Below are 57,671 nucleotides of genomic sequence, written 5' to 3'. Positions count from 1 at the left end.
AATCAGACGCCGAATCACGAACCCCTGTCGATCGACCGGGTGGGCTACCTGCTGGCCGACCAGCTGTCGACGTGGTGGGACCCGATGCAGCCCGGTCAGGGCTCGATGTTCGAKAGCTTCGTGGTGCTCTCCGAGCCGTTCTTCAACGAGCTGGTGAACCGGCCCGTACCGGTCGATATGCGCGCGCTCAAGGCGCTCAAGCAGTCGCCGTTCGCACTGGACGTGTATTCGTGGCTGACCTACCGGTTCTTCACGATCCAACGACGCACCGAGATCCCTTGGGAAGCGCTCCAGATGCAGTTCGGTACCGAGACCGAGAGCGAGCGCAAGTTCCGCGCGCTGTTCCGCAAGGCGCTCAAGGATGTGCTGGTGGTGTATCCGGGCGCCAAGGTCGACGCCGATTCGTCGAAAGCCCTGGTCCTGCAGCCGTCCCGCACGAGCGTTCGCAAGCTGGCCTGAAGGCGAACTGACCGCTGGAACGAAAAAGGCAAGCGACGAGCGCTTGCCTTTTTCTTTTACCCGTCACGCGCTTGCGCGCATGGCAGGACGTTCAGTGAGACAGGGTCAGGCGGGCTTGATCGCCGATGCCTGCAGACCCTTGGGGCCCTGCTTCACTTCAAACGTCACACGCTGACCATCCTTCAGGGTCTTGAAACCCGAGCCCTGGATTTCCGAGAAGTGCGCGAACAGATCTGCACCACCGTCGTCCGGGGTAATGAAGCCGAAGCCCTTGGTCTCGTTAAACCACTTGACCGTACCGGTTGCCATAGGAATTTCCTTTCGAAGCAAGTTCTTGTACACAACGCAAACAACCGTTCAAGCACGTTGAGGTCTCGTAGATACCGAACGGAAGCCAACGAGGTTGACACGACTTGACTCGACTGTAGCGCGCATCATAACCAGTTTGTTCTGCTGTGTCATGTGCGGGGTAATGCGCACTATCTTTACTTTAGGCGGATTCTCTGCCTCTTTTCAAGAGGAAATCTCCGCAAATTTGAGGTAGGCGGTGTTTACCCTTTCACCGTGGCGTGGAGGTATCACGCTACGAGACATAAAATTTGAATAATGAAAAATGGGTTGTAGCGCACTGCCGATTTGGCTACAGTTCCGCCTGTAGAGAACTCGTCATGTGCGCTTTCAGCGCTGAAAGTGAGGCCAGTGTGGCAGCAAAAATCATTACCGTGTTCAACCAGAAAGGCGGCTGTGGCAAGACCACGGTAAGCATGCACCTGGCTGGCACGCTGGGCCTGCGCGGCGCCCGTTCCATGCTTGTCGATATGGATGAGCAGGGCACCGCCACGCGATGGGCCGCACAGGCGACCGACGAACGCCCATTTCCCGCTTCCGTGATCGGCCTGGCGCCGTCCGGCGGCGCGATGCACCGCGAAGTCCGCAAATTCATCCACGACTACGACTACATCCTTGTCGACTGCCCGCCCGCCGTGCATTCGGCCGCGCCGTCGAGCGCGCTCCTGATTTCCGACCTCGCGATCATTCCGGTTGTCCCGTCGCCGCCTGACCTGTGGGCGGCCGTCGCAGCGAAGACGCTTGCGCAGCATGCACAGGTCCAGAATGAGACCCTGCAGATACGCGTGATGGCCAATATGGTCCAGCGACGCGTCTCGATTGCCCGCCAGGCCATCGAGATCCTGGGGGATGACGGTGATGTGCCGCTGCTGAACGCCCTGATCGGCTCCCGTTCGGCGTTCCGGGAATGCCAGGCCATTGGCTGCACCGTGCACGGTGTGCCGGGCGCCCGCGAGGCCGTGCAGGAGGTCGACATGATGGTCGACGAAATCCTGTCCCTGATCGAGTAATTCCCATGGCAACGAAACTGAAAAGCCTGAAGGCCGGCATGCTGGCCGGCATGGCGGCGGAGAAAACCCGCAACKACACGATGGATCGCTTCGCCAGGGCGGAAGCGGCGATCTCCCAGCACCCGAATGGCCTGCTCCAGACCCAGCGTCCCGAGCGTCCGGTAGTTGCCGAAATCCAAACTTTCAGCGCTGAAAGTGCGGAGCCGACTGAAACGGGTCGTACGCTGATCAAGATCCCCATTGCGCAACTGCACGACAATCCTTTCAATGCGCGTCGAATTTATGATCCCGCAGTGGTCCAGGAACGTGCTGCGTCGATCGCTACGCATGGGCAGAAAACGCCCGGTCTGGCGGCGCCGGACCCGGTGCGCCCCGGGCACTACATCCTCATCGATGGTCACTATCGCAAGCGCGCCCTGGCCTCGGCCGGCAAGCTCGAGATGGAATGCTTTATCGAGAGCGACCTCAGCGACCTCGATTTCTACCGACTCTCGTTCCTGCTCAACGAGCAGCGCTCGGACCAGTCCGCACTCGACAACGCGATTGCCTGGCGGCAGTTGCTGGACGAAGGCAAGGTCCAGAAGGAGGAGGAGATCTGCGAGCTGACCGGGATGTCGGCGGGCACGGTTAACAAGACCCTGGCGCTGCTGAAGCTGCCGGACTCGGTGCTCGGCGTGATGCGTGAGCGACCGAGCGCCATCGGGATTGCCGCCGGTTACGAGCTGACGCTGTTCTGCAAGATCGCCGGCGAAGACCGCACGCGTGATCTGGCGACGCGCATCATGAACGACGGCCTGTCCAGCCGCGAGGTCGAGGCGATCCGTAAACATGCGCAGGAAGGGAAGTCGCGCAAGGTCAAGGAGATCAGCCGGCAGTACAAGATCCGGACCGAGTCGGGGCAGCTTCTCGGCACGATCAAGGAGTGGGATTCGGGCCGGGTAATGCTCGATGTTCAGCTGTCCGACCGCAATGCCCGGGAGGACCTGCTCGAGGTCCTTAAGGCGCGCTTCGGATTGGATAAAACGCTACTCTGAGTTCTTTGCAGTCGCGTTCGCTAACTCATTGTTTCATCGAACATTTGGATCGCAGCAAAAGGTACGCTCGGGGTCATTTTGGGCCGTCCGGCAACGGACGCCCGGCGAGCGCCAGGAGGCGCGGCGTGAACCCAATTTCGGCCAGTTCTCGCCCCGCCGCGAAGCGCTTCCAGGTACCCCGTAGCAACTGGTCCAAACCACTCGCGGCGTAGCCCGCACCGACCTGCGCCTGCTTGGCGCGACCCCGCGCCGTGGCGGGAAATTCGCTTGGTGCGAGCAGGGCGGCGTCGGCGTTCCAGCCGGCCTCCACCTGAATCCCGCGATCGGCCCAGTGCGCGCGCAGCGCCATCCAGACGTCTTCATCAAGCAGCAAACCTGAATCTTCGGATTCATTTCGGGCCCCGGGCAGCAGCCGCGCGCCGCGTCCGGCGAGCCGGACATCCCCCAGCCGCATCGCCGGCAGTGCCGAAATCCGCACCCCGTGCCGATGCACCAGCAGCGCCGTCGCCCGTGCGGCCCGGTGTCTGGGGGAGGCCTCCACCGCCCCGAGCCATGCCAGGAAGTCATCGACAACACCGGGCGGAAGCAAATTCGAGCGATTCGTTTCGATAGATTCCGACGCAGCAACGGGTACGCCCCCGGCCGGTACAGCCGCACCGCCTTGCCGCACCCCCGCCCGCACCATCGCCCGGAGCAGGGCGCGAACCACACGCAGGGAAGCCTCGATCGAGCTCGCGCCGAGTGGTCCCTCGAACGGCCGCCAGTGCGCCCGGTCTCGGGCGCCCGCCGGGCCGCACCAGAAGGCCGCCGGCTGGGGATCCGCCAGAAAGCTGCGGTAGCGCACGAGATCATCCGTCTCCAGCCCCCGGACCGAACCACGCTGCTGGGCGACCCAGAGCAGCAGCCGCTCCGCCTCCCGTCGATAGCTCCCGGCCGTATGCGGGGAGCCGCTGTGGCGGGCTACCCAGTCCCGAATGAACCGCAGGTCATCCCCGAGCACCGCCGCGCCGGGGTCGCCAGACGATGGCGCCAGCATGTGTTCGAGCGGAACGGGTTCGCGCATCGCCGGCCCCAGCCGCTCCGGGACCAGTGCGGGTCTGCTTCGGTGTTGTGACGGAGAAAGCACATATGGCCGCACCGCCGTCGCGATCACCGACTGCTGCTGACCCAACCATCGTGTGATGACTTCGGCGGATTGCTGGCCGATGCGTGGCACGGCACGCCACCAACTACTGCCGCGCTGGTTCGCCAGATCAGTCAAATCGGCGATGGTGCGCACGCCCCCCGTCGCCAGCCGGCGGGCGAGGCTGGGGCGGAACCACAGCGATACCTGATGCCCCGGCAGCGGCCGGCCCTGGCCGAGCCGCTCGATGGACGACAACGCGTCCACCCGGCGCGTCATCCCGGCGTCAGACCGCCCGCGCAGCGCCTCGAACATGGCCGCGATATCGGGCCGGTCGTGCTGGAGCGCGAACTGCACCAGCCGGTCGCGCAGCGTCAGGATGCGCTGTACCGCCTGATGCTCGGTCAGCACATCGTCATCGTCCGGATCGAGCAGGTAGCGATTGGCGATGTCCACCGGCCGCATGCCCTGGGCATACGCCCGGACCACTGCAAATTCGGTTCGAGTGAGCTTGGTAGCGGCGAGCGTGTCGGGATCCGTGCTCATGAAGAAGGGGTGGTAAGTGATTGAGTTATAACAACTTTAGCGGAGTGCCAATCCGTACCAGGCACTTTTGAATATCAAAGTGCAATGTAAATTATTTTCGATGGGAAGCCAAGGGATTTGCCCGGGATGGCCCCCTGGGCTCACCGTCTGCCGGTTTCGCTGAAACGCTTAAAACAGACCGCCAAACATTCGACTTCCGTTCTTCAGCCCAGTCTCCAGAATGAGGAAACCTCGCTGGTCAGTGTTAAGACCAAGCGGGCGAAGGGAGGCGACCCATGGTCAGCAGGCGGAGAAAGGCCGGCGTCGGCGTGGGCGCCGTGGGCGGCGTCGTTCTGGCGAGTCTGTCTCCCGCCGCGCACGGGCAGGCGGCCTGCCCGACCATCGGCACGGGGCAGGTATCCGCCACCACAGCCTGCACGGTCAGCGCTTCGGCCATCGGCACCACGGCAGCGGCGCCGGTGGCGATCACCGGCACCGGCGCCGGTGCGGATGTGACGGCGTCCGGCGTCACGCTGAGCCTCGGCGTGGCCAATGCGAACGGCGTCAACGCCTTGAGCGGGGCCCGGGTCTCGCTGACGGGCGGCGCCATCAATACCACCTCCAACGGTGCGGCGGCGGCCAGCCAGGTTGGGCTCAAGGCCGTTGGCGCGGGCTCCCGCGTAGTGGCCGATAACGTCCGGCTCAACCTGGCGCCGGCCAACTCGGTGTCGATGCAGGGCGTACGGGCCGAAGGCGGCGGGTCCGTGACGCTGACCCAATCGAACCTGACCGTGGGCGCCGCCGGCAGCGGGCGCAATTTCAACCATGGGCTTGTGGCCACCGGCGCGGGCAGCCTGATCACCGGTTCCGGCAACACCGTCGCGGTGGCGTCCAACTTCTCGAATGCCGCGCGCGCCGAACTGGGCGGCGCCATCGAGCTGTCCAGCAGCACGCTCACGGCCACCGGCACTGGCAATGCCGCGAGCGGCCCCGTGGCCGCCGCCGCCGCGGTCTCGGGCGGTCGCATTGCCATTGGCGGCAGCGGCAACCTGCTCACCGGCGGGCCGGCGACGATGGCGCACGGCGTGTTCGTGTCGGGCACCGGCTCCTCGGCCACCATCGACCAGGCTACGATCCGTGCCAGCGGCAACAATTCCGCCGGGGTCGCGGTCGACCTGGGCGGCATTGCGACCCTGACGAACAGCACGGTCAGCGCGCCAACCTATCGCGGCGTGTCGGTCACTGGCAACAGCGACGCCATGCTGACCGACGTCTCGGTCGATAGCGCGGGCAGTGCCGCCATCGCGCTGGGGTCCGGCTCGCGCATGTCGATCACGCGCGGCACCCTCAGCAGTGGCGGGCAGGTGCCCACGGTGAATGTCGGCGGCGTGGGCTCGACCCTGACCACCGAGGGCGTGGCGATCGTCTCCACGGGCAGCGCCAACGCACCCGGCATCGCTATCACCCAGGACGGCCTGGCGACGATCAACGGCGGCACGGTCGATACCTTCGGCACCACGGCCCGCGCCCAGCGCGTGAAGGGCGTCACGGCCGCCTTGCCCAATGCGCGGCTCGTGACCAATGGCCTCGCCATCCACAACCGGGGCGACGAGGCGATTGGCGTGGCCGCCGACGATGGCGGCACGATCGAGATCAACCAGACCTCAGTACTCACCGACGGCCGCAACGGCATCGCCGTCTACGCGGGGGTGGACCCGCTCAAGCCCAACGTGGCAACGGTGGTAGCCACGGCGTCCCACATCGAGACGATGGGCGAGATCGCCCACGGCGCGCTGGCGCAGGCGCGTACCGTGCTCGACGTGCCCGCGCGGGTCTCCCTGACGAATGGCACCACCGTCATCACGCACGGCACGGGCGCGATGGGGCTGCGCGCCGTGTCGAAAGGCCGGGTCGAGGCGCTGTCCGGGTCCAGCGTGACGACCGAAGGGGCCGCCGCGCATGGCGCCTTTGCGCGCAACGCGCTGAGCCTCGTCCTGATCGATAACGCCACCGTGAGCACCAGTGGCGTGGGCGCGCACGGCGCCGTGGCGCTGGACGCCGGCCAGGTCAGCGGCAACCGGGCGACCGTGACCGCCAGCAACGCGGACGCCGCCGCGCTCTACGTGGCCGGCTACAACGACACGTTCACCGCGCAGGTGCCCACCGGCGCGGACTTCACCGCCTCCGCGCTGACCAGCCGGAGCGGCCCGGCCATCGCCGTGGCCGGGCCGGGCACCGTGACGTTGGCCGGCTCGACGGTTTCGGGCGTCGAGTGGCTCCGCGTCGGCTCGATCGGGGACTTTCCGACGCTGCCGCCGCCCGAGGCCCCCATCGCCCGGCCGGAGCCGCTGCCGTCCGTCGACGATCCCTCAACCCCGCCGTCCGATTCGGTCGCGCCGCTCGCAGCCCCCCTGCCAGCGATCAAAAAGCCCCTGGCCGTGGGCGATGTCGCCACCGTCGATGTCTCGGCCTCAACGCTGACCGGGGCGGCGACCACGCTACCGGGCACCACGTCCATCGTCACCCTGCGCGACCAGACCACGTGGCACCTCACCGGCAACTCGACGCTGACCACGCTCACCAACGCCGCGAGCCAGATCCTGTTCACGCCGCCGTCGGCGGGCACGTTCAAGACGCTGACGGTGAACACCTACACGGGCGCCGCGGGCGGCATCGGCCTGAACACGGTGCTGGCCGGCGACAACGCACCGTCGGACAGGCTCGTCATCGACACCGGCACCGCGTCCGGCACCACCGGGCTGACGATCACCAACGCCGGCGGCACCGGCGCGATCACGCAGCGCGATGGCATCCTGGTCGTCGATGCCGTCAACGGCGGCACCACCGCTCCCGGCAGCTTCGCGCTGGCCCGCCGCGCCGTGGCCGGCCCCTATGAGTACCGCCTGTACCGGGGCAGCCTGGACGGCAGTCAGGCCGATGCCTGGTACCTGCGCTCCGAGCGCGATCCGTCACCCGATCCGCCCCCGCCGGGGCCGCCCACGCCAGGGCAGGCGCTGTTCCGCCCCGAGGTGGCCGCCTATCTCGCCAACCAGCGCCTGGCCGGGCAGATGTTCGTGCACAGCCTGCACGACCGCCTGGGCGAGCCGCAGTACGTGGAAGGCCAGCCGTTCGACAAGGCCGAGGACAAGCCGCGCTCGGGATGGCTGCGCGTGGTCGGCAAATGGGAGGGCAGCCGCAGCCAGGACGGCAATTTCAAGGTCGATACCGACAGCTTCCTGCTGCACGGGGGCGCGGAACTCGCCAAATGGAAGGTGGCGAGTGAGGAAGACCGCCTGCATCTGGGGCTGATGGGCAGCTACGGCTATGCCAGCAGCGACGCGAAGGCGGCCGGCAACCCGGCGTCCGCCAGCGGCAAGGTGGAGGGCTTCAGCGTGGGCGCGTACGGCACCTGGTACCAGAACGACGAACGCAAGCTCGGTACCTATATAGATACGTGGTTCCAGTACGGCTGGTTCGACAACAAGGTCGAAGGCGACACCCTGCCCACCGTGAAGTACCACGCGCAGGGCTGGGCGGTCTCGGGCGAACTGGGCTACGCCGTGCCGTTGCGCCACGACTGGGTGATCGAGCCGCAGGGGCAGCTGATCTACGTCGACTACCGCGAACACGACATTACCGAGCCCAACGGCACGCGTATCGCGGGTGCCGACTCCACCGGCCTCATCACGCGGCTCGGCGTCCGGCTGCATCGCACCTATGTCCGTGCGGACGCGCGCAAGTGGCAGCCGTACGTGACTGTGAACTGGTGGCATACCAGCACGGACAGCAGCGTCCGCTTCAACGAGGTGCCGCTCGGCACGCTGTATCCGTCGAATCGCTATGAATTGAAGCTGGGGCTCAACCTGTCGATCTCGACGCGCTGGACCGGCTGGGCCAACGTGTCGGGCGCCTGGGGGGCGCAAAGTTTCCACCAGTATGCGGCCCGGATCGGGGCGAAATATACGTGGTGAGCGCGGGTGTCATACATGTGATGTATGGCAAACACCCGCTGTAAAAGTGCTGAATGAGGCATTTTGTGCCGCAAGCAGCCTAGGCAAAAACCCAACACGGGAAAACCCCCGCAATGCAGCATTCGCTTGCAATCACTCCGCGTGCTTCCTATGCTGAACACCAGAATTCAATTTAATTTGAATCTGAGTTGCGAAGCATCTAACGCGTGTCATACGCGAAACGGGGCGGTAGGCATCCTCCGAGGGAGGGCCGGGCAGGACAGCAGCGAGCCAGGACGGGAAACGCTGCGAGGCTCAGGAGGCGATACCTATCGTATGGGCGTGCAGCCGTGCCAAAAGCGGAGCATGTCCAATCAGCGCGCAGTGGATTGTACGCGGCATCCGCGCGCGCCAATAAGAAGTGAGCGGCCATGGCCACCATCCTGTTGCTCGAGCCACATCCTTTGCTCCGCCTTGGGCTGCGCCACCTGTTGGCACAGGCGCATGTTCCCGGCGATCTCGTCGATATCGACCCCCAGTCCCTGCATGAACCGGATCCCTGGACGCACCACGCCGATCTGCTGATCTATGGCCTGCCCGCCGATGCGGAAGCCGGCTGGCTTGGCCTCGCCGGCCTGTGCCAGCGGCTGGAGCCGCAACGCGTGCTGGTGCTGGCCGAACACGTGCCGGCGCCGCTGCCCGAATTCGGCCTGCCCGAGACCGTGCGCGGCCTGCTGGCGAAAGCCTGCTCCGCCGAGGCGCTCGAAGCCGCCATCCGCCTGGTGCTGGCCGGGGGCGAATGCTTCCCGTCGCAGCTCCCGGTCATGCGTGGCGCCGAGCCGGCTGCCCATCCGTACGCCCAACTGGGCGGCGAGCATGCCCACGCCGCGCCGGTGCCGGTGCCGGCAGCCTACGCCGACGGCCGCGACAGCCGCCATGCCGCCGCGCCGATCGTCGTGCCGCTGCACGGTGTGCCGAGCCACGGCCCGCAGTCGCACGCCACGCCGCTGGAAACCCCGACGGCAGGCGCCCATCTGCTCAATATCACCGAGCGACAGTACGAAGTGCTGGCCCTGCTCGCGCGCGGCTATCCGATCAAGACCGTCAGCCGGCTGCTCAATATCTCGGTGGCCACGGCGAAGACCCATGCATGCACGCTTTATCAGCGGCTGCACGTGCGCAACAAGGGCGAGGCGGTCTACGTCGCGCTCCAGCGCGGCGCCACGCTGAACTGGCAAGGGCCGACGGTCACCGCGCCGGCCTCGATCCGCCCGTCCGCCGTCCTGCAGTCCCGGGAGGCCTGTGAGGCCGCCTGAGCGCGGTCGCGCAGCCATCCGCTCGCGTCCCCCTTCTGCCGGCCCGCCCTCATCCGAAAGCATGAGGCGGTGACCGGCTGCGGTTGCTAGCTTTATTGCAGGCCGATTTGCAGACCCATTGCGGACGGCGTCACCCGACGCACGCCGCCACCGTCATCCATCCCCAGCCTGCCATCTGTGCCTTCCCGGCTGCGCCTGCCGCGCGGGTAGGTCGTGCGTGTGCCCAATCGGCACGCGTTCAGTGAACCGACGTCCGATAACCGTCGCGCCAGCGGTGACCCATGCCGCGCCGCGCAGACGTCCAACATGCCCGATCTCTGTCGATGACGACCTACCTGATCGCCAGCAACGAAATGATGTGCCGCATCCTCGCCAGACGCATGGAGGGGCAGGACATCTCCATGCCCGTGCGATGGCACGCGCCTGACTGGCTGCTCGATACCCCGGACCCGGAGGCGCGCGCCGCCTCCATCGACAATCCGGACGCCTCCGAGACCGTGCCGGACGCCCCGGTGGACATGGCCATCGTCGACTGCAGCGGCGTGGAGGGCGACCCCCGCGCGCTGCTGGACCGCGTGCGCGAGCGGCTGGCCCCGCATCGCTGGCTCGTGTTGTCCGATTCGCTCGATGCCGCGCTGATGGTCTACGCCGCGCAGATCGGCGCCAGCGGCTGCCTGGCCGTGCCCGCCCCGATCGAACTGGTCTGTGCCGCCGCCGCGCTGGTCTGGGCCGGCGGCCAGTGCTTCCCGCGCGCGGCCCTGGCGCTGCTGCGCGCCCACCCGCGCCATGCCGGCACCGCGCCCGTCTCCCACCTCTACCCCCACCCCCACTCCGCTGACGGCACTACGGCAACCGGATGAAGGCGCGGCCGCGTCGCGCGACCTATGCTTGCGAGAAGTCCACGGTCTGAAGCCGGTGCCTTTGAGAGGCCGGCCGCCGTGGCGACGCAGGGGGTCGTATGGAACACGGAGTCAATATCCTGGTCGTGCATGGCTTTGCCGTGCGCGAGGGCCGGGGCAAGTGGGCATGTTGTTTCGAGATTCGGCTCGCCATCGCAGGAGGCGGGCCGTTGTTGTTTCGGGGCGAGCTGCACGGCCGGTGCTTCGCCACCGAGGCGGCCGCCGTCCTCGCCGCGTGCGAGTTCGGCGAGCGGGAGGCCACCCGGCACATGGCCACCGCGCGCGCGATGATCGCGGCGGACGACGACGAGGCGTCGCGCCAAAAAAGAAGCCCGCCGACCGGGGGACCATGCGGGCTTTGAAATGGCGCCGTCCTGGACGTGCGCCATTCATGTGACGATAGCCAAACGCCGGCAACGGGCGTATTGGCCAGAAGCATCACGCGCCGCATGGGGCGCACGCCCCGGTCACCGGGCCTCCACCTTCCCGCGCAAACGCATGCCCCGCGCCGGGCGCGCGCCCGCCGGCGGCACGCCGCGCGGCACCGTCTCCACCTTCTGGCTGGTTGAGGCGGCTGAACATTGCGTCGCACACTGCGGGCGCGACGGTGCGAACCTCCGTCAGCCGGCCTAACCCCGTCATCCTTTTCTGTGAGCTGCCGCACCATGTCTGTCTGGCCCCTTGTCTCCCGCGTTGGCGAAAGCGCACTGCTCATGCCCTGCGCGCTCGTCGTGTTCGCGTGGCTGCAGTCGGGCCGCGCCCCGCACGACCGCGACAACGCCATGCGCTGGGCACTCACGTTCGGCGGCGCCGTGGCGCTGGTCGTGGCCAGCAAGCTGGCCTTCATGGGCTGGGGCATCGGCAGCCGCGCCTTCGACTTCACCGGCATCTCCGGGCACAGCACGATGGCCGCCGCCGTGCTGCCGGTGCTGGCGCGGCTGCTGGTGCCGGAGCGCCATCGCGTGATGGCGGTGGTGGCCGTGGCAGTGAGCGTGGCGGTTGCCATCGTGGTGGGCGTGTCGCGGCTGGCGCTGGAGGTACATTCGCCGGCCGAGATCGTAGCCGGGCTGGCGCTGGGCTTCGGCGCGAGCGCCAGCTTCCTGGTCTGGTCCGCCCGGCCGCTGCGCGCCGCGCCGCGCGTGGTGGCGGGCGTCGTGCTGCTGCTGGCGCTGGCGGCGCCGCATCMGTCGGTGAGCCTGCCGACGCATGGCATGCTCGAGCGCATCGCCAGCCATCTCGCCGGGCGGGAGGAGCCCTACCGGCGCGGCGAATGGCACGATGGGCTGGGTGGGCACGGCAGGCATGAAGCGCGACAGGGACACGCTGCCGCGCTGACCGGCGACGCCGCGCGCTGTGTGCGCCACCAAACAGACCCGCCCGCCCGGCAGCACGACGATACCTGACAGGGTGGCCCGCTCCGCCCCGGCAGGAGAACCAACATGTCAGCAGTGCGCGCCTTCGTCGCTGGGCGACAGGGAACCTTCCAGTACCTGTATCGCGCGACCGACGCCCTCGTCATCGGCGCCACCGGCTTTGCCATCGGCGAACTGGTCTTCCCCGAAGGCCTGCGCGGCGCCGCGCCGGTCCATGGCTTCCTGACCGCCTTCTGCGCGCTGGGCGCGCTGCTGATCTTTCCCGCCTGCGGCCTGTACGGGTCCTGGCGCGGACGCAGCAAGGCCGGGCTGGCCGTGCGCGTGCTGGCGGCCTGGAGCGTGGTCTGCCTGCTGGCGCTGGTGTCCGCCTTCCTGCTGCACCAGGTGGCTGGCGTGTCGCGGCTGTGGTCGGTGCTCTGGGTGGCGTGGTCGGCGGTCGGGCTGGTGAGTTCGCGCGTGGTGCTCTATGGCACCCTGAGCAGCGTGCGCCAGCAGGGCATCAACGCCAAGCGCGTGGTGATCCTCGGCTACGGGCCGCTCGGGCACGACATGTTCCGCCGCGTGGCGCAGATTCCGGGCGCCGGCTACGAGGTGGTGGGCATCTACGACGAAGCCGGCACCGACGACCTCCCCGAAGGCGTGGCCCCGCTGCGCTCGCTCGATCAGGTCTGCACCTTCGTACACGCCCACCGCGTGCGCGAGATCTGGCTGACGCTGCCGATGGCGGCCTGCCGCGACCTCTACGACGTGGTCTTCCACTTCCGCAACGATCTTGTCGATATCCGCTGGGTGCCGGACATCATGTCCGTCGAGCTGCTCGGCCATCGCTTCTCCGAATTCATGGGCCTGCCCGTGATCGACCTCAACAGCCCGCCCGACTCGGGCGTGACCGGCCTGGTCAAGGCCAGCTTCGACCGCGTGTTCGCGCTGGCCGTGCTGCTCGGGTTGTCGCCGCTGCTGCTCGCCATTGCCCTCGCCGTGCGGCTGTCCTCGCCGGGTCCGGTCCTGTTCCGGCAGGCGCGGCTCGGCATGGACGGCCAGCCGTTCCACGTCTTCAAGTTCCGGTCGATGGTGGCGCACACCGATGCCGGCGTGACGCAGGCCGCGCCCGGCGACCCCCGCGTGACGCGCGTGGGCGCCTTCCTGCGCCGCACCAGCCTGGACGAGCTGCCGCAGTTCCTGAACGTGCTGCGCGGCGAGATGTCCGTGGTCGGCCCACGCCCGCACGCCATCGAGCACAACGAGCTCTACAAGGAGATCGTGGACCGCTACATGCTGCGCCACCGCGTGAAGCCCGGCATCACGGGCTGGGCGCAGATCAACGGTTGCCGGGGTCGCACCGACACGGTGGAGAAAATGCGCCGGCGTACCGAGTTCGACATCTTCTACATCCGCAATTGGTCCTTCGTCCTGGACCTCCGCATCATCGGCCACACCGCCGTCTACGGCTGGACCGGCCGGGACGCCTACTGACGGCTGACCCGGCGCGGCAATGTGACCTGTCGCGCGTGCCCCGGGGAGTTTGTTGGACACCGCACCGAAGCCGTGCCCCCGCTGCGGCCCAATGGCACCGTGAGCAGGAACCGATCCTAAACAGGCGCCCGCCACGGCCGCCGCCACACCTGCCTTCTGACCAGGAGATACGCCATGAAGGAAACCATCCGACAGATCCTTGCCGAAGTGGCCCGCCTCGACGTCCCCATCGAGACGCTGGACGATCAGGCCGACCTCTACCAGGCGGGCCTGTCGTCGCTGGCCACGGTGCACGTGATGCTGGCCATCGAGAACGCGTTCAACATCGAGATTCCGGATCACATGCTGACCCGCCAGCTCTTCAAGAGCGTGAACTCGCTCGCGGCGGCGGCCTCGCAACTGCAGGAGGCTGCGTGATGAACCCCGTTCTCGCCGCGGTGGACCAGGCGTCGCCGCATCCCGCACCGGCGGACCCCGCCGCCCTGATCGCCGCCGCCCAGGCTGCCGCCGCCGTCGCCGCCACGCATGCCGATGCGGTGGACCGCGACGCGCGCTTCCCGGATGAAGCCTTCGTCACGCTGCGCGAGCACGGCCTGCTCGGCGCGATGATCCCGACGCACCTCGGCGGCGCCGGCGCCACGCTCGATACCGTGGCCGCCATCTGCCGCGTGCTGGGCGGCGCCTGTGCCGCCACCGGCATGGTCTACGCGATGCACCAGATCCAGGTGGCGTGCGTGCTCGAGCACGGCATGGGCAGCCCGTGGCACGAGGGCCTGCTGTCCCGCGTGGCGGGCGAGCAGCTGCTGCTGGCCTCGGCCACCTCGGAGGAAGCCATCGGCGGCGCGCTGCGCAACAGCGGCTGCGCGGTCAACGCCGAGGGCGAGCGCTTCCACCTGCTCAAGATGGCGCCGACGATCTCGTACGGCGCGCACGCGGACGGCATCCTGATCACCGCACGCCGCAGCGCCGACGCCGCGCCGTCCGACCAGGTGCTGGTCTGCGCGCTGAAGGCTGACTACACGCTGCAGAGCCTGAACACCTGGGACACGCTCGGCATGCGCGGCACCTGCAGCAACGGCTTCCGCCTCGAAGCGGCGGGCGACGTGGCGCAGATTCTGCCGGTGCCGTTCGGCCAGATTGCCGACGAGACCATGACGCCGGTGTCGCACATCGTCTGGAGCGCACTCTGGCTCGGCATTGCCGGCGATGCCGTGCAGCGCGCCAAGACCTTCTTCCAGGGCCAGGCGCGCGCGCGTCCGGGCTCGATGCCGCCGTCCGCACCGCGCGTGGCGGAGGCCGTGAGCCTGCTCCAGATGATCGAGGCCCGGCTGGACCTCGCGCTCGCCCACCAGCGCGCGCGGCATGTGGCCCAGGGGGTGTCGTCCTTCACCCTGGCCGCCGAGATGAACGGGCTGAAGACGGCCGTCTCCACCATGGCGCTCGAAGTCGTGCAGCAGGCCATGCTGGTCTGCGGCATGGCCGGCTACAAGCACGGCACGCCGTTCAGCCTGGGGCGCCATCTGCGCGACCTGTGGTCGGCGCCGCTGATGATCAACAACGATCGCATCCTGTCCAACACGGCCAACCTGCTGCTGGCCGACCGGACCTGAGAGAAGTCGAAACAAGGAGCTTCCATGGACGCCCAAACCGTAACGGCAGACGCGCAGGCCATCGGCGGAGCCGGTGGCAGCGCGGCTGCGCCCACCTTCCTCGAGCAGCTGACCGAGGCCGGGCTGCTGATTCCCAGCGGCGTGCTCGGGCTGTATGGCCGTAGCGAGACCTTCGAGGCCATCGCCGAAAGCCTCAACCGCATGGTGATGCGGCTGGGCGCGGATCACCATGCCGAGACGCTGCGCTTCCCGCCGGCCATCGGCCAGCACGACTTCGAGACCAGCGAGTACCTGAAGAGCTTTCCGCAGCTCGCCGGCACCATCCACAGCTTCTGCGGCGACGACCGCGGCCATCGCCGCCTGCTGGCCCGGCTCGAGGACAAGGAAGACTGGACCGACCAGCAGCAGCCCACCGGCGTGGTGCTGACGCCGGCCGCCTGCTATCCGGTGTATCCGGTCGTCGCGCGGCGCGGGCCGCTGCCGCCCGAGGGCAAGATCATCAACGTGATGTCCTACTGCTACCGGCACGAGCCGTCGCTGGAGCCCACCCGCATGCAGCTGTTCCGCCAGCACGAATACGTGTGCATCGGCTCGCCCGAGCAGATCATCGCGTTCCGCCAGTTGTGGATGGAGCGCGGCCAGGCCGCCGTGCAGGCGCTGGGCCTGCCGATGGAGGTGGAGGTGGCCAACGACCCGTTCTTCGGGCGCGGCGGCAAGATCGTGGCGGACAGCCAGCGCGAGCTGAAGCTCAAGTTCGAGTTGCTGATTCCGGTGAACGACGGGCTGGGGCCCACCGCCTGCATGAGCTTCAACTATCACATGGACCACTTCGGCGCGCTGTGGGGCATCCGCACCGCCGATGGCGGCACGGCGCACACCGGCTGCGTGGGTTTTGGCATCGAGCGTCTCACCTTGGCGCTGCTCAAGCATCACGGGCTGGATCCGGCCCGTTGGCCGCAGTCGGTACGGGAAACGCTCGGAGGCCAGTAAATGTACGGTGACGGCAGGCTTCGGCCGCGGGGCGGCCCGGCATTGCATGGTGGCAATCCGGTGTGGGCACACGCCAATCGCCATATCGATCTCTGGGTCGAGCTGCTGCATGGATGGGAGCTGGAGCCCGTGGCGGCCCTGCCGTTCGCCGTGACACAGGATTTCGAGGGCGACCAGTTCACGCTGTCGAGCTTTCCGCCTGGGGATCTTGAGCGCCTGTACGGCATCCACACCAACGAGCTGTCCACCTACGACAAGCTCGAGACCCACGTGGCCGCGCAGACCTGCCGGGGCAACGTGGTGCTGCTCGAAGTGGACGGCTTCTACCTGCCGCAGCCGCCCAATGCCTACCGCCGCCAGCACACGCGCTCGGCCATCGGCATCGACGTGCTGGTACCGGAGGCCAATGCCGTGGGCTTCTATCATGGCGATGGCTACCACACGGCCAGCGGGGACGACTACACGGCCATCTTCCGTCAGGCGACCATCGCCCCCGAGTGGGAGGCGCCCGCGTTCCCCCATGCCGAGGTCGTGCGCCGGCGCTTTCCGGCGCAGGCGGGGGAGGCGCTGGTCGCGGCCTCGCTGGAACTGCTGCGTCACCACCTGGCCTGCCGGCCCCGCCAGAACCCGATCACCGCGTTCCGCAGCGCGTTTCCCGCGCACCTGGAGCAGCTGATGGCGCGCGGCGAGCCCAACTTCCAGGTCTACGCGGCCAGCGTGCTGCGGCAGCTTGGCGCGAACTTCGAGCTGCTGGGGCGCTACCTGCGCTGGCTCTCGGAACACGGCCAGCCGCTGCCAGACGCCATCTGCGAAGCCTGCTACACGATGGCGTCCGAGGCGATGGTGATGCAGTTCCGCCTGATGCGCGCCGTCATCAGCCACAAGCCGGACCCGTGCCAGGACTGCCTCGACCAGCTCGAACTGTCGTACGAAGGCACCGTGCCGGCGCTGGCCGCTTATTTCGGGGAGACCGTCTCATGACTGCGCGTGATCCGGAACCGGCGCTGCAACCTGTCCTGTGGTCCGGCGTGGCCGTGGGCGATGCGCGGCTGGAGGGCGACTGGACCTTCCTGGAGACGCTGGCCGGCGCGGCCACGCATCCCCGTGAACTGGGCGAGGACGGGCACTGGCTGCCCGCGCCGGTGCCGGGCACGGTGGCCAGCGCGCTGCGCGCCGCCGGCCGGTGGGACGAGTCCGCCCCGCCCCCGCTGCACCAGCACGACTACTGGTATCGGCTCCACTTCGCCGGCAGTGGCCGCCGCGTGCTCCGCTGCAACGGGCTGGCGACGCTGGCCGAAGTCTGGCTCAACGGCGTGCAGGTGCTCACCACGCGCCATATGTTCGTGGCGCACCAGGTGGCGGTGCAACTCCAGGGTGCGGACAACGTACTCCATATCTGCTTCCGCGCGCTGCATCCGTGGCTGCGCACGCAGCGCGGCTCGGTGCGCTGGAAGCCGCGCATGATCCAGCCGCCCACGCTGCGCGCGGTGCGCACCACGCTGCTCGGCCATATGCCCGGTTGGTGCCCGCCCGTGCACGCGGTGGGCCCGTGGCGCGACATCGAACTGCTGCACCCCGAAGGCGCGGACGTCGTGCATGGCGCGCGCGCCGTGCTGGCCGGTCATCTCGATGGCCGCGACGGCGTGGTGGCACTGCAACTCCACTTTCCCGGCCCGGCGCCGATGCAGGGCAGCTTCCGGGCCGAAGGGGCCGATGGCGGGGTCTGGCAGGGCGAACTGCGCCGTGTGGGCGCGCATTCGCTGGCCGGCACCCTGCGCGTGCCCGATGCCCGGCGCTGGTGGCCCCATACCCACGGCGAGCCGGCGCTGTATCGCGTGCAGGCCGAAGTGGGTGGCCATGCCATCCCCTGCGGCCAGACCGGCTTCCGCACCATCACCGAAGATCGCGACGGCGAGCCCGGCGCGTTTGCGCTGCGCGTGAACGGCGAGCGCGTGTTCTGCCGGGGCGCCTGCGTCTCCAGCCACGACCTGCCGGGCCTGGCCGACACCGACGACGCCGTGGCCAACTGGCTGCGGCTGGCGCGCGATGCCGGCGCCAACATGGTCCGCGTCAGCGGCGTGACCTGCTATCCCGGCGAAGCGTTCTACCGCCAGTGCGATGCCCTCGGCCTGATGGTCTGGCAGGACTTCATGTTCGCCAATTTCGACTATGGCAGCGAGACCAGCGCGTCGCCGGCCCTGATGGACGACGCCGCGCGCGAGGTCGCCCAGTGGCTGGCCGGCACGCGCGCCCATGCCAGCCTCGCCGTGCTCTGCGGCGGCAGCGAGGCCGAGCAGCAGGCGGCCATGCTCGGCACGCCGCGCGGCGCGTGGCGCCAGCCGCTGTTCGACACCCTGATTCCCGCGCTCGTGGCCGAGCATCGTCCCGATGTGGTCTATGTGCGCAATTCGCCCAGCGAAGGCGCCTGGCCGTTCCAGCCCGATACCGGCATCACGCACTACTACGGCGTGGGCGCCTACCAGCGCCCGCTGGCCGATGCCCGGCTGGCCAACGTGCGCTTCACGTCCGAGTGCCTGGCCTTCGCCAACGTGCCGTGCGCGCGCACGCTGACCGAGGCGGGGCTCTCGCAGCCGCTGCACGACCCGCGCTGGAAGGCGCGCGTGCCGCGCGACGCCGGTTCCGCCTGGGATTTCGAGGACATCCGCGATTTCTACCTGCGGGCGCTGTACGAGGTCGATCCGCCCCGCCTGCGCTACGAGCAGCCGGCGCGCTACCTTGCGCTCTCGCGCGCCGTGGTGGCCGAGATCATGACCGACGTCTTCAGCGAATGGCGCCGCGCCGGCTCCACCTGCATGGGCGGGCTGGTCTGGCAACTGCAGGACCTGTTGCCGGGCGCCGGCTGGGGCATCGTCGATGCCCGGGGCCGGCCGAAATCGGCCTGGCATGCGCTGCGGCAGGTCTGGCAGCCGCTCCAGGTGCTGATCACCGACGAGGGCCTGAACGGGCTGCACGTGCACGTGGTCAACGAATCGGCCACGCCACGCACCGTGCAACTGACCTTCCGCTGCCTGCGCGATGGCGAAATCGCCACCGTCCACGCCACGCAAACGCTCACGCTGGCCCCGCGCGAGACGCGCCGGCTCGTCGCGGCGGAACTCATCGATCACTTTTTCGATTTCACCTACGCCTACCGCTTCGGCCCGCCCGCGCACGACGTCGTCCTGGCCACCCTGCACGACCCCGCGGACAGCAACGCGTTGCTCAGCCAAGCGGCGTATTTGCCGGACCGCCGCGCCGCCGCGCTGCGCGCGCCAGGGTTGAGTGCCCAGGTGGAACAGTTGGAGGGCGTGTGGTGGCTGACCGTCAGCGCGCAGCGCTTTGCACGCTGGGTGCACATCGAGGACCATGCGTACCGCCCGGAGCAGGACTGGTTCCACCTCGGACCGGGGGAATCGCGGCGTATCCGCCTGATGAATGAGGCAGGGGGAGGGGGCGGGTCGGACGCCATTCCTTCAGGCGAGATCTCCGCCCTGAACGCCGAGCGCCCGCTCTCCTACGACGCCTGATCTCATCCTCTCAACCCCTGCCCGCTGCGCCATATGCGGCGCGGCAGGGCGGCATATCCGCCGGGTCCGGCCCGTCGCGCGTCATCCCCGCGTCATCCCCGCCTCTCCGCCGTTTGTATCCTCCTTCCCTCCCAAAGCATGACCGCCGCACCAACCGTCTGCCTACTGTCGATTCTGATCTGCATGGCCCTTAATAGAGTCAACAACGAGATAGCAAAACCGGGGCCCGCGAGGTGCCGGGGGTAAAGAGGGTGGCAGCTACGGGGCTGCCAGAGATCGCCAGAAAACGCAAACGGGTGGAGCGGCGAGATCGGGTCACAGCCTGCATGGAGATTGCCATGCGGGGTGGAGGACCGATGCTGCTCCCGGGTCAGAGGGAGGAGAATCACCATGATTACGCATCGGTCAGACTTGCATGTCAATCACCTGCTCAACGCGTTGCCGCGTCACGAATGGGAAACGCTTTCGCGGCATTTCGAACTGGTCCGGCTCCGCGCCGGTGAGCTGCTGACCGACTCGGGCCAGCGCATCGTCCACGTGTACTTCCCGACCACGTCGGTGGTTTCGCTGCTGTCGCTGCTCGAAGACGGCGCCACGGTGGAATTCGCGGCCGTCGGCAACGAAGGACTCGTCGGCATTCCCGTGGTCACCGGCGGCGACACCATGCCGAGCCGCGTGGAAGTGCGCAGCCCCGGCTTCGCCTACCGTATCCCCGCCCGCGCCCTGCGTGCCGAACTGGCCCACATGCCCGCCCTGCAACGCGTGACCCTGCTCTACGTGCAGGCCGTGCTGACGCAGATCGCGCAGACCGCCGCCTGCAACCGCCACCATTCGCTCAACAAGCAACTGTGCCGCTGGCTGCTGCTGGCCATCGACCGCATGAGCTCCAACGAACTGGTGATCACGCAGCAGGTCATCGCCAACATGCTCGGCGTGCGCCGCGAGGGCGTGACCGAAGCGGCGGGCAAGCTCGAGGACCTGGGCCTGATCCACCATAGCCGTGGCCACATCACGGTGCTGGATCGCTGCGGGCTGGAGAAGCATTCCTGCGAATGCTACAAGCTCGTCAAGCGCGAGTACGACCGCCTGCTGCCGGCGCTGGTGCAAGCCTGATTTCCGCAGGGCGATGCGGCGCGGCATCACGCCGCGCCGCATCGCATTCCTGCCGAAGGATCCTTGCGCCAACCGGAGAGCCCGCTATGACGGTCACCTCGCTTGACTTGCMCGACCTCGATGCCAAGCCGGGCGGCGACGCCCAGGCGGCAGTCGTCCCGCTACGCATCGGCCTGCTGCTGGACAGCCCGCAGGCGTTGCATCACCTCTACCAGCTCGTGCTCTGGGCCCGCAAGCAGCCGGGCCTGGCCATCACCCATCTGATCGTGCACGGGCCCGTGCAGGGCGGCGTCTCGCCGTGGGACCGCCTGCTCGCGGCCACGCTGCGCGGCCTGATGCGGGCCGAAGGCACGGTGCTGCGCGGTACCTATCGCGGCCACCTGACCCGCCACGACCTCGCGCGCTCGATCCCCGAGCGCCTGGACATTGCCGCGCCGATGCCCGGCGCCAACGGTCACATACAGTTCGACGTCGCCGCGGTGGAACAGGTACGCGCCCTCGGGCTGGACCTGCTGCTCGGCTTCGGCCCCGCCACGGTCGATGCGCGGATTGCGGCTGCCGCGCGCATCGGCACGCTGTGGATGCGTTATGGCCGGGGCGGCGTGGCGCCAGCCGCCGGCTTCGACGAATGCCGGCACGCCGAGCCGGCCACCGGCTTCGCCATCGAACGCATCGACGGCACGCGCCGCGTGCTGCGCGCGGGCCGGGTGGGCACGCGCGTGAGCTACCTCGAAAACCAGGCCCACCTGTACCGCAAGGCCGATGTGCACCTGCGCGCGCTGCTGACGGGCATCGCCACGACGKGCACGCTGCCCTCGCCGGCCGGCGCGCCGGTTCCCGGGCTGGCCCGGCCCCGTGCGCGCGACCTCGTCGGCTACGCGGGCCGCCTGTTCAAGCGCGCGGCGATCAAGGGCACCCAGCGCGCGCTGCACATGCGGCGCAAGTTCGGCATCTCGATCCTGCAAGGCTCCTGGCGCAACGCCGATCTGCGGCAGGCCGTGGAGGTGACCGCGCCGCGCGGCCGCTTCTGGGCCGATCCCTTCCTGTGGACCGGGCCCGATGGGCGCGTGGTCTGCTTCGTGGAGGACTACCGCTACGCCACCGGCCGCGCCCATATCTCGGCGCTGGAAATCGTCGGCCATCGCGCGGTGGACCTTGGCGCGGTGATCGTCGAGCCGTACCACATGTCGTTCCCGTACCTGTTCTCGTACGAAGGGGCGCTATATATGTGCCCCGAATGCTCGGGGTCCGGACAGATCCGCGTCTATCGGTGCGCCGAATTMCCGCTCAAGTGGGAGCTGGCCGCCGTGCTGATGGACAACGTCTCCGCCGCGGACACCGTGCTGTTCCCGCGCGACGGCAAATGGTGGATGCTGACCAGCATGGACCCCGCCGACGTGAAGGACCATTGCAGCGAGCTGTACCTGTTCTCGGGGCCGTCCCCGCTCGGCACGGACTGGACGCCCTGCGCGGCCAACCCGGTGCGGATTGACCCGGCCGGCGGGCGCAATGCCGGCCTGATCATGGACGGCGGGCGCATCTACCGGCTGGCGCAGCGCCAGGGCTTCGACCGCTATGGCGAAGGGCTGATCGTCAACGAGGTGCTGGCGGTCTCCGACGAGGCGTACCGCGAGCGCGAGGTGCGCCGCATCGACCCGGACTTCGGCCGGCGGCTGATCGGCTCGCACCATATGACCAGCACCGGCACGGTCACCGTGGTGGACCACGTGCGGCGGGAGTTCGTGTTCTGAGTGCCTTGGGCGCCCGGCTACGGGCGCCCGTTCGACCGCTGTACCGCCTTGGTTCAGCGCAGCGCCGGCTCCGGATCGATGCCGGCCACGAGGGCCGCGATGGTGTCTGCGTCCTCGCAGAAATGGGTACGCAGGTACTGGTCGAGCATGGCGTAGACCGCCTCGCGTGCCGCGTAGGACCGCAGCGCGTGGTCCACTTCATCCGAAATCACGCACTTCACATGACGACAGCGCCGCAGTTGCCGCCCGCGCGCGCCGAAGTGCGTGGCGAGTTCCCCCAGGCCCGGATCGTAGCCGCCGAAGACCAGCCACACCGGCACGCTGCGTTCATCGAGCCGACGAATGAGGCCGTGCACCTGACGCACTGGCGTATCAGCGCGAGTAATCCACGCGGCCAGTGTCTGCGCCCGCGTGCGCACGCGGGCCACGATGCGGCGGCTCAACTCCATGGCAATCGAGCCGATTTCCGCGTCGCCCTTGAACACGCGTACCCATTTCTGCGTGTCCAGCGCGGCGGTCAGATACACGCGCGTGGCCGCCTGGCGCGGGCTGGGGCGCTGCTGCACCACGTCCTGGATGCCGAGCCCTTCGGGCCACTGGAACTTCTGCACATTGACCAGCACCGCGCCCGCCACGTGCTCGCTGCCGGTGGCCGCGTGCAGCCCCACGAAGGCGCCCGAGCAGATGCCGAACAGCACCACCCGGCCGAAGCCCTGCGCGGCCAGCCACGCGGCGGCGGCGGTCACGTCGCGGCGCAGGTGGCTGCCGTAGGGCTGGAAGGCGTACTGGGGCAGCGCCAGCGAGACGCTGTCGCCAATCCCGCCCAGATCCATCCGCATCGACGCAATGCCGCGCCGCGCAAGGTAGCGCGCGCAGAGCACGCCCATGCGCGCATCGCCCACATGATGGCCAGCGCCGGTGTTGATGATGAGCACCACCGGCGCGCCGTCGCCGCGCGCGGCGGCAGGCGGCTCGCACAGGATGCCGAACAGGCCGTCGGCGCCGTAGTGCGCGCGGCGCTCCACGAAGCGGTCGCCGTGCAGTACCGGCGCGTCGTCGGCGGACAGGCGGCGCACGCGCGCGTTGTCGGGCTCGCGCACATCGGTCTCGGGTACGCCGGCCAGCCACGCCGTGGTGTGCCGGAACGCCTGCCAGGGCAGGTCGTTCAGCTCGGGATAGCTGACATAGGTCTCGTATTCGTCGAACGGCGCCTGCGTCACGTCGCAGCCGAGCGCGGCGGCGCTCTCGGCCAGCCGCCCGGCGCCGTCGAGCGTGCTGGCCGACAGGATCAGCATGCGTGCGGCGGGCCGCTGGTGCAGCTGCCCGGGTTTGCCGAGGTCGCACGTCTGGATGGCGTCGATGGTGTCGCGGTAGAAGCGGTTGCCGACCACGGTCATGAAGTCTTCGGTCTCGGCCGGATCGAGCTGGTCGGCCGGGGACGATCGCGCGGTGCTCTGCAACGCGCGCAGTTCGCGCAGATGGTCACGCCCACGCACCACCGGCGCCAGCAGCACCAGCGCATCGATCGCCTCCGCCTCCATCTCCTGCGTGGCGAGCACCGCCAGCAGCGCGCCGAGGCGGATGCCGCACAAGGCCACGCGCGTCACGCCGGTACGTTCGCGCAGGACGCGCACGGCGGCCACGATGCTGGCCGTCCACGCCTGCAGCCGGGCAGGATCGCTCTCGTCGCCATCGGAATCGCCGGTGCCGTGGTAGTCGAAGCGCAGCGCCGGCATGCCGTTGGCGGACAGCGCCGTGGCGAGGTAGCGCCAGCCACGGTGGGTCATGATCGCTTCCTGCCCGAACGGGTTGCACAGCACCACGCCGCAGGGATCGGCAGAAAGGGGGGCGATGGGCCGGTGCAGCCAGCCGTAGCACCCGTCGAACAGCAACGGTTCCATCACGGCGTGCACCATCCCCGGGCCATGCGGGCCGTGGCTGCCGTGTCCGTGTCCGTCCCCGTGTCCGTCCTCGTTCGGGCCGTCGCCCGCGCCGCCCATGGCGCCGCCGCCCTCAGGCACCCGCATGGACGTGCACCGGCCCCGCCGCGCCGAACGTGGCCACCAGGCCAGACAGCGTGCGGTCGTAGGCGGACTCCAGCACATCCAGGCAGTCCGAGCAGGCATCGGTCCGGCCGCGCGCCACCGCGCGGGCCAGCCGGAACTGCAGCACCTTGGCTTCCGTGGCGATGCTGTGCGCCGCGTCCACCACAGGCTCGGGCACCTTGTGCCCCTGCCGCGTGAGCCACGTCAGGTAGTGATGCAGCATCTCGAAGTTGGCGCCGAGCTGGCGCGGCACGTTGAAGGTGTACTGGTGGAAGTAGGCATCGCCGCGCGCCAGCATCCGCTCCATATGCGACGGAAACACCGCGCGCAGCCGGCTCACCGGGTTGGCGGCGGGGCGCCGCGCCAGATGCTCGCGCAGCAGCCGCACCGAGGCATCGGCCAGCATGCCCGGCGCCACCGGCGCGCGCACGCGCTTGGCGCACTCGGCGTAGGGAAACAGCAGGTCCGGATTGCCGGAGAGTTCGGGCGTCAGGCGCAGCAGGCCCTCGTAGTCGTCGCCATTGACCGTGTGGTAGCCCAGGCCGTGGTAGTAGCCCAGCCGGCGCGCCTGCGCGTCGATCATGTCCACGCCGATCGACGTCTTGACGTGTTTCTGCCGATAGGAAGTGGCCTTGGTGTCCGGCAGGTAGTAGCTGTCTACCTCCACCAGCACCGTGTGGCCGCGCCCGACCTGTTCGACGAGATGCGCCTCCAGCGCATCGTAGAGCGCCATCTCCTGCACCACGGTGCCGTAGAGCCGCTCGATGTCGTTGGTCGGGTATTTGAAGAAGGTGAAGTGATCGCCCTCGAAGTCCTGCGTCACGGTGAACGGCAGCGCGGCGCGCGGTTCGAGCCCCCAGCCGTTGAGCAGTTCGATCCACAGGTCGATGTAGCAGTTGGTCTCCTGCCAGATCACGTCCTCGCCATGCAGCGCATGCGGCGCGGGCTGCGGCGTGCTGCGTGCCAGGGTCGCCGTGACATTCATATGGATTCTCCTCCGCTGTGTAGGCATGCCGCGCAGCCGGGCGCGGCCAGACGGTCTCCATTACAGCCCCAACCGCGCCAAAGATTGGTGCGCGAGGCAACACAGGCGCCGCAGCAAGGTGCACGTTTGCGCGCATGCTGGCGGGGCACCGGCAAGGGGCAGGCCGCGTGCAGGCAGTGGCACTTTTCCCGGCCTTTTCGCGCTCTGATGGGCACGCCACCGCACGCCGGGCAAGGTGTGCGGAAGCGTACAGAGACGGCGAGGGGCCGTTCCTACACTGCAACTCATGGATTGGGACGCGTGCCGCCAGCGTTGCGGCGCGCGCATTGAGAGACAGCGGTGAGCATGGGGAGCGTGAGCGCAGTGCGCAGCGCCGTCCATGCCTTTGGACAGACCAGGAAGGCGGGCATGAACTGGGTGGACAAGGAATTCAGCGAGCTGACCACGCGGGAGCTGTATCAGATCCTGCGCGTGCGCAGCGAGGTCTTCATCGTGGAGCAGGGCAGTCTGCTGCTCGACGTCGACGGCAAGGACATCGTCGGCACGCACGTGCTCGGCGTGGAGCCGGCCGAGGACACACAGCAGGTGGTGGCCTACGCCCGCCTGCTCAAGGGGGAAGGCAGCGAGATCCGGATCGACAAGTTCCTCACGCGCATGTCGCGTCGCGGCGACGGCACGGCCGAGGCATTGATGCGCAGCGCGCAGGAGGCCATCCAGACGCGCTGGCCCGGTGCGCCGGTGGGCATCCAGGTGCCGTTCTACCTGCGCGAATTTTGCGAGGGGTTCGGCTTCAGCAAGCGCGAGGGCCCGTACCTGGAACACGGTACGCATTTCATCGGCATGGTCTGGCAGCCGCCCCGCGCGCGCGCCCGGCTGTTCCGCCTGACACGCTGAGCCGCATGCGGCCCGGCCGGGAGAGCATTCCATGAACCAACCGATTCCGGTGGGCCTGCCGCCCGTTACGCTCGGCGCAGCCCTCGCGCCGCCCGTGACCGCGGCACTGCCCGTCATCCAGTTTCCGATCCAGCCCGTGATCATGGCCGGTGGCGCCGGCACGCGGCTGTGGCCGCTCTCGCGCGAACAGTTTCCCAAGCAGCTCCTCAACCTCGTGGCGGAAGACACGCTGCTGGAGGCCACCGCGCACCGCTTCGACGGTGTGGCGGTGCTGGCAGGCCGCCCGGCCGGCATCGAGCCGCCGCAGCTGGTGGTCTGCGGCGAGGAACATCGCTTCATGATCGCGGACATGATGAAGCGCGCCGGCAAGCCCGCGCGCCTGCTGACCGAGCCCTGCGGCCGCAACACCGCCCCGGCGCTGACCGTGGCGGCGCTGCACGCGATGGCGGCTACGGATGKAGGCGATGTGGTGCTGGTGGTGACGCCGGCCGACCACAGCGTGACGGACGTGCCGGCGTTCCGCCAGGCACTCGCCACGGCGGTGCGCCATGCCGACGCCGGTGCCATCGTCACGCTCGGCGTGGTGCCGGTCTCGCCGGAAACCGGCTACGGCTATATCCGCGCCGGCGGCACGGCGGTCGATGGCGCCTACACGCTCGAGAAGTTCGTCGAGAAGCCGCACCTGGAACTGGCCCGCCACTACGTGGACTCGGGCGGCTACTGGTGGAACAGCGGCATCTTCGTGGTGCGCGCGGCAGTGTGGCTGCGCGCGGTGAGCCAGCTCCAGCCCGAGATGTATATGCAGTGCCGCGCCGCCTACGAGGCTGGCGAGGCGGGTGGCGACACGTACAAGCTGAACCGCGAAGCCTTCGGGGCGTGCCAGTCGGACTCCATCGACTACGCCGTGATGGAAAAGCTCGAAAGCCTGCCCGACGTGCCCGGGCGCGTGGTGCCGCTCGATGCGGGCTGGTCCGATGTCGGCTCCTGGGCGGCGATCTGGGACATCGCGCCCAAGGATGCGCTTGGCAACGCCGCGCGGGGCCGCGTGGTGTTCGATGGCGCGACGGCCTGCCTCGCCCACTCGGAAGGCCGGCTGATTGCCTGCGTGGGCGTGCATGACGTGGTGGTGGTGGAAACCGCCGACGCCGTGCTGGTGGTCGACAAGGCCCACGTGCAGGACGTGAAGAACGTGGTGCAGCGCCTGCGCGCCGAGCATGGCAGCGAGGTGGTCAACCATCGCAAGGTGCACCGCCCGTGGGGCTGCTACGACGCCATCGACCATGGCGACCGTTTCCAGGTGAAGCGGATCGTGGTCGAGCCGGGCGCCAGCCTCTCGCTGCAGATGCACTACCACCGCGCCGAGCACTGGGTGGTGGTGCGCGGCACCGCGCGCGTCACCTGCGGCGAGACCGTCAGCATCCTCAGCGAGAACCAGTCCACCTACATCCCCATCGGCACGCTGCACCGGCTCGAAAACCCGGGCAAGACGCCGCTGGAGATCATCGAGGTGCAGTCTGGCGCCTATCTGGGGGAAGACGACATCGTGCGCTTCGAGGACAACTATGGCCGCAAGTAAGGAGATGCCGCGATGACCGGGCTGATTGCCTGCGCGCTGGACCTGCTGCTGGTGGCGGGCAGCGCGCTGCTGGTGCACCAGCTCATGGTGCCCGCCGCGCTGCCGGGCCATGGCCTGCCGCTGGCCTGGTCGGACACGCAGACCATGCTGGTGTTGTTCAACGCCCTGCTGGCGGTGGTGCTGTTCGCCGCGTTCGGGGTCTACGGCCAGTGGCGCGACCGCTCGCTCAGCCAGCTCACCCACCGGGTGCTGGCGGCCTGCGGCGTGGTGGCGCTGGCCGGCATGGCGCTGCTGTGCACGCCGCGCCTGGAGAACGTGCCGACCTCGTGGTTCATCGCCGTGACCGCCGCCTCGGCGGGCATGCTGGTGCTGGCGCGGCTGGTGCCGGGCTGGGTGGCGCGGCGGCTGGGCCGGGCGGCCACGCGCACGCGCACGGTGGCCGTGGTCAGCACGCGCGCCCATGCCCGCAACATGCTGGCGCAGCTGGCCCACGCGCCGGGCGCGCAGTATCGGGCGGTGTGCGTCTATGACGAGAGCGACGATGCCCCCGAGTGGCTGCACAACGTGCCGGTCTGCGCCAACTTCCGCGACTTTGCCGGCATGGTCCGCGCGCGCGCCATCGACGAGATCTGGCTGGCGCTGCCGCTGGCGGACCAGCATCTGGTGCGCCGCTTCGTGCGCGAGTTCCGCAACGACTTTGTCGACATCCGTTACATGCCGGACCTGCGCGGCCTGCCGCACCTGCAGTGCTCGGTGGACAAGGTGCTCGGCTATCCCACGCTGAACCTGGCCGTCTCGCCGGCCGATGAATACCAGCTCTGGCCGAAGGAGATCTTCGACCGCGTGGCGGCTGCGCTGGCGCTGGTGGCGCTGGTGCCGCTGTTCGTGGTGGTGGCGGCGCTGGTCAAGCAGTCCTCGCACGGGCCGGTGTTCTTCCGCCAGCGCCGCAAGGGCTACGACGGCCGCGAGTTCGAGATCCTCAAGTTCCGCACCATGTGCCTGCACGACGAGGCGCCCGGCACGGTCACGCAGGCGCGGCGCGGCGATCCGCGCGTGACGCGCGTGGGCGCGGTGCTGCGGGCGCTGTCGATCGACGAACTGCCGCAGCTGCTCAACGTGCTGCGCGGACAGATGTCGCTGGTGGGGCCGCGCCCGCATGCGCTGGCGCACGACGATCTCTACAAGAACCTGGTGGAGGGCTACATGCACCGCTACCGCATCCGCCCTGGCCTGACCGGCTGGGCGCAGGTGAACGGGTATCGCGGCGAGACGTCCACGGTGGAAAAGATGGAAACGCGGGTCAAGTTCGACCTGTTCTATATCCGGAACTGGTCGTTCTGGTTCGACATGCAGATCATCCTGCGCACGCCGGCGTGCATTTTGCTCCGGCGCAATGCCTACTGAGAGCAGCGCGGGCGTACTGAGACACGGTATGTGATGTGGCGGCAAGGCAGCGCGGCAATGGAGCCCGCCCGCTGATCCGCCGGGGGACGCCAAGATGGACCTATCGGTAATCATTCCCAGCTACAGGCGCTGCGACGACCTGGACCGCTGCCTCCGCGCGCTGGCGCGCCAGCAGCGCCCCGCCGACGAGGTGGTGGTGGTGGCGCGCGCCGACGACGCGCCCACGCTGGCGCTGCTCTCGCGCTGGCTCTCCACGGCCAGCGCCGACACCCTGCCGGGCCTGCGCCTGGTGACGGTGGACGAGCCGGGCCAGGTGGCCGCCAACAACCGCGGCTTCGCGGCTGCGCGCGGCGACATCCTGTGCCTGACCGACGACGACGCCGCGCCGCATCCAGACTGGCTGGCGCGTATCGGCGGCCATTTCGCGCGCGATGCCAGCCTCGGCGGCGTGGGCGGGCGTGACCGCGTGCACGAAGCCGGCCGCGTCCTGCAAGGCGCGGCGAACTGCGTGGGCCAGGTGCGCTGGTACGGCCGCGTGATCGGCAATCATCACATCGGCGCCGGCGCGCCGCGCGACGTGGACGTGCTCAAGGGCGTGAACATGGCGTGGCGGCGCAACGCGGTGGCCGGGCTGCGCTTCGACACGCGGCTGCGCGGCGCGGGCGCCCAGGTCCACAACGACCTCGCCTTCAGCCTGGCCGTGCGCCGTGCGGGCTGGCGGCTGCTGTACGACCCGGCGCTGTGTGTCGATCACTTTCCGGCGCCGCGTGCCGATGCCGACCAGCGCGCGGTCTTCAACGCCGAGTCCTATTACAACGCCAGCTACAACCTCCACCTGGTACTCGACGAGCACCTGCGCGCCACCGGCGTGCCGGCCAGCCGCCGGGCGATGGCGGGCGCGTGGCAGGTGCTGGCGGGCTCGCGCAACTATCCGGGCTGGCTGCGCGCACTGGCGCTGTGCCTGGGCGGCGAGGGTGGCCGCGCCTGGCGGCGCATGGCGCTCGCGCAGCGCGCCCGGGCCGATGCCCTGATGGCGCTGCATGCCCCCGACGCCATGCGGCGCATGCCCCACGTGGTGCCGCCCACGTCCGGTGTGCCCGAACGTGCGGAAACAGACGTCCGCCCCGATGCCGGCGGCGCTTCAATGACTCCCATCGGTATGCAGCAACAAGGGCGCGCAGGCGCCGACAAGGAGAAGCTGCCATGGTAAATCGATTCCTCCCCCGCCTCGTTACGCTGGCCATGCTGGCCGCGCTTGGCGGCTGCACCTGGGCACCGGGGCCCGCACTGGACAGCAGCCGCATCCAGGACGACCTGTCCGCCAAGACCGGCACGGATGTCTATCCGGTCAAGCTGATCACCGCCGACGTGGTGCGCGCCCAACCGGACTCCATCGCGCTGGCCGCCGCCGTGCCCGATTCGCCAGCCCGCACGGGCAAGCTGGGCGACGACCTCGACGGCTACGAATACCTGATCGGACCGCAAGACCTCGTCGGCGTGACCGTGCTCGACCACCCCGAGATGAGTTCCGGCCTGCTGACCGCCCCGGTCACCGGCGCCACCGCGCCCGTGCCCGGCGTGCCACAGGTCACCCCGACCGGGCTGCCATCGGACCAGAGCGGCTACCGCGTGGACCGTACCGGCGAGATGTACTACCCGCCGGTGGGCAAGCTGCGCGTGGGCGGCAAGACCGTCGACCAGGTGCGCGCCATGATCACCGGGGCGATCAAGAACACCGTGCGCGACCCGCGCGTGGATGTGCGCGTCATCGCCTACCGCAGCAAGCGCGTGGACGTGACCGGGCAGGTCCGCACGCCGGGCATGCTGCCGGTGACGGACGTCCCGGTGACGCTGGTCAACGCCATCACGCGGGCCGGCGGCTTCGCGCCGGAGGCGGACGTGCAGAAGGTGCGCCTGACCCGCGACGGCAAGCTGTTCGAGTTCGACCTCGAGGCGCTGATCGAACGCCGCAACGGCGCGCATGACTTTCTGCTGCGCGGCGGCGACGTGGTCTACGTGCCGGACCGCCTGTCCAGCCGCATCTTCGTGCTCGGCGAGGTGGCGCGCCCGCAGTCGCTGCTGATGAACAAGGGACGGCTGTCGCTGGCCGACGCGCTGGCAGGCGTGAACAGCATCGACGTGAAGGCGGCCGACCCGCGCCAGATCTTCGTGATCCGTGGCATGCGCGACAAGCCGCAGACGCCCGACGTGTACMGGCTGGACATGACCCAGGTGGACGCGATGCTGCTGTCCACGCAGTTCCGGCTCGAGCCACTTGATGTGGTCTACGTCGGCACCTCGGACGCCGTGCGCTTCAACCGCGTGCTCGACCAGATCACCCCTACCATCCAGACCCTGTTCTTCACAGTGGAACTGGCTCGCTAGCATCGTCAGGACGGAGCCGACATGAATACCCCTTTCCAGCGTCCCTACGGTACGCCACTGCCCCTGGAGGACGACGAGTTCATCCTGCGCGATCTGGTGCGCATGGTGCGCCAGCAGCTTGGCTGGGTGATCGGCATCACGGCCGTGGTGGCCGCGGTGGCCACGCTCTACGCCTACTCGCTGCCGGCGATCTACGCGGCGGATGCGCTGCTCCAGGTGCAGGCGAAGAACTCGGACAGCCCGCTGTCGCGTGCCTCGCAGGTGATGGGCGGCACCTCGCAGCTGGGGACCGAGACCGAGATCGAGATCATCCGCAGCCGCTCGGTGCTTGAGCCGGTGGTGAACGCGTTCCGACTCAACGTCTCGGTGTCGCCGGTGGTGATGCCCTATCTCGGCAACCTGGCGCGGCGCTTCGCCAAGTCGGGCGAGCCGGCGCCGGCCTGGTTCGGCCTGTCGCGCTACGCCTGGGGCGGCGAGCAGATCGACCTGGAACTGCTCGGCGTGCCGGCGGCGCTGGAAGGGGTGCCGCTGACGCTGCGCGCGCTCGGCAACGACAGCTTCGCGCTGTACGACCCCGAAGGGGTGAAGCTGCTGACCGGGCAGGTGGGCGAGATTGCCGACGACGGTCCGCTGCAGATCCGCATCGGCAAGCTCGTGGCGCGGCCCGGCACCGAGTTCACGGTCACGCGCTCGAACCAGCTTGCCGCCATCGGCGGGCTGGCCAAGTCGCTGCTGGTGCTGGAGCAGGGCAAGCAGACCGGCATCGTGCAGATTTCGATGGAGAGCAGCGACCGCGTGCGCGCCATGCAGATCGCCAACGCGGTGGTGCAGTCCTACGTGCGGCAGAACCTGGAGCGGCATCAGGAGGAAACCGCCCGCACGCTCGACTTCCTGAACGCCGAGGTGCCGCGCGTGCGCGCCGACCTGGAGAAGGCCGAGGACGCGCTGGCCGCGCTGCAACAGCGCCAGGGCGCGGTGAAGCCGACGTCGGAAGCCCAGTCCTACCTCGCGGGCGGGCTGGAGCTGGATCGCCAGATCGCCCAGCTGAACCTGCAGCGCACGCAGCTGCTGCAACGCTTCATGCCGGGCCATCCGCAGGTGCAGACCATCGACACGCAGCTCGGGCAGCTGCGCGCGCTGCAACAGAAGCTGGAATCGCGCTTCCACGACATGCCCGCGTCCGAGAAGGCCGGCGTGCGCATGGAGCGCGACGTGAAGATCGCCCAGGAGATCTACATCTCGCTGCAGAACAAGACGCAGGAGCTGATGATCAACCGCGCCGGCATGGTCGGCAATGTGCATGTGCTGGACGAGGCGTTGGTGCCGTCGTCGCCGGTCAAGCCCAAGCGGGCGCTGATCATCGCGGCCGGGCTGATCCTCGGACTGGTGCTGGCCGTGCTGACGGTGTTCATGCGCCGCGCGGTGTTTGGCCGCATGCACGAGATGGAGGAGATCGAACGCCGCCTGGCGCTGCCGATGTTCGGCGAGATTCCGTTCAGCCCGGCGCAGAGCTGGCTGGAGGACTACTCGCGGCTCGAGGCCACGGCCCCGCCCGAGCTGCCGCTGCCGGTGGAACTGGCCGGCGCCGAGCACGTGCCGGTGACGCCCGAGCGCGCCGAGGAATGGCTGCCCGCCGCCACCCGTCCGGTCCTGGCGGAGAGCCGGCCGCACGACGAGGCCATCGAGGCGCTGTGCGGCATCTGCACCCAGTTCCAGTTCACGCTGGAGCAGATGGGCCACCGCGTGGTGGCGATGGTCGGGGCCACCTCCGGGGTCGGCAAGAGCTTCGTCACGTCGAACCTCGGCACGCTGCTGGCCAAGTCGAACCGCCGCGTGCTGCTGATCGATGGCGACCTGCGCCGCCAGCGCCTGTCCGGCTACTTCAACCGGGCCGCCGGCATGGGCCTCTCGGAAATGCTGGGCGGCCGCATCGACGCCAACCAGGCCGTGGTGCCCACGGGCGTGTCGAACCTCTGGATCGTGCCCGCCGGCAACTTCGGCGCCACGCCGGCCGAGCTGCTGATGAACACCCGCTTCCGCCAGGCGCTGGACACCTACTCGCGCACCTACGACCTCGTCATCATCGACACCCCGCCGGTGCTGGACCACAACGATGCGATGGCCGTCTCCGCGCTGGCTGGCGCCACCGTGATGGTGCTGCGCACGGGCGCCCATACCGAGGAACAGATCGTCGATGCGGTCAAGCGGCTCAAGCGCGCTGGCGGCAATGTGGTGGGGGGCATCCTCAACACCGTGGTCGGCGAGGCCGTGCCGCAGTCCGACAGCCTGAGCGACACGCTCGCGCGCGCGTCCGGGCAGCCCGCCTGATGCGCCGCCCCGCACGTCACGCACACCACGCACCCCTCCCGGGAGCCCGCCCGTGATGACCCTCGCCCTCGACGGCCCCCGCCGCGCCAACCGCCAGCTCCACCCGGCGCTGGTGCCGGGGCTGTTCTTCGCCTTCGTGCTGGTGCTGATCCTGCTCAGGCTGGGCCGCGTGGTGGAGCTGGCGTACCCGGTGGGCGCCGTGCTGGTGGGGCTGATGTGCTACCGGCGCAACCCGGCCGAGTACGTGTCCTTCATGTGCTGGCTCTACTTCCTCTCGCCCGAGGTGCGCCGCATCGCCGATTTCTTCAACGGCGCCTACAACCCGATCAGCCCGATCCAGATGGCGCCGGTGCTGGTGGCCATCCTCAGCGGCCTGACCGTGCTCACCCACTACCGCGTGGTGGCGACCAAGCGCGCCTTCCCGTCGCTGCTGATCGTGCTGGCGATGACGTACGCGCTGGTGGTGGGATGCATCCGCAACTCGGTGCCGTCCGCGCTGTTCTCGTTCGGCTACGCCATCATCCCGGTCTTCGTCGGCTTCCATGTGCTGGCCACCTGGAAGCACTTCCCGGTCTATTCGCGCGTGCTGGTCTCCACGTTCAGCTGGGGCATGTTCGTGATCGGCATCTACGGGGTGATCCAGTACGTGCTGATGCCGCCCTGGGACGCCATGTGGATGCTGAAATCGGGCATCGGCTCGGTGGGCGAGCCGCTGCCGTTCAGCTTCCGCGTGTTCAGCACGCTCAACTCGCCGGGGCCGCTCGCTACGGTGCTGATGGGCGGCCTGCTGTTCATGCTGGCCGGGCGCGGCAAGGTGGTCTGGGTGGGCGCGGTGTCCGGGCTGGTGGTGCTGATGCTCACCGCCGTGCGTTCGGCCTGGGGCGGGCTGATCATCGGCGGGATCTACGCGCTGGCCTGCATCGACGCCCGCACGCGTGCCCGGGTGATCCTCGCCATCCTGATCGTGTCCGCGCTGTCCGTGCCGATGTTCGCCGTTGAGGAGTTCGCCAAGCCGGTGCTGGACCGCATGGAGAGCGTCACCTCGATCAAGGACGACCGCAGCTTCCAGATCCGCATGCGCTTCTACGAGTCCTTCCTGGCCGCGGCGACCAGCGACATCGCCGGGGCAGGCATGGGTTCGGTCGGCATCGGCACCAAGCTCGATTCCGCCACCAGCCAGCTCGGCAAGTTCGGCGTGTTCGACAGCGGGCTGATGGAGATTCCGTTCGTGATGGGCTGGCCCGGCACGCTGCTCTACCTCACCGGGCTGCTGTGGATGATTGGCCGGGCGATGAAGCGCGGGCTGGCGATGAAGTCCAACCGGCTGCTTGCCGCCGCCGTGGGGACGTCGATCGCGCTGGTGTCGATGCTGGTGTTCAGCAACACGCTGAACGCGTTCGACGGCATCCTGTTCCAGCTCGGCGTGACGCTGCCCGTGATCGGCCATCGCTACGCGCGCATGCTGGCCGCATCGGGCGGGGCCACGCCATGATGCCGGCATCCGCCACAGGGGCCTCGGCAGTGTCGGCCGTGCCGCCGCTGCGTGTCGCCATCGTCACGCACGTGGTGGACCGCAACGACGGGCAGGGCCGCGTGAACCACGAGATCGTGGCGGCGGCGCTGGCGGCGGGCTGCGAGGTGACGCTCGTGGCCAGCCAGGTGGCGGCGATGTGGCGCGAGCATCCGCGTGTGCGCTGGCACGCCGTGCCCGAGGCGCGGCTGCCCACGGCGCTGCTGCGCTACCAGGCCTTCGCCGTGGCGAGTGGCTGGTGGCTGGCGCGGCACCGCCGGCAGTTCGACATCGTCCACGTGAACGGCTTCATCACCTGGGCCCATGCCGATGTGAACACGGCGCACTTCGTGCACCACGGCTGGCTCCATTCCGGCTACTACCCCTACCGCCTGCGCGACGGCGCGCGCGCCGCCTACCAATGGGCCTACACGCGGCTCAACGCCCGGCTGGAGCGCATGGCGTTCCGCCGCGCGCGGGCGGTGGTGGCGGTGTCGCCGCGCATCGTGGCGGAACTGCGGGCGACCGGCGTGCCGGTGGACGGCATCGAGGTCATCCCGAACGGCGTGGATACCGCCGAGTTCGCCCCGGGCAAGGTCTGCCGCGCGCGCTTCCGGCTGCCGGTGGGCGTGCCGCTGCTGCTGTTCGCGGGCGACCTGCGCACGCCGCGCAAGAACCTGGATACCGTGCTGGCGGCGCTCGCCCAGGTGCCGGAGCCCGTGGCGCTGGCCGTGGCCGGCAACGCCGAAGGCAGCCCCTATCCGCAGCGCGCCCGCGAACTCGGGCTGGCTGACCGCGTGCACTTCCTCGGCCATGTGGCCGACATGCCCACGCTGATGCGCAGCTGCGACGCGCTGGTGTTTCCGTCGCGGTACGAGCCGATGGGGCTTGTGGTGCTCGAGGCCATGGCCAGCGGCATGGCCGTGCTGACCGCGCGCTCCACGGGCGCGGCTGGACTGGTGCCGGATGGCGCCGGCATCGTGATCGACGACCCCGACGACGCCGTGGCGCTGGCCGCCGCGATCCGCCACTTCACGGCCGACCCCGGTGCGCTGCGGCGCATGGGGCAGGTCGGCCGCGCCGCGATGCTGGCGCAGGGCTGGGACGCGATGGGCCAGCACTACCTGCAGCTCTACCGCCGCCTGGCCGTGCGGCCCGTACCCATCCGATCACAGGAATCCGACATGACGCTGAAGGGAGAGACCCGATGACCGCACGACTGGCGATTGGCGACCTGACTGCACCGCATCATCCCCCTGGCGCGCTGCGCGTGCAGCCGGGCGCGAACGACGCCGGCCCCGAGACGCTGGCGGCACAACTCGCGCAAGCCGCGCGCCCGCCGCTGTCCGCGTTCCAGATCGGCATGCACTGGTTTCCCGAGCGCGCGGGCGGGCTGGACCGCATGTACCACGCGCTGACCGGCGCGCTGCCGGCAGCCGGGGTGGAGGTGCGCGGCATGCTGGCCGGCTCCGGCGCGGCGGCGGCCGACACCCATGGCGCCATCAAGGCGTTCGCGCCGGCCGACGCGAGCGTGCCGATGCGGCTGCTGCGTGCGCGCCGGACGCTGCGCGCGATGCTGGCGCAGGAGAAGCCCGATGTCATCGCCTCGCATTTTGCCCTCTACACCTTGCCCGGGCTGGACCTGATCCGCGACTACCCGACCGTGATGCATTTCCACGGCCCCTGGGCCGCCGAGAACCAGGCCGAGGGCGTGGCGGACGCGGCCAGCCGCATCCAGCATCGCGTGGAGGCTGCCGTCTATGCGCGCTGCCGGCTCCATATCGTGCTGTCGATGGCCTTCGGCCGCGTGCTGCAAACGCGCTACGGCGTGGACCCGGCGCGGATCCGCATCGTGCCGGGCTGTGTCGATGCGGCGCGCTTCAACGTGCCGATGGACCGCCGCGCCGCGCGCCAGGCGCTGAACCTGCCGACCGATCGCCCGATTGTGCTGACGCTGCGCCGGCTGGTACGGCGCATGGGGCTGGAGGATCTGATCGATGCGATGGCGAGCGTGCGCCGGAGCGTGCCGGATGCGCTGCTGCTGATCGTCGGGCGCGGCACGCTCGATACCGAACTGCGCGAGCGCGTCGCCGCCATCGGCCTGCAGGATCACGTGCGGCTGCTTGGCGCGCTGCCGGATGCCCAGTTGCCGCTGATCTACCGCGCGGCGGACGTGAGCGTGGTGCCCACGCTCTCGCTGGAGGGATTCGGGCTGACCACGGTGGAATCGCTGGCGGCCGGCACGCCGGTGCTGGTAACGCCCGTGGGCGGGCTGCCCGAGGCCGTGCGCGACCTGTCCGAGGCGCTGGTGCTGCCGTCCAGCGGCATGAGCGCGCTGGCGGCCGGCCTGACCGATGCGCTGCGCGGCAACCTGCGGCTGCCGGACGCCTACGCGTGCCGCCGCTACGTGCGCGAGCGCTTCGACGTGCCGGTCATCGCGGCGAAGGTGGCCCAGGTGTACCGCGAGGCGGTCAATCAATGCGAATGAACAGGCCAGCAGGATCGAGGGAGTAAAGATGAAAGTTGCAGTGGTCCATGACTGGCTGGTGGCCTACGCCGGCGCCGAACGGGTGCTCGAGCAGATCCTGCGCTGCTATCCCGAGGCGGACGTGTTCAGCCTGATCGACTTCGCCGAGGAACGCGCCTTCCTGCAGGGGCGGCCCGTCACCACCTCGTTCATCCAGCGGCTGCCGTTCGCGCGCACGCGCTATCGCGGCTATCTGCCGCTGATGCCACTCGCCATCGAGCAGCTCGACGTGTCCGGCTACGACCTGGTGATCTCCAGCTCGCACGCGGTGGCCAAGGGCGTGCTGACCGGCCCCGACCAGCTCCATATCAGCTACGTCCACACGCCGATCCGCTATGCGTGGGACCTCCAGCATCAGTACCTGCGCGAGAGCAACCTCCAATACGGGCTGCGCTCGGTGCTGGCGCGGCTGCTGCTGCACTACATCCGCAACTGGGACGCCCGCACGCGCGATGGCGTGGACCACTACATCGCCAACTCCGCGTTCGTGGCGCGGCGCATCCGCAAGATCTACGGCCGCCATGCCAGCGTGATCCATCCGCCCGTGGACGTGGAAGCCTTCGTTCCCGGCGGCCCGCGCGAGGACTACTACGTCACGGTGTCGCGGCTGGTGCCGTACAAGCGCGTGCCGCTGATCGCCGAGGCCTTCGCGAAGATGCCGGACCGCAAGTTGATCATCGTCGGCACCGGCCCGGAGCTGGACAAGGTGCGCCAGGCGGCGGGGCCCAATGTGCAGGTGATGGGCCACCTGCCGTTCGAGGCCATGCGCCGCACCATGCAGCACGCCCGGGCCTTCCTGTTCGCGGCCGAGGAGGACTTCGGCATCTCGGTGGTGGAGGCGCAGGCCTGCGGCACGCCGGTCATCGCCTATGGCCGGGGCGGCGCGCTGGAGACGGTGCGCGACGAGAAAAGCGCCATGCCCACCGGGCTGTTCTTTGCCGAACAGACCGTGCCGGCGATTATCGACGCCGTGGAGCGCTTCGAGCGCCAGCCCGAACTGTTCCGCCCCGAGTACTGCCGGCTCAACGCCGAGCAGTTTTCGGCCGACCAGTTCCGCGAGGCGCTGCTGGGCTTCGTGGCGCGGGCGCGGGCCATCGCCGCCGGGGGGAAGTCGTCCGGCGGGGGCGACGATGCCTCCCAGCCCGTGCGCGATGACCAGCTCGACGGCTTTGCGGGGTGGCGCGATGGCTGATGCGCACCGGGTGCCGCCCGCGTGCGTGCCCCGGCCAGGCCAGACGCGTTTCGGTCCCTGTCTCGGTTCCTTCCTCGCCACGCTGGGGCTGATCGTCCTGCTGCTGCTGTGCACACCAGTGGGCGCGGTGGGGCTCGACTACCGCACGTCCTGGGTCGGCAATACGCTGGGGTTCGGCAATGGCCGCTGGGTGCCCAACGCCGTGGAGGACATCGCCGTCACGCCGGAGGGTGTGGTGGTGACCAACACCGAGTGGGACGAGGCCGGCGGCGAGATCACGCTCATCCGCGACGGCAAGGTCGATGGCGTGGGCGACCACACCCACGGCTGGGGCAACTTCGGCGGCGACGMGATCGCCGTGGGCGACGGCTACGCCTTTACGGCGGCGCGCATCGAGAATGCCGGCGGCAAGCTGGCCAACCGGCCCGGCTATCCCGAGAAGAACACGGTCTGGTTCGGCCTGATGCGGCGCGAACTCGACCACCTGTCGCGCGGCGCGCCGTTCGAGGGCGGGGTGGGCAATGCCGACGACGTGAACCCAAGCCCGGTGCTGAACAGCTTCCTGCGTATCACCGCCGTGCGCGAGGGCGAGGACGCCGCCGTGCGCGGGCTGGCGGTGCAGAACAACGTGCTCTATGCGGCCACGCCGCTGCGCAACCGCATCGACCGCTTCGACACGCGCACCATGCGCCGGCTGGGCACCTGGGAGGCCGAGCAGCCGGGCAAGATGGCGCCGGACGGCGCCGGCAACCTGTGGGTGATCCTGCGCACGGCGGGCACGCAGGGCCGGCAGGTGGTGCGTTTCGATGCCGACGGCAAGCGCACCGCGCAGGTGCCGCTGCCGGCCGGCACCCTGCCGGTGGACATCGCCGTGGGCGTGGACGGCCGCCTGCTGATCGCCGACAACGGCCCGAACCAGAACCTGCTCTGGTTCCAGGTGGAGGGCAACACCGTGACCCCGGCGGGCGAGCTGGGCGAGCGCGGCGGCGCCTACAGCACCCGCAACGGCGCGCGCGCGGGCAGCGTGGGACCGCTGCGCTTCCAGGGCCTGACCAGCGTGGGCCTGGATCGCAAGGGCAATATCTACGTGGCGATGAGCGGCATGGGCCCGCGCCCGGTGGGCCATCGCCCCTACCATTTCGGCGCCGTGCTCGAAAGCTACACGCCGGACGCCAAGCCGCGCTGGCGGTTGGAGGGCCTGCTGTTCCTCGACACCGTGCATGTCGATCCGGGCGACCCCGGCTGGGCCTACACCGGCACCCGGCGCTTCCGGCTCGACTTCGACCACATGGACCCCGGCAGCGAGTGGCGCTACACCGGCATCACGCAGGACCCGTTCCGCTACCCGCAGGACGCCGCCTTCGCGGCGGGCCCCGAGGGGCGCGGCTTTCCGCTGATGCGGCGCATCCAGGGCCGGCTGTTCGGCTTCTTCACGGACCGCCACGCCAAGTACCTCAAGATCTATCGCTTCGATCCGGCCCGCTCGGAACTGGCCGTGCCGGCCGGGTTCATCTCGACCCGGCGCATCGAAGGCAACTGGCCGCCGTTCCAGCCGCCATCGGGCGAATGGATCTGGCACGACGACAACGGCGATTCCCGCTTCCAGGCCAACGAGTTCGAGCGCAACAGCGGCCGCGACGCCCCCGCCATGCAGGCCTGGTGGGTGGACGACCGGGGCGACGTCTGGGCCGGCTCCTACGACCAGGGCATCCGCCGCTTCCGCCTGCGCGGGCTGGACCGCCAGGGCAATCCCGACTACAGCTTCGACACCGTGGAGCGCGAGCCGATGCCGGCGCCGTTCACCAAGGTGCAGCGCCTGCAATATTTCCCGGAGACCGACACCATGTACCTGACCGGCGCCACGGCCGCCAAGCCCTATGACCCCGGCCAGTGGGACTCGATCGGGCGCGTGGTGGCGCGCTACGACAACTGGCGCGGCACCAGCCGCAACACCGTGCGCAAGCCGCGCTACGTGGTGGAGCTGGACAGCCTGCCGGGCCGCCGCCCGACGCAGGGCATCGAGGGCATCGCCGTGGCCGGCGACTACATGTTCCTGGTCGAGGCCGAAAAGGCCCATGTGCGGGTGCTGGAGAACCGCACCGGCCGGCATATCGGCGTGATGACGCCGGGCGGCGAGGTCGGCAACGAGAGCGGCTGGGTCGATGTGCCGATGGGCATCACCGCGCTGCGTCGCCCCAATGGCGAGTATGTGGTCTTCGTCGAGGAAGACGCGCGCGGCAAGAACCTGATGTACCGGTGGCGCCCGGCGGCGGTGGCGGCGGCATCGGCCGGGGAGGCGAAACGGCCATGATGGACGTCACCCTGCGGCGCAACCTGCTGATCAACCTGACCGGGCTCGCCCTGCCGACGCTGGTGTCGCTGGTCACCGTGCCGCTCTATATCAAGGTGCTGGGCGTGGACCGCTTCGGCGTGATGACGCTGGTCTGGGTGCTGGTGGGCTATTTCACGCTGTGCGACTTCGGCATCAGCCTGGCCGGCGAGAAGCGCATCGCCCGCGCGCTGGCCGTCGCCGACCGCACCGACATCGCCCTGACGTTCTGGAGCGCGCTCTGGACCAGCCTGGTCACCGGGCTGATCGGCGCGGTGATCCTGTGGGGCGTGGCCGGCGCCTATTTCCACTGGGCCACGCACGCGCCCGAGGCGCTGCTGAACGAGGTGACGCGGGCGCTGCCGTGGATCGCGCTGTCGATCCCGGTCGGCAACGTGGCGCTGGTGTTCGCCGGGGCCATCAGCGCAGCAGAGCGCTTCTCGGTCTTCAACATCAACCAGACCATCGGCACGGTGATGTTCCAGGTGCTGCCGGTGACGGCGGCGTTCGTGTTCGCGCCAACCCTGCAGGTGGCGCTGTGTACGGCGGTGATCGCCCGGGCCATCAGTGCGCTGATGCTGGGCGTGGCGGCGGTGCGGGTGCTGGAGATCGACACCGTCCAGCGGGCCCAGCGCGCCTGCGTGCGCGCCCTGTTCGGCTACGGCCGCTGGCTGCAGCTGACCGTGGCGGCCAACATGATCGGCGAGTCGCTGGACCGCGTGGTGGTCGGCGCGCTCCAGCCGCCGCGCTTCGTCACGTACTACGCGGTGCCGCAGAACCTGGTGTCCCGGCTGAACCTGCTCTCGGGTGCGCTCTCGCGCACGCTGTTCCCGCGCCTGGCCGCCGCCCCGCGCGAGGAGGCGGTGGAGATCGCCCATCACGCGCTCGGCTTTCTCCAGACGTTGCTCACGCCGGTGACGATTGGCGCGCTGTTCGTGCTGGAGCCGTTCCTGCGCTCGTGGGTGGGGCAGGAGCTGTCGTCCAGCTCGGGCGAGATCGGCCGGATCATGATCCTGGGTGTGTGGCTTGGCGGACAGACGACCGTGGCGCGCAACCTCATGCTGGCCCAAGGCAAGGAGGCGGGTGTGGCGCACGTGTCGCTGCTGCTGCTGCCGGCGTTTGCGCTGCTGCTGTGGGGCGGGGTCTACGTGTTCGGCATCCAGGGTGCGGTGATGGCGGTGCTGGTGCGCGKGGTGGCCGAGTATGCGGCGCTGCTGCGGCTCTGCGGCATGCGCGCAAGGCCGCTGGTGCATGAGATGGCGCCGCACCTGGTGTTCGTCTCGCTGGCGCTGCTGCTGGCATCGCACGTGGACGGCTGGCTCCCTTGCCTGGCGGCGGGCACGGCGCTCGCCCTTTGCAACATGGGATGGTCGCTGCACAGCTCGGCTACGTTCCGGGATGTGGCGAAGTCGGCCTGGCGGCGCGTGTCGCCGCGCCCCACGCCCGATGGCGCGGCACCGGATGTCGCCGCGCCCGCTAACCACGAAGGGAAGACATGAGGATCCTTCACCTGGCCAACCACGCCCGCGATGTCGGCAACGGCATCGTGAACGTCATGGTGGACCTGGCGGTGGCGCAGGCCGCGGCCGGGCACGCGGTCACCATCGCCTCCGCCGAATGCGGGTTTGGCGAACTGCTGGCCGGCTMGGGCGTGCGGCACGTGACACTGGCGCAGCGCAAGCCGCTCGCGCTGCCGCTGGCGGTGCGCGAACTGCGCCGTCTGACGCGGGAGACCACGCCGGACATCGTCCACGCGCATATGGTGTCCGGGGCGCTGGTCGGCGCGCTGGCGCGCCGCGCGGGCGGCGGGCGCTACGCGCTGGTGACCACGGTCCATAACGAATTCCAGCGCAGCTCGGACCTGATGCGCCTGGGCGACCGCGTGGTGGCCGTCAGCGGCGCCGTGGCGGCGTCGATGATCGGGCGCGGCATTCCGGCGGACAAGATTCGCGTGGTGCGCAACGGCACCATCGGCTCGGCCCGGCTGGCGCGCCTGCCGGCGGCACGAAAGACGCTGGCAGGGCCGTCGATCGTCACGGTATCCGGCCTCTACGCGCGCAAGGGCGTGCTCGATCTGATCGATGCCTTCGCCGATGTGCACCGCGCCGTGCCGGGCGCGCAGCTCTATCTGGTCGGCAACGGCCCGGACCGCGCCGCCTGCGTGCAGCTGGCGGAGGATCTGGGCGTCAGCGACGCCGTGCACCTGCCCGGCTTCGCGCGCGACCCCCGGCCGTGGATGCGGGCCGCCGACGTATTCGTGCTGGCCTCGCACTCGGAGTCGTTCCCGCTGGTGCTGAGCGAAGCCCGCGAGGCGGGCTGCGCCATCGTCGCCACGGCGGTGGGTGGCGTGCCCGAGGCGCTCGGCTACGGCGCGGCGGGCCTGATCGTGCCGGCCCAGCGGCCCCGCCTGCTGGGCGAGGCGCTGTCGAGCCTGCTGCGCGACCGCGACACGCTCGACGGCTGGCGCGCGCGCGCCGCACAGGACATCGACTGGCTGCGCGTGGACCGCGTGGAGCGCGACTACGGCGCCATCTACACCGAATTGCTGGCCGAGCAGTTGGCGGAGGCGCGACCGCCCCAGCACGCCCCCCATGCCCCCCTTCCCGTCGCCGGCGTGACCGAGCCCGCCAAGGAGCTTGCGCGCCATGGCTGAACAGGACCCCCCACGTATGCTGCACGTAGACCTGCTGGCCCATGGCGCCAGGACGGGCAACCATCAGCCGTCGCCTGCACGGCGCGTGCTGTTCGTCGACCAGAGCGGTGAGATCGGCGGTGCGCAGCTCAGCCTGCTCGACATCGCGCGGCATCGCCGGCATGACAGCGAGGTGGTGCTGCTCGCCGACGGCCCGTTCCGCGAGCGCCTGGCCGCGCAGGGCGTGGTGGTGCGCGTGGAGGCGAGCGACGCCGTGGCGGCGCTGCGCCAGCGCGGATTCGGCGCGAGCGCGCTGCGCGGCCTGCTGGCGCTGCCCTCCCTGGTGCGGCGTGTGGCCCGGCGTGCGGCTGGCGCGGACGTGGTCTACGCCAACACGCAGCGCGCCATGGCGGTCTGCGTGCTCGGCAAGTGGCTGCATCGCCGCCCGGTGGTCTGGCACCTGCGCGATATCGTCGATGACAGCTTTTTCGGCGGCACGCAGTTACTGGCGATCCGCTGGCTGTCGCGCGGGCTMTCGCGCGTGGTGGCCAACTCGCAGGCCAGCGCGGACGCGTTCCGCAGGCTGGCGGGCGAAGGCGTGCCGGTGGACGTGGTGCATAACGGCATCGATCCCGCGCCGTTCGACGCCGCGCTGCAGCGCGACCGCATGGCGCTGCGCGTGGCGAACGGCCTGCCCGCCCGGGGCCTGGTGGTCGGCCTGTTCGGCCGGCTGACGTCCTGGAAGGGCCATCGCGTGCTGATGGATGCGGTGTCGCGCATGCCCGACACCACCATGGTCGTGGTGGGCGGGGCGCTGTTCGGCGAGCACGCCTACGAGGCGTCGCTGCGCGAGCGCGCGGCGCAGCCGGACCTGGCGGGGCGCGTCCATTTCACCGGCTTCCGGGCCGATGTGGCCGAACTCATGCACTGCATGGACGTGGTGGTGCATGCCTCGACCCGCGCCGAGCCATTCGGCCGTGTGGTGGTGGAGGGCATGCTGGCGGCGCGCCCGGTGGTGGCGACGGCGGCCGGCGGTGTCACCGAGATCGTCGACGATGGCGAGACCGGCATCCTGATCCCCTGCGACGATGCCCCGGCGCTCGCGGCGGCCCTGACCCGGCTGGCTGACGCCGCCGAGCGCGACCGGATGGGCGTCCGCGCCCGCGCGGCAGCGGTGGCGCGCTTCTCCCCCCAGGCCATGCTCACGGCCGTGGACCGCATCGTGGCCGACGTGGCACGCCGAGACGGCGTGGCGCAGGACGCGCCCGCCGTCTGACTTCCTTCCTGACTAATTAGATAGATCAGCGTGGCGTGATGGTTGCCGAACCGGTTGCCGAACCGGTCACCGAGTCGGCGGTTATCGGCGTCACGCCGCCGGTGGTGCCCGCGCCGCGCGCGTGCCGGTGGATGTAGCCGCAGGCCAGCCGCGTGGTGCGCCACGCCTCAGCCACGCCGCGCAGCCCCTGCTGGCGCACGTTGTGGGCCAGGTTGTGGGACACGGCCGCCATCAGGAACACCGCGGCCTTGGCCGGGCGGCGTTCGCTCCAGCCATAGCGCTTGAACGTGGTGTAGATGCGCGAGGCGTGCAGGAACGGCCGGTAGTAGTCGCGGTTGGCTGGCGACGGGAAATGATGATTGGCCGCGCTGGCCAGCCATTCGATGCGGAAGTTGTGCTTGAACACCGCCCGGCTGGCCAGGTCGATCTCGTCGTAGCCATAGACCAGCTGCTCGTCGAAGGCCACGTGTTCGAACAGCTCGCGCGGAAACACGGTGCTGTTGATCACGATCGAGTACATGCGCTCGCCGCAGCGGTAGTTGTGCTGCTGGAAGCCGAGGAAGGCGCCCTTGTGCGGMCGGACGCGCTCGCCGTGGCAGACCTCGGTGCCGGTCAGGATCAGCCGGTTGGCGGGCCCGCCGGCGGCCACGTGGTGCACGTGGTCGTCGAGCAGCCGTTCGGCCATCTGCTGGAGGAAGGTCTCGCCCAGCGTGGCGTCATCGTCGATAAACAGCACGTGCGTGCCCGTGGCGGCAGCCAGGGCGCGGTTGCGGTTGGCGCAGAGGCCGCGGCGCGGCCCTTCGACGTAGGTGATGGCCGGGAACTCGCCCAGCATCATGTCGCGCGTGCGGTAATCCGTGCTGTCGTCGGAGACGATCAGCTGGTGCACGGGCGTCGTGGAGGTCTGGACCGATTGCAACGCGCGGCGCAGGTCGTCGGGCCGGTTTCGCGTGCAGATGCACAGCGAGAACGTCGGCAGGAAGCTGGCTGACATGGCGATTTCTCCCGTCGGGCTGGTGCCCGTATCGTCGTTTGCAGCCTGTGCGGCTGTCTTCGTCAGTCTGGGAGGCGCGGCCACCGGGGTCTGTACGCTCGCTCACTCACTCCCCGGCTCCCGCGCCTGCGCGCGGGGAGCCCCGGGGAGGGGGGAGCAAACGCGGCTCAGATGCCGGGCTGCGTGGGGAAGGACGCCTCGCGCCGTACCGCCGGCGCCGCGCGCGTGGCGCGCTCGTCGCCGCTGACCCAGTCCAGCGTGGCGCCGCGTTGCAGCGCGGCGTAGACCGCTTCGCCCTTGTTCTTGACCTTCAGGCGCTGGTACAGCGTGCAGGCGTGGCTCTTCACCGTGGCCACCGAGATATTGAGCATGCGGCTGACCGTCTTGATCGGATAGCCGCGTGCCAGCAGCACCAGCACCTCGTACTGGCGCGGCGTGATCTTGAGCATCTCGGCTTCGTCGTAGCTCGGTTCGTCCTCGGTCAGCGGCTGGGCCGTGGCACGCAGGGCGCCCATTGCGGCGCGGGGCGTGGCGGCGCAGGCGGCCAGCGCGTGCGGATCGGTCTGCACCGTGGCGGTCAGCGGCAGCGGCGCAGCCGAAGCCAGCGACAGCGTGGCCGGCAGCGCCGAACGCGAGGCGGCCGGGGCGGTCGCCACGGCGGCCGGCAGGGCATCGCCCGCGAACATCAGGCCCTGCACGCTGGAGATGGCGAGCCGGATGGCGGCTTCGATCACGGCCAGCGAGGCCGATTTCGGCAGGCAGCCGCAGATACCCCGCGCGGCGTCAGCTGTGGGCGCATGCAGCGGCAGCTGGTCGGACAGCACCAGGATGCGTTGCGGCGCAAGCCGTTCGCGCGCCAGTTCCAGTTGTGTCCAGCCGGCGAACTCGTCGGCTGGCATACCGAAGACCAGCAGGTCGGCATTGCGGTGTGGGGTGTCCAGTTTGCCGATGTCGGCTGGCGCAAGCGCCAGTACATGTCCGGATTCCTGGATGGTTTCGAGCATCTGCAACAGCCCGAGGCGGAGCAGTGGATGCTCCTCGATCAGCAAGGCGTTCATTATTCTTCACTCCCCGTTGGCGGGTGAGCTGCGGGCGCTTTGCGTAAGGGAATATCACCGGCAGGGCGGCCACCCATGACAGATGCCGCGAAGACCGCTTGAACCCCGTGCTTCCGTGTCAGTCGATGTCCAGTTGTGAGATTGGACTTTGCCGCGCGACCGGAAGGTTGACCCGAACCCTAACCCGAAAAAATCTCGCTCCTAAATTCGGCTTAAATTCATCTTATGGGCTGGTTCATCCGAAAGCAAGCGGGTGGAATTCAGCGTCTGCTGAGGTGGAATGAAAACGAACTCATAATCCGTTGCTAAACCGAGCCACCCCTCATGCGTTTGGGCGGCGATGTTCGCCAAACGCCATCTGGCACAGGCTGGCCGCCCGGTTGCAGGCCTGATACAGGCGGTCCCGAATATGTTTCACCACTGCAACCATATTGAATAAAAGACACACGATAAATGGAAAAAGCTCACCCGACTGGGGGGTATGGCATTAACGAAAGTCTGCTTTATGCGCCAGTTTTGCAACCATTACAAAATGACTGGCGGATGGCGGCAGGAGCAGTTCTCCTTTCGTGGGGAGTCTCGTGGCCTAGTGCAAAAGGATGAGAGTGAAATCCCACCTCCGGAGGAAAGTAATCGAGGGTGTTAAGGGGGCGGCGCCCGGCTTGCCACCCACCTTCGTGGGGATACACCCCACCTCCCGGGGGAGGGCTGAAAGCCCAATGGACCGATTGCCGGAATAGGAAAAGGAAGGGAAACGAAAAGGAAACGGGCCGGACCACATGCCCATGGTCCGGCCCGTTTCCTTATTCAATGGCTACGCTTAGCGCGCCCAATACCCTGGACGCCTCACCCAGCCGCGGGGGCTCTGCACCCAGCGGTCCGGCACATAGCGGTAGCCGGGGCGCGCCGCCTGGTAATAGCCGCCGCGCCAGGCGTAGTTGCCCTGCACGCGGTCGTAGTGGCCGGGCACCCAGACCTTGCCGGGCCGCGGCGCCGGGCGCACTTCATGGCGCGGCGGCGGCGGGCGGTCGTCGTAGCCATTGCCATGGGCCTGGGCGGGCGACATCAGCCCGAAGGCACTCCCGGCGGCAAGGACAGCGGCGGCAAGCATCAGTTGGCGTTTCATGGTGGTTCTCCTTCTACCGGGTCATCCGGTCGGGCAAAGCAAGCTGCGGGATTGGGTTTGTTCGATGAAGTCCGACGCCGTGGCCGATCAATAGCGGCCGCGGTCGTGGTAGTGGTAATGGCCGCCGCGCGGCGGCACGACGATGCAGGCCGAAAGCAGGGCGCTCGTGGTGGCCAGCAAAAGGGTCAGGGCGATGGCGCGTTTCATGTGGGACTCCGTATGCGATTCGCTCGGTGGCGGTTCGCGTTGAACACGGCTTCACTGTAGCGACGCACCCCCGCCCCGCGCGGTTGCACTTGTAAGGCAGTCTTCGCGCCGGATGCGGCGAAAACGCCTCCCAATCGGCTTGGCCCATCGCCCGCCAGCCCTTGTCGGATAAGGCTTTGCGGCGAAGTGACGCCTACGCCCGCGGCGGGGCTGGCCGCAAGGCCCAGGGTAATGTGGCGTTACATCGGAAATGTCTGCTGCAAAGATTTGCCACGGGGGCAGCGCTGTCCTGATCCATTGACGTCGCCACGCTTCGCGCAGAAACGGGTACGCTTCAGCCTGTGCGCCCCGCACGGCGGGCTTCCCCGCAACGGTGCGCACCCCGCGCCGACGCCCTCGCCGGTCTCCGAAAACGCCCCACGGTGCGTCATCGGCAGCCGATTCCGGGGCCGCGCGCGTGGCACGAAGCTTGCGCCAGTCTGTTCGCCGTATTCCCGAGGGAGGACGTCATGCCGGTCATGTTCATCGTGCTGATCCTGCAGGCGCTCGAAGGCCTGAGCCCGCTGTCGGTGCCGCGTTTCGCGCGGATGCAGTTCGAAGACAGGGGCGATGCCGTCGCGGTCATGGAGCGCTCCAGCGTGCCGTGACCCCATCCGCCGTTCTCTCCCGGGCCAATGCCAAATACCAACGGAGGGAACATGAATCGCAGTGACGTGACCGATCTGATCATCGAAGCCAAGGTCAGGCGCGGGATTTCCTGGGCGCAGGTGGCCGAGCGCGTGGGCAAGAGCAAGGAATGGACGACGGCCGCGTGCCTGGGCCAGATGGTGTTCGACGAAGCCGGCGCGCGCGCCGTGATGGAGATCTTCGACCTCCCCGCCGAAGCCGAGCCGTGGCTGCGTACCGTGCCCTACAAGGGCTCCCTGCCCACCCAGGTCCCCACCGACCCGCTGATCTACCGCTTCTACGAGCTGGTCAGCGTCTACGGCACCACTTTCAAGGCGCTGATCCATGAGGAATTTGGCGACGGCATCATGAGTGCCATCGACTTCCGCATGGACCTCCAGCGCGAAGCGGACCCCAACGGGGACCGCGTCCGGATCGAGATGTCCGGCAAGTTCCTGCCCTACAAGACGTATTGAAGGGCGCCGGGGCGGGCAGGCCGCCCCGGCATTTCCGTGTGTCGGATCGCACAGAGKCCGCGCGCCTCCCCTCGCCAGAATGCAGGAAACCGCCATGCGGCAACCCAGGGGGAGACACGGGCCATGCAGATCACTTACGACAAGCAGACCATCAACGCGTCCAACCCGCTGGCACGTTTTGCGCACCGGAGCCGGATCGCGCTGGGCCTCGGCATGGTGTCCGCCCGCTGCCCGCACGGCGGCACGGTGGTGGACTTCGGCGCGGGGCCGGGGTTGTTCCTGCACCGGCTTGGCCAGGCGCGGCCTGACCTGTCGCTGGCCGGACTCGACCCCTACAAGACCCCGGACTACCCCGAGATCCGCTATCTGGCCGAAATGGACGCCCAGCCCGCTGACTCGGTGGACATGCTGACCGCGTTCGAAGTCTGCGAGCACCTCTATGCGGACGAGGTCGACACCTTCCTCGACGACGCCCTGCGCATCCTGCGCCCCAGCGGCACGCTGATCATCTCGGTGCCGGTGATGTATGGCGTCGCCATCGTGCCGAAGCTGCTCAACGGCATGGTCAGCGAGCGCACGTTACGCATGGATCACACGCCGGGCGAGGCACTGCGGGCGCTGATGGGGTTGCCGGTCACGCGGCCGGACAATCCCCGCCATACCCACAAGGGTTTCGACTTCCGCAAGCTGCGCKCGCAGGTGAGCACGCGCTTCGACGTGGAAGCCGAATCCACCAGCCCGCTGCGTCAGCTGCCGTGGTGGCTCAGTTCGCAAGTCTTCATGATCTGCCGGCCACGCGAGGCCTAGGGCCCCGGAGGCTGGCTTCAGCCGAAGAACTCGTTGTAGTAGCGCGTGCAATGGCCCGATTGGCGGAAGGTGTAGGGCAGTTCCGCCATGGCGKCTGCGTCGAGCKAGCCGAAGGGGATGTCGAGGTCCAGGTCGTGCTGGGCGGTCTGGTCGTCGGTGCGGGAAGTCTGTTGCGGATTCACGGTAACGCTCGCTCAAGTCAATGGCGCGTTCTGGGCGCCGGGGTCTGGAAGTTCGACGGGCGGGATCGCCGCCACGGGTTGAATCCTACGCAAGCAATGCGTATCGATCATCGGGGCGCGCCTCAAAACACTATTTCACGATCGCCATCAATCGTCGGGACCTATCGGGCCGATAGGGTCCACCCTTCCCCCATCACTCGCCCCAGAAAGCGCCGCCGCCTTCCCGTGACGGGTCTATAGTGGGCTGGGGAGCCGCTCCCTCGCGGCGCCTGTCCCCCTGTCCTTCCAGTCACCGCCAACGCCTGCGGGAGCACGCCATGACACTACCGCCGTGCTATGCCGACCGCCGCGAGGCGGGCACCTATCTGGGCCGGGATCTCGCCGAACGCGGGATGGGCCATACCGATGATGGCCAGCCGGCGCTCGTGCTGGCGCTGCCGCGCGGTGGCGTACCCGTGGCTTTCGAGGTGGCGCGCGCGCTGGACGGCGCGCTGGACGTGCTGCTGGTGCGCAAGATCGGCGCCGCCGGCTACCCGGAACTGGCGCTGGGCGCGGTGGTGGAGGGCGATGCCAGCGGCGGCGAGCCGCATACCGTGGTCAATKACGATCCGTGGGCGCAGCGTTCGGTGGAGTCCGGCGCCTTCGATGCCGAGCGCGGCCGCCAGCTCAACGAGATCTGCCGGCGCCAGCAGCGTTATCGCGGCGGGCACGCCGTGACGGCGATGCAGGGGCGGCAGGTGATCGTCGTCGATGACGGCGTGGCCACCGGCGCCACCATGCGCGCGGCCCTGCACGCGGTGCGGGCCGCCGGCGCGGCGCKGGTCGTGGCGGCCACCCCGGTCGGGGCKGCGGACGGGCTCGATTCGCTGCGCGAAGTGGCCGACGAAGTGGTGTGCCTGAAGACCCCGGACAGTTTCGGCGCCGTGGGCGCCTTCTACCTCGACTTCACGCAGACCAGTGACGAAGAGGCGCTGACCCTGCTGCGTGAGGCGCAGTTGTCAGCGATCACCGCCGCGGGCAGCCAGCCGGGCCTTCAGGTGCGGCACCAGCCCACCCGCCCGTAGCAGCGCGCGCAGGAAGTCCGGCATCGGCTCGCACGCCAGGTGCGTGCCGTCTTCGAGCCGGATACGCGCGCCGTCCAGATCCAGCGTGGCGCGCGCGCCATCGGCCAGTAGCGCCGCCTCGGCGCACACCATCACCGGCAGGCCAAGATTGAGCGCGTTGCGATAGAACAGTCCCGCGAAGGATGGCGCGATGACGGCCGCCACGCCGAGGTGGCGCAGCGCCTGCGGGGCCTGCTCGCGCGACGACCCCATGCCGAAGTTGCTGCCGGCCACGACAAGGTCGCCGGGGCGCACCGAGGCCGGAAACTCCGGCCGCAGCGAGGCCAGGGAATGCTGGGCGAGCACGTCGATGCCGGCCTTCATATAGGTGCCGGGCGCCATGGCGTCAGTATCGACATCATCGCCAAAGCGCCAGATCCGGCCGGCTTGCGGCAGGGGGAATTCGGGGGCGGGGGGCATGTAACGCGTTGTCTGTCTCTTTCTGGTTTTTATGGGGATGCTACGGATGATGCGGGTGCAGCGAGTCAGGCGAGCAGCGTGCGGGGATCGGTAATGCACCCGGTCACCGCGCTGGCAGCTACGGTCATCGGGGAGCCCAGCCAGACTTCGCTGCCGGCATCGCCCATGCGTCCCGCGAAGTTGCGCGCGGTGGAGGCGATGGCGTGGCTGCCGGCCGGGAAGCGGCTCGCGCCATAGCCGGCACAGGCGTTGCAGGCGTTGGGCAGCAGCGCGGCGCCGGCATCGGTCAACACTTGCAGCGTGCCTTCGCGCGCGGCCTGTTCCTGGTCACGCAGGGAGGCCGGGGCCACGCGCAGCGACACGCCGGGCGCCACCTTGCGCCCGCGCAGCACGCTGGCCGCCATGCGCAGGTCCTCGAGCTTGGCGCCGGTGCAAGCGCCCAGGTAGGCAATCTCCACCGGCTGGCCGGCGCTGACTTCCACCGGCGCGCTGTTGGCCGGCGAATGCGGCGCGGCCACCTGCGGCGCGAGCGTACTGGCATCGAAACAATGGGTGGTCAGGACCGGCGCACCGGCGTCGCTGCGCCAGTGGCGGGTGTCGATGGCGGCCAGCGCGGCGGCATCCACGCCGGCTTCGGCCAGCCATGCGAGCGTGGTGGCGTCCGGCGCAACCAGCCCGGTCTGCGCGCCCAGTTCGGTACTCATATTGCACAGCGTCATGCGTTCCTGCATCGGCAGGGCGGTGACGGCGGCGCCGGTGTACTCGATGGCCTCGTAGTGGCCGCCGGCCATGCCGAGCTGCGCGCACAGGAACAGCATCATGTCCTTGGCGCAGACGCCGGTGCCCAGCGCGCCGCGCCAGTCGATGCGGATGGTCTGCGGCACGCGCAGCCAGATCTCGCCGGTGGCCAGCACGCCGGCCATCTCGGTGGCGCCGATGCCGAACATATAGGCGCCGAACGCGCCGCCGGTGGGCGTGTGGCTGTCGCCGCCGACGATGAAGCGGCCCGGCAGCACGTGGCCCTGCTCGGGCAGCACCACGTGGCAGATGCCCTGGCCATCGATAAAGTTCGAAATGCCGGCCTCGCGGACCCAGTCGCGCGTAAATTGGACGATGGCCTCGGCGTCGGGGTCGGCGGCCGGCACGTAGTGGTCGGTCACCACCACGAAGCGCGTGGGATCCCACACCTTGACGCCCAGCTCGCGCAGCAACGGTGCCACGCGGCGCGGGCCGCTGGAGTCGTGCGCCATCGCCAGATCGACCTTGCACATCACCACCGTGCCGGGCGTGACGTGCGCCACGCCGGCGGCCCGGGCGACCAGCTTCTGCGCCAGCGTGGCCGGCGGGGCGGCGGGGGGCTCGGCGGCGTGGCCGCTCGGCAGCGTCATTCCGGCTGGGCTCCCGAGTACTTGACCACGGTGGCCCAGCGCTTCACGTCCTGCTTGACGAAGGTGGCGAAGGCGTCCGGCGCCATCGCGCTCGGCTGGGCGCCGTCGTTCTCGAGCCGCTTGCGCACCGCTGGCGATTCCAGCCCGTGGCGCGCGGCCTGATACAGCGCCTGGGTCACCTCCGGCGGCAGGTTGGCCGGCCCGAACAGGCCGAACCACGCGCTGGACTCGAAACCCTTCACCGTCGCGCCAATCGGCTGCGCGCCCGGGAACTGGGGCAGCGGCGCGGGGCTGGTCACGCCCAGCACCTTGAGCTTGCCCGCCTTCACGTGCTGGGCGACGTTGAGCGTGCTGGCGAACATCAGGTCCACCTGCCCGGCGAGCAGGTCCGTGATGGCCGGCGTGGTGCCCTTGTAGGGGATGTTGACGATATAGGTGCCGGTCATCATCTTGAACATGTCACCGGCCAGATGCACCGACGAGCCAACCGAGCCGATGCCGAAATTGAGCTTGCCCGGCTCGGACTTGGCCAGCCGGATCAGTTCGGGGATGTTGTTGGCCGGCAGTTTCGGCGTGGCCACCAGCACGCTCGGCACCGTGGCCACCAGCGTGATCGGCGTGAAATCCTGGATCGGATCGAACGGCAGCTTCTTGTAGAGCGTGGCGTTGATGGTATGGCTGGTGAAGCTCATCAGCAGCGTGCTGCCATCGGCCGCGCTCTTGGCCACCATGTCCGCCGCGATGTTGCCGCCGGCGCCGGGACGGTTCTCCACCACCACCGGCTGGTCCAGCGACTGCGACATTTCCTGGGCGATGGTGCGCGCGAGGGTGTCCGTGGTGCCGCCGGCCGGCGCACCCACGAGGATGCGGATCGGCTTGCCGCCGGCTACCGCGGCGTGCGCGCCGGCGGGCAGCACGAGTGCCACGCACAGCGCCGCCGAGGCCGAAGCCATCAGCGCGGCGGGAAGGTGTTGGAACAGACGGTGGAAGGGGCGAAGAACAGCAGCGCGGGCGGGCGGACAGGCAGGCGGACAAGCGAGCTGGTGCGCGCGCGGGCGGACGACTGGCATGACGGTAGCTCCTCGACAGTGTGATCAGGAGTGCGCAGTATCGCCCGGAATCCGCCGCGCGCGGCAGTGGACAGGAGGGGGGTCAGTCGCGCAGGCCGGTGCGGGTCTCGTTTTCCACCCACACGTTGGCGCTGTCTCCGCCCATCGGCGACAGGTCCATGCGGTACTCATAGCGGTCGGGCCGGTACTGGCCCAGCAGCAGCTGCACCGGGCGGCCCGCCTTGTCGAGCACCACGCGGCGCACGGCCAGCAGCGCGCCGCCCACGGGGACGTCGAGCAGCGGGGCCACCACCACGTCGGCCAGGCGCGCGGTCAGCACCTGGCTGGCGCGGCCCAGTTCCACCCCGGCGGCCTCCAGCAGGCGCAGGATCGGCGTGCCTTCCAGATCCTTGCGTTGCAGCGGGCGGCCCAGGTCCACGGGCAGGTAGACGGTGATATGCGAGAGCGGACGGTCGCGGTAGTGGCGCACGCGCACGACCTTCACCACGGGGTCGCCCGGTTCGATCTTGAGCGCCTCGGCCACATCGGGGGTGGCGTGCACTTCGTCGATCGAGATCACCTTGACGGCGGTCTTCTCGCCCATGTCGATGATGTTGCCGAGCAGGCTGGTGGTGCGCTCTTCGGTGGCGGCCGGCTTCACCGGATGCGGGTTCACGAAGGTCMCCAGGCCACGATGACGCCGCACGAGACCTTCCTGCACCAGGCGGTCGAACACGCGGCGCATGGTCACGCGGGAGGCGTGAAACTGCTTGGCGAGGTCGATCTCGCCCGGCAGCGGGCCCTGCCCGAAACGGCCTTCCACGATCTGCTGGCGGAGGACTACGTAAATCTGGTGATACAGGGGAACGACGGCTTCACTCATGGTTTCCCTTGCGGATGCGCTGACAAGTCCTAGACGAGACTAATGTACGTTAAATCAGACATAGAGCCTAGCATGAAACAGGCTGGCGGCGCTCTGAGCACTCCGTACGCCCGCATTTGTTGCGGTCCCGCATCGCCGGCGCGGCGCGCGCAAGAAAGGCCCGCCGCCGGGCGGGATTCCCTCTGAAAGCCGGTGCTCACGTCGCACTGGCGCCGGGGCGCGGGGTAGGGTGCCTATCAGGGATTGCAATTCTTGACATATCAGGCACTTCGCACAGGCCATGTGATTGCGTAGCGGTCACCTCGGCCCGGCTGTTTCACCGCCGTAACGGGCCGCAGCGTTGCGGGGTTCCCCTAGGCGTCGCGCCAAGCCACTGAAAAATCACGGTTTTTTCGCAATTGCACGGGGCCCCCACGCAGCCATGCGGCTGGCGGTGTCTCAACGGTGTGACATGTCTACTGCGGTTCACAGCATCGCAGCATCGCCGGCGATGGGTGGCCGCTAGAAAAGTTCCCGGTCACCGGTTGGTAGCCCTTGTATTTCAACGGATTACACGGCGCGGGGCGCCCGCTGGCACTGTTTGTGCGCAAGGGGAGGCTGGTCTGGTCCCGTGCCGGACCTGAACCTCCAGCCGATGTTCTCGAGAGCGCCGGCCGGAGGCTGAGCCGCAGCACAAACTTCCTGGGAGCATCGTATGAAAAAGACATTACTGGCGTMGGCGATCACATTGGCCTTCTTTGGTAGCCAGGCCTATGCGAACCCGACAACCAACAACGACTCGGGCGAGGGCGACAACACGCAGACCGCCACCGCAACTTCCACCCAAGGCGATGGCGCCAACGCCAACGAAAATTCCACTGCGACTCAGGACAACAGCACCACTACCACCAACAGGACTTCGAACAGGACCGCCACGCTGACGCTCAACAAGACGTCCACCCGCGTCAGCACCCGCGTTCGCCAGAGCGTGGATGGCTACGGTAATGCCGCGGCGGCCAATGGCGGCACGGCCACGTCGTCGATCGCCAACTCCTTCAACTCGACCAAGGCCATCGCCGTCAGCCGACTCAGCGGCACGGTGTCCGGCAATACCATCAGCAACATCGGCAACTATGCCACCAACAGCGGCAATGCCAATGGCGCTACGGGTGGTGCAGGCGGCCGTGGGGTTGGCGGGACCGGCGAAGGCGGCAGCGGCGGCAATGGCGGCAACGGCGGCAATAGCGGCAATGGCGGCTCGGGCGGTTCGGGCGGCAGCGCCACCAACGGCAGCGCCAACAACGGCAGTGCCACCAATGGCAGCGCCACGGCAGGCAATGGCGGTCGTGGCGGCAACGCCAGCGGCAGCGCCGGTGATGGCGGCAACGCCCGCGCGAGCGGCGGCAGCTCCCTCAGCGCCAGCCTTGGCGTGGGTGGCCGTGGCGGCTCGGCCCTTGCGGGTGCTGGCGGCGGCTACAGCGGCGCGATTGGCGGCGACGGTGGCCGTGGCGGTGGCGCACTGGGCGCCGGCGGCAGCGCACTGGGCGCTGGCGGCGGGGCACTGGGMGCAGCCGCGGCACTGGGCGGCAGCAGCGGTGCCGGCAGCGCGGCCAGAGAGCGCGGCGATGGCGCTGGTGGCTCCAGCACGGCCACGGCCGGCGCAGGCGGCACGGGCACGACCGGTGCGGTATCGGCKAGCGGTGGTGCCGGTAGCGGCACGGGCGGCTCGGGTTCGGGMACGGGCGGCGC

Annotated in this window: 46 protein-coding genes and 1 pseudogene (1 of these 47 running past the window's edge); 35 read left to right on the top strand and 12 right to left on the bottom strand. The window is 69.2% G+C overall.

What is annotated here, in order from left to right:
- Positions 1-459, top strand: partial view of a replication protein RepA gene (locus tag AC1EJR_RS00235; RefSeq protein WP_477146779.1) — the final stretch only. 636 nt of this gene lie to the left of the window's left edge; 459 of the gene's 1,095 nt are visible here — the last part of the coding sequence; its start codon lies beyond the left edge, outside the window; its stop codon occupies positions 457-459.
- A gap of 105 nt (positions 460-564) precedes the next feature.
- On the opposite strand, the gene AC1EJR_RS00230 is transcribed toward AC1EJR_RS00235, so the two are convergent.
- The gene (locus AC1EJR_RS00230; RefSeq protein ID WP_006159056.1) at positions 565-768 is read right to left on the bottom strand and encodes a cold-shock protein; all 204 of its coding nucleotides are present in this window, start codon (positions 766-768) and stop codon (positions 565-567) included.
- A gap of 392 nt (positions 769-1,160) precedes the next feature.
- Between AC1EJR_RS00230 and AC1EJR_RS00225 the strand changes: the two genes are divergently transcribed.
- Both AC1EJR_RS00225 and AC1EJR_RS00220 read left to right on the top strand, forming a co-directional pair.
- Positions 1,161-1,817: an AAA family ATPase gene (locus tag AC1EJR_RS00225; RefSeq protein ID WP_092294390.1), complete on the top strand. Its 657-nt coding sequence runs from the start codon at positions 1,161-1,163 to the stop codon at positions 1,815-1,817.
- Between the two features lie 5 nt (positions 1,818-1,822).
- Entirely contained in the window at positions 1,823-2,851 is a 1,029-nt protein-coding gene (locus AC1EJR_RS00220) for a ParB/RepB/Spo0J family partition protein (protein ID WP_477146778.1), read from the top strand.
- Positions 2,852-2,924: 73 nt separating this feature from the next.
- Here the strand turns inward: AC1EJR_RS00220 and AC1EJR_RS00215 are convergent, their stop codons facing one another.
- Entirely contained in the window at positions 2,925-4,520 is a 1,596-nt protein-coding gene (locus AC1EJR_RS00215) for a phage integrase family protein (protein ID WP_477113109.1), read from the bottom strand.
- Between the two features lie 275 nt (positions 4,521-4,795).
- On the opposite strand from AC1EJR_RS00215, the gene AC1EJR_RS00210 reads away from it, so the two are divergent.
- The 13 genes from AC1EJR_RS00210 (at position 4,796) to AC1EJR_RS00150 (ending at position 22,501) form a co-directional block, all read left to right on the top strand.
- The gene (locus AC1EJR_RS00210; protein ID WP_477146777.1) at positions 4,796-8,470 is read left to right on the top strand and encodes an autotransporter outer membrane beta-barrel domain-containing protein; all 3,675 of its coding nucleotides are present in this window, start codon (positions 4,796-4,798) and stop codon (positions 8,468-8,470) included.
- 410 nt (positions 8,471-8,880) lie between these two features.
- Entirely contained in the window at positions 8,881-9,765 is an 885-nt protein-coding gene (locus AC1EJR_RS00205) for a helix-turn-helix transcriptional regulator (protein WP_441591189.1), read from the top strand.
- Positions 9,766-10,088: 323 nt separating this feature from the next.
- A complete protein-coding gene (locus AC1EJR_RS00200; RefSeq protein WP_441591188.1) occupies positions 10,089-10,625 on the top strand; it encodes a DNA-binding response regulator in 537 nt (178 codons plus the stop codon).
- Positions 10,626-10,723: 98 nt separating this feature from the next.
- Positions 10,724-11,026, top strand: coding sequence for a hypothetical protein (locus AC1EJR_RS00195; protein ID WP_255370794.1), 303 nt, complete (start codon positions 10,724-10,726; stop codon positions 11,024-11,026).
- A 351-nt stretch (positions 11,027-11,377) separates the two neighbouring features.
- The gene (locus tag AC1EJR_RS00190; RefSeq protein WP_477146776.1) at positions 11,378-12,067 is read left to right on the top strand and encodes a phosphatase PAP2 family protein; all 690 of its coding nucleotides are present in this window, start codon (positions 11,378-11,380) and stop codon (positions 12,065-12,067) included.
- Positions 12,068-12,103: 36 nt separating this feature from the next.
- The gene (locus AC1EJR_RS00185) at positions 12,104-13,510 is read left to right on the top strand and encodes an undecaprenyl-phosphate glucose phosphotransferase (protein WP_092294206.1); all 1,407 of its coding nucleotides are present in this window, start codon (positions 12,104-12,106) and stop codon (positions 13,508-13,510) included.
- Between the two features lie 174 nt (positions 13,511-13,684).
- Complete coding sequence (locus AC1EJR_RS00180) at positions 13,685-13,927, top strand: acyl carrier protein (protein WP_092294208.1); 243 nt, start codon at positions 13,685-13,687, stop codon at positions 13,925-13,927.
- The gene (locus AC1EJR_RS00175) at positions 13,927-15,120 is read left to right on the top strand and encodes an acyl-CoA dehydrogenase family protein (RefSeq protein ID WP_441591187.1); all 1,194 of its coding nucleotides are present in this window, start codon (positions 13,927-13,929) and stop codon (positions 15,118-15,120) included. Before AC1EJR_RS00180 ends, AC1EJR_RS00175 begins: the two co-directional genes overlap by 1 nt.
- Before the next feature lie 24 nt (positions 15,121-15,144).
- Positions 15,145-16,110, top strand: coding sequence for an amino acid--[acyl-carrier-protein] ligase (locus AC1EJR_RS00170; protein ID WP_092294212.1), 966 nt, complete (start codon positions 15,145-15,147; stop codon positions 16,108-16,110).
- Positions 16,111-17,091 (top strand): DUF1839 family protein, encoded by a 981-nt coding sequence (locus tag AC1EJR_RS00165; RefSeq protein ID WP_092294214.1) that lies wholly within the window; start codon positions 16,111-16,113, stop codon positions 17,089-17,091. It abuts the gene before it with no gap.
- Entirely contained in the window at positions 17,088-19,637 is a 2,550-nt protein-coding gene (locus tag AC1EJR_RS00160; RefSeq protein WP_477113107.1) for a glycoside hydrolase family 2 protein, read from the top strand. Before AC1EJR_RS00165 ends, AC1EJR_RS00160 begins: the two co-directional genes overlap by 4 nt.
- A 390-nt stretch (positions 19,638-20,027) precedes the next feature.
- Positions 20,028-20,750: a Crp/Fnr family transcriptional regulator gene (locus tag AC1EJR_RS00155; protein ID WP_092294220.1), complete on the top strand. Its 723-nt coding sequence runs from the start codon at positions 20,028-20,030 to the stop codon at positions 20,748-20,750.
- 86 nt (positions 20,751-20,836) lie between these two features.
- Positions 20,837-22,501 (top strand): glucosamine inositolphosphorylceramide transferase family protein, encoded by a 1,665-nt coding sequence (locus tag AC1EJR_RS00150; RefSeq protein WP_477146775.1) that lies wholly within the window; start codon positions 20,837-20,839, stop codon positions 22,499-22,501.
- Positions 22,502-22,554: 53 nt separating this feature from the next.
- Here AC1EJR_RS00150 and AC1EJR_RS00145 read toward each other — a convergent pair whose 3' ends face one another.
- Together AC1EJR_RS00145 and AC1EJR_RS00140 are read right to left on the bottom strand one after the other, a co-directional pair.
- Positions 22,555-24,528 (bottom strand): serine aminopeptidase domain-containing protein, encoded by a 1,974-nt coding sequence (locus tag AC1EJR_RS00145; RefSeq protein ID WP_477113105.1) that lies wholly within the window; start codon positions 24,526-24,528, stop codon positions 22,555-22,557.
- On the bottom strand, positions 24,515-25,531 hold the full coding sequence (locus tag AC1EJR_RS00140) for a DUF1839 family protein (RefSeq protein ID WP_255370795.1): 1,017 nt from the start codon (positions 25,529-25,531) through the stop codon (positions 24,515-24,517). The genes AC1EJR_RS00145 and AC1EJR_RS00140 overlap by 14 nt, the downstream gene beginning before the upstream one ends.
- A 408-nt stretch (positions 25,532-25,939) precedes the next feature.
- On the opposite strand from AC1EJR_RS00140, the gene AC1EJR_RS00135 reads away from it, so the two are divergent.
- The 14 genes and pseudogenes from AC1EJR_RS00135 to AC1EJR_RS00070 all read left to right on the top strand — a co-directional run bounded on the left by AC1EJR_RS00135 (position 25,940) and on the right by AC1EJR_RS00070 (position 45,584).
- Positions 25,940-26,425 carry a GNAT family N-acetyltransferase gene (locus AC1EJR_RS00135; RefSeq protein WP_092294228.1) on the top strand — a complete coding sequence of 162 codons (486 nt, stop codon included), beginning with the start codon at positions 25,940-25,942 and terminating at the stop codon, positions 26,423-26,425.
- A gap of 31 nt (positions 26,426-26,456) precedes the next feature.
- The gene (locus AC1EJR_RS00130; protein ID WP_477146774.1) at positions 26,457-28,001 is read left to right on the top strand and encodes a mannose-1-phosphate guanylyltransferase/mannose-6-phosphate isomerase; all 1,545 of its coding nucleotides are present in this window, start codon (positions 26,457-26,459) and stop codon (positions 27,999-28,001) included.
- 12 nt (positions 28,002-28,013) lie between these two features.
- Positions 28,014-29,405, top strand: a complete 1,392-nt coding sequence (locus AC1EJR_RS00125; protein WP_092294230.1) for an undecaprenyl-phosphate glucose phosphotransferase — start codon at positions 28,014-28,016, stop codon at positions 29,403-29,405.
- A 94-nt stretch (positions 29,406-29,499) separates the two neighbouring features.
- The gene (locus AC1EJR_RS00120; RefSeq protein ID WP_441591182.1) at positions 29,500-30,615 is read left to right on the top strand and encodes a glycosyltransferase; all 1,116 of its coding nucleotides are present in this window, start codon (positions 29,500-29,502) and stop codon (positions 30,613-30,615) included.
- Positions 30,609-31,790 carry a polysaccharide biosynthesis/export family protein gene (locus tag AC1EJR_RS00115; RefSeq protein WP_092294234.1) on the top strand — a complete coding sequence of 394 codons (1,182 nt, stop codon included), beginning with the start codon at positions 30,609-30,611 and terminating at the stop codon, positions 31,788-31,790. Before AC1EJR_RS00120 ends, AC1EJR_RS00115 begins: the two co-directional genes overlap by 7 nt.
- Before the next feature lie 21 nt (positions 31,791-31,811).
- Positions 31,812-34,118 carry a polysaccharide biosynthesis tyrosine autokinase gene (locus tag AC1EJR_RS00110; RefSeq protein ID WP_092294236.1) on the top strand — a complete coding sequence of 769 codons (2,307 nt, stop codon included), beginning with the start codon at positions 31,812-31,814 and terminating at the stop codon, positions 34,116-34,118.
- A 55-nt stretch (positions 34,119-34,173) separates the two neighbouring features.
- The gene (locus AC1EJR_RS00105) at positions 34,174-35,610 is read left to right on the top strand and encodes an O-antigen ligase family protein (RefSeq protein WP_092294238.1); all 1,437 of its coding nucleotides are present in this window, start codon (positions 34,174-34,176) and stop codon (positions 35,608-35,610) included.
- Between the two features lie 47 nt (positions 35,611-35,657).
- Positions 35,658-36,839, top strand: a complete 1,182-nt coding sequence (locus tag AC1EJR_RS00100) for a glycosyltransferase family 4 protein (protein ID WP_092294394.1) — start codon at positions 35,658-35,660, stop codon at positions 36,837-36,839.
- 152 nt (positions 36,840-36,991) lie between these two features.
- Positions 36,992-38,116 (top strand): glycosyltransferase family 4 protein, encoded by a 1,125-nt coding sequence (locus AC1EJR_RS00095; protein ID WP_255370805.1) that lies wholly within the window; start codon positions 36,992-36,994, stop codon positions 38,114-38,116.
- Positions 38,097-39,242 (top strand): annotated as a pseudogene (locus tag AC1EJR_RS00090) (glycosyltransferase family 4 protein); the annotation flags it as partial. The gene AC1EJR_RS00095 and the pseudogene AC1EJR_RS00090, both read left to right, overlap by 20 nt.
- A 97-nt stretch (positions 39,243-39,339) precedes the next feature.
- The gene (locus AC1EJR_RS00085) at positions 39,340-41,658 is read left to right on the top strand and encodes an NHL repeat-containing protein (RefSeq protein WP_477146773.1); all 2,319 of its coding nucleotides are present in this window, start codon (positions 39,340-39,342) and stop codon (positions 41,656-41,658) included.
- Positions 41,655-43,175, top strand: a complete 1,521-nt coding sequence (locus tag AC1EJR_RS00080) for an oligosaccharide flippase family protein (RefSeq protein WP_477146772.1) — start codon at positions 41,655-41,657, stop codon at positions 43,173-43,175. Before AC1EJR_RS00085 ends, AC1EJR_RS00080 begins: the two co-directional genes overlap by 4 nt.
- A complete protein-coding gene (locus tag AC1EJR_RS00075; protein ID WP_477146771.1) occupies positions 43,172-44,329 on the top strand; it encodes a glycosyltransferase in 1,158 nt (385 codons plus the stop codon). Before AC1EJR_RS00080 ends, AC1EJR_RS00075 begins: the two co-directional genes overlap by 4 nt.
- Before the next feature lie 16 nt (positions 44,330-44,345).
- Positions 44,346-45,584, top strand: coding sequence for a glycosyltransferase family 4 protein (locus AC1EJR_RS00070; RefSeq protein ID WP_441644630.1), 1,239 nt, complete (start codon positions 44,346-44,348; stop codon positions 45,582-45,584).
- A 25-nt stretch (positions 45,585-45,609) separates the two neighbouring features.
- On the opposite strand, the gene AC1EJR_RS00065 is transcribed toward AC1EJR_RS00070, so the two are convergent.
- From AC1EJR_RS00065 to AC1EJR_RS00055, 3 genes are all read right to left on the bottom strand, one after another.
- Complete coding sequence (locus AC1EJR_RS00065; RefSeq protein ID WP_092294252.1) at positions 45,610-46,578, bottom strand: glycosyltransferase family 2 protein; 969 nt, start codon at positions 46,576-46,578, stop codon at positions 45,610-45,612.
- A 167-nt stretch (positions 46,579-46,745) separates the two neighbouring features.
- Positions 46,746-47,636 (bottom strand): helix-turn-helix transcriptional regulator, encoded by an 891-nt coding sequence (locus tag AC1EJR_RS00060; protein WP_092294254.1) that lies wholly within the window; start codon positions 47,634-47,636, stop codon positions 46,746-46,748.
- 820 nt (positions 47,637-48,456) lie between these two features.
- Positions 48,457-48,762 carry a YXWGXW repeat-containing protein gene (locus tag AC1EJR_RS00055; protein ID WP_092294256.1) on the bottom strand — a complete coding sequence of 102 codons (306 nt, stop codon included), beginning with the start codon at positions 48,760-48,762 and terminating at the stop codon, positions 48,457-48,459.
- A 716-nt stretch (positions 48,763-49,478) separates the two neighbouring features.
- Between AC1EJR_RS00055 and AC1EJR_RS00050 the strand changes: the two genes are divergently transcribed.
- The 3 genes from AC1EJR_RS00050 (at position 49,479) to AC1EJR_RS00040 (ending at position 50,918) form a co-directional block, all read left to right on the top strand.
- Positions 49,479-49,616, top strand: a complete 138-nt coding sequence (locus tag AC1EJR_RS00050; RefSeq protein ID WP_177219904.1) for a hypothetical protein — start codon at positions 49,479-49,481, stop codon at positions 49,614-49,616.
- A 51-nt stretch (positions 49,617-49,667) separates the two neighbouring features.
- The gene (gene cynS, locus AC1EJR_RS00045; protein ID WP_092294258.1) at positions 49,668-50,111 is read left to right on the top strand and encodes a cyanase; all 444 of its coding nucleotides are present in this window, start codon (positions 49,668-49,670) and stop codon (positions 50,109-50,111) included.
- Positions 50,112-50,234: 123 nt separating this feature from the next.
- Complete coding sequence (locus tag AC1EJR_RS00040; protein WP_477146770.1) at positions 50,235-50,918, top strand: class I SAM-dependent methyltransferase; 684 nt, start codon at positions 50,235-50,237, stop codon at positions 50,916-50,918.
- Positions 50,919-50,935: 17 nt separating this feature from the next.
- On the opposite strand, the gene AC1EJR_RS00035 is transcribed toward AC1EJR_RS00040, so the two are convergent.
- On the bottom strand, positions 50,936-51,100 hold the full coding sequence (locus AC1EJR_RS00035) for a hypothetical protein (RefSeq protein WP_477146769.1): 165 nt from the start codon (positions 51,098-51,100) through the stop codon (positions 50,936-50,938).
- A 317-nt stretch (positions 51,101-51,417) separates the two neighbouring features.
- On the opposite strand from AC1EJR_RS00035, the gene AC1EJR_RS00030 reads away from it, so the two are divergent.
- The gene (locus tag AC1EJR_RS00030; RefSeq protein WP_477146768.1) at positions 51,418-52,164 is read left to right on the top strand and encodes a phosphoribosyltransferase; all 747 of its coding nucleotides are present in this window, start codon (positions 51,418-51,420) and stop codon (positions 52,162-52,164) included.
- Here the strand turns inward: AC1EJR_RS00030 and AC1EJR_RS00025 are convergent.
- From AC1EJR_RS00025 to AC1EJR_RS00010, 4 genes are all read right to left on the bottom strand, one after another.
- Entirely contained in the window at positions 52,099-52,623 is a 525-nt protein-coding gene (locus AC1EJR_RS00025; RefSeq protein ID WP_477113102.1) for a LeuD/DmdB family oxidoreductase small subunit, read from the bottom strand. The two genes, AC1EJR_RS00030 and AC1EJR_RS00025, sit on opposite strands and share 66 nt — an antisense overlap.
- 65 nt (positions 52,624-52,688) lie before the next feature.
- A complete protein-coding gene (locus AC1EJR_RS00020) occupies positions 52,689-54,011 on the bottom strand; it encodes a 3-isopropylmalate dehydratase large subunit (protein WP_477113101.1) in 1,323 nt (440 codons plus the stop codon).
- Positions 54,008-55,081, bottom strand: coding sequence for a tripartite tricarboxylate transporter substrate binding protein (locus AC1EJR_RS00015; RefSeq protein ID WP_369823416.1), 1,074 nt, complete (start codon positions 55,079-55,081; stop codon positions 54,008-54,010). Before AC1EJR_RS00015 ends, AC1EJR_RS00020 begins: the two co-directional genes overlap by 4 nt.
- Positions 55,082-55,163: 82 nt before the next feature.
- Positions 55,164-55,943, bottom strand: coding sequence for a GntR family transcriptional regulator (locus tag AC1EJR_RS00010; RefSeq protein ID WP_477146767.1), 780 nt, complete (start codon positions 55,941-55,943; stop codon positions 55,164-55,166).
- A 694-nt stretch (positions 55,944-56,637) separates the two neighbouring features.
- On the opposite strand from AC1EJR_RS00010, the gene AC1EJR_RS00005 reads away from it, so the two are divergent.
- Positions 56,638-57,671: hypothetical protein (locus AC1EJR_RS00005; protein ID WP_477146766.1), on the top strand; the 1,034-nt coding region annotated here is incomplete at its 3' end.

Source organism: Cupriavidus sp. 05T42, from assembly GCF_056396345.1.
Note: the sequence above shows the minus strand (reverse complement) of the source record. Positions and strands in the feature narration are given on the sequence as shown.

Excerpts from the sequence above, each read along its gene's own strand:
- AC1EJR_RS00230 (WP_006159056.1), bottom strand. The coding sequence starts at position 768 with ATGGCAACCGGTACGGTCAAGTGGTTTAACGAGACCAAGGGCTTCGGC.
- AC1EJR_RS00215 (WP_477113109.1), bottom strand. The coding sequence starts at position 4,520 with ATGAGCACGGATCCCGACACGCTCGCCGCTACCAAGCTCACTCGAACC.
- AC1EJR_RS00210 (WP_477146777.1), top strand. The coding sequence starts at position 4,796 with ATGGTCAGCAGGCGGAGAAAGGCCGGCGTCGGCGTGGGCGCCGTGGGC.
- AC1EJR_RS00205 (WP_441591189.1), top strand. The coding sequence starts at position 8,881 with ATGGCCACCATCCTGTTGCTCGAGCCACATCCTTTGCTCCGCCTTGGG.
- AC1EJR_RS00200 (WP_441591188.1), top strand. The coding sequence starts at position 10,089 with ATGACGACCTACCTGATCGCCAGCAACGAAATGATGTGCCGCATCCTC.
- AC1EJR_RS00195 (WP_255370794.1), top strand. The coding sequence starts at position 10,724 with ATGGAACACGGAGTCAATATCCTGGTCGTGCATGGCTTTGCCGTGCGC.
- AC1EJR_RS00185 (WP_092294206.1), top strand. The coding sequence starts at position 12,104 with ATGTCAGCAGTGCGCGCCTTCGTCGCTGGGCGACAGGGAACCTTCCAG.
- AC1EJR_RS00180 (WP_092294208.1), top strand. The coding sequence starts at position 13,685 with ATGAAGGAAACCATCCGACAGATCCTTGCCGAAGTGGCCCGCCTCGAC.
- AC1EJR_RS00175 (WP_441591187.1), top strand. The coding sequence starts at position 13,927 with ATGAACCCCGTTCTCGCCGCGGTGGACCAGGCGTCGCCGCATCCCGCA.
- AC1EJR_RS00170 (WP_092294212.1), top strand. The coding sequence starts at position 15,145 with ATGGACGCCCAAACCGTAACGGCAGACGCGCAGGCCATCGGCGGAGCC.
- AC1EJR_RS00165 (WP_092294214.1), top strand. The coding sequence starts at position 16,111 with ATGTACGGTGACGGCAGGCTTCGGCCGCGGGGCGGCCCGGCATTGCAT.
- AC1EJR_RS00160 (WP_477113107.1), top strand. The coding sequence starts at position 17,088 with ATGACTGCGCGTGATCCGGAACCGGCGCTGCAACCTGTCCTGTGGTCC.
- AC1EJR_RS00155 (WP_092294220.1), top strand. The coding sequence starts at position 20,028 with ATGATTACGCATCGGTCAGACTTGCATGTCAATCACCTGCTCAACGCG.
- AC1EJR_RS00145 (WP_477113105.1), bottom strand. The coding sequence starts at position 24,528 with ATGCGGGTGCCTGAGGGCGGCGGCGCCATGGGCGGCGCGGGCGACGGC.
- AC1EJR_RS00140 (WP_255370795.1), bottom strand. The coding sequence starts at position 25,531 with ATGAATGTCACGGCGACCCTGGCACGCAGCACGCCGCAGCCCGCGCCG.
- AC1EJR_RS00135 (WP_092294228.1), top strand. The coding sequence starts at position 25,940 with ATGAACTGGGTGGACAAGGAATTCAGCGAGCTGACCACGCGGGAGCTG.
- AC1EJR_RS00125 (WP_092294230.1), top strand. The coding sequence starts at position 28,014 with ATGACCGGGCTGATTGCCTGCGCGCTGGACCTGCTGCTGGTGGCGGGC.
- AC1EJR_RS00120 (WP_441591182.1), top strand. The coding sequence starts at position 29,500 with ATGGACCTATCGGTAATCATTCCCAGCTACAGGCGCTGCGACGACCTG.
- AC1EJR_RS00110 (WP_092294236.1), top strand. The coding sequence starts at position 31,812 with ATGAATACCCCTTTCCAGCGTCCCTACGGTACGCCACTGCCCCTGGAG.
- AC1EJR_RS00105 (WP_092294238.1), top strand. The coding sequence starts at position 34,174 with ATGACCCTCGCCCTCGACGGCCCCCGCCGCGCCAACCGCCAGCTCCAC.
- AC1EJR_RS00095 (WP_255370805.1), top strand. The coding sequence starts at position 36,992 with ATGCACTGGTTTCCCGAGCGCGCGGGCGGGCTGGACCGCATGTACCAC.
- AC1EJR_RS00060 (WP_092294254.1), bottom strand. The coding sequence starts at position 47,636 with ATGAACGCCTTGCTGATCGAGGAGCATCCACTGCTCCGCCTCGGGCTG.
- AC1EJR_RS00055 (WP_092294256.1), bottom strand. The coding sequence starts at position 48,762 with ATGAAACGCCAACTGATGCTTGCCGCCGCTGTCCTTGCCGCCGGGAGT.
- AC1EJR_RS00050 (WP_177219904.1), top strand. The coding sequence starts at position 49,479 with ATGCCGGTCATGTTCATCGTGCTGATCCTGCAGGCGCTCGAAGGCCTG.
- cynS (WP_092294258.1), top strand. The coding sequence starts at position 49,668 with ATGAATCGCAGTGACGTGACCGATCTGATCATCGAAGCCAAGGTCAGG.
- AC1EJR_RS00025 (WP_477113102.1), bottom strand. The coding sequence starts at position 52,623 with ATGCCCCCCGCCCCCGAATTCCCCCTGCCGCAAGCCGGCCGGATCTGG.
- AC1EJR_RS00020 (WP_477113101.1), bottom strand. The coding sequence starts at position 54,011 with ATGACGCTGCCGAGCGGCCACGCCGCCGAGCCCCCCGCCGCCCCGCCG.
- AC1EJR_RS00015 (WP_369823416.1), bottom strand. The coding sequence starts at position 55,081 with ATGCCAGTCGTCCGCCCGCGCGCGCACCAGCTCGCTTGTCCGCCTGCC.